The following is a 56,876-nucleotide window of genomic DNA, read 5'->3' as shown; positions in this document are numbered from 1 at the left end:
TTCGCCGTGCACAGAGAGGTCCAGACCATTGGTCTCGGTTTCCGCATCCACGCGCAGCGGGGTGATGGCCTTGACCACAAAGATCAGCACCACGGTTACAACGACTGTAAAGACACCAACAATCGCGAGGGAGCCGAGCTGCGCCGCCCAGGATCCGGCCCCAAAGACCGCGATCATGATGGTGCCAAAGATGCCACCAACACCGTGCACGGCGAATACGTCGAGCGTATCGTCGATCTTGAGCACATTGCGTACCAGGGTCACGGCTTCTTGGCAGAGAACACCCGCGATGGCACCGATGGCCAGGGCTTCGATCGGGCCAACAAAACCAGAGGCCGGGGTGATTGATGCCAGACCTGCAATGGTGCCGGTGACCAAACCAACCAAAGAGGCTTTGCCATATTTGATCTTTTCCCACAGCGCCCAGGTCAGAGAGGCGGTGGCAGCCGAGATATGGGTCACGGTGAGCGCCAGCGCGGCACCACCGTCAGCAGCCAGTTGCGAACCGCCGTTGAAGCCAAACCAGCCGACCCAGAGCATCGCAGCGCCGATCATCACGTAACCGGGATTATGTGGCGGGGTTTTCTGGTTCTTGCGTGGGCCAAGGAAGACAGCAATCAGAAGCGCCGCGATCCCGGCGGTTTCATGCACCACAATGCCACCGGCAAAGTCTTTGACGCCGTTTTCGCCAAAGATGCCGCCATCGGCCAACATGCCGCCGCCCCAGATCCAATGCACGACAGGTGCGTAGCAGAGCAGCATCCAGAGTGCGGAAAACAGCAGGACAAAACCAAAGCCAACTCGCTCCACATAGGCCCCGACGATCAGGGCCGGGGTGATGATGGCAAAGGTCATCTGAAAGGCAAAGAACAGGATCTCGGGTAGGGTGCCAGAGAGGCTGTCAACCGTGACACCGTTCAAAAAGGCCTTGTCCAGCCCGCCCCAATATCCGGTCTCGCCGCCACCAAAGGCAATGGAATAGCCAAAGGCCAGCCACAAAACGCTCATCAAGCAGGCAATGGCGTAGCAATGCATAAAGACGCTGAGTACATTTCGGGCACGTACAAGCCCGCCGTAAAACAGCGCCAGCCCCGGCAATGTCATAAAGAGCACCAGCGCTGTCGCGACGATGATCCAGGCGGTATCCGCTCCGTTCATAGGTTCTTCCTTCCCTTTGTCCCGTTTGGCAGAGGGTCAAAGCGGGATTCGGGTGGGGAAAAAAGCGGCAAGGGCGGTTTTGGCTGGTCAAAAAGCGTGCAATTTGCGAAGTGACTAAAAAATAAGCGGTGATTGCGTGCATGTGCTCAAAAAGAGGCAAAATGAAATTTTGCCTGCGCGTGCCGCGGGCGGGGCCAGGGGCGCTGCCCCTCTGCGCCAAAGGCGCATTCACCCCGGAATATTTGGGCCAAGAAGAAACGCTAAGTCTAATATAGGTCTTATAGGGCGCTGAGGATGAGAGAGAGGGCGTGGTCTTTGGCTTTGTTGCGCACCTGAGCGCGGCCAAGGGCACCGAATTCGATTGTCTCAGTATGGGTGCCTTGAGCGGTTGCCAGAGCAAAACACACGCGCCCCTCTGGTTTGTGTTCGGACCCGCCTGGGCCTGCGATGCCGCTGATGGCCACGGCGATATCCGACTTTGCAGCTTGTCGCGCGCCATTGGCCATTTCGCGGGCCACCTCTTCGCTGACCGCGCCAAAAGTCTGAAGCGTGTCGGGCAGGACGCCCAGCATGTCTTGTTTGGCGGTGTTGGAATAGGTGACAAATCCACGTTCGAAAATGGCCGAGCTGCCGGCAATATCTGTGAGGGCCGCCGCAACCATGCCGCCGGTGCAGCTTTCGGCGCAGGTTACGGTTTTGCCTTGGGCTTTGGCGCGTTCCAGAATGCGGGGGGCGAGCAGGGCGGTCATGTCAGATCACCTCGTGATAGAGATAGGCAAGTCCCAAAACGCCACCCGCAGCATAGATACCAGCGACCACATCATCCAGCATCACACCCAGAGGCGTACCGAGTTCGTCCATGGCACCGACCCAATGGGGTTTGACGATGTCGAACAGTCGGAACAGGAGAAAGGCGGTGATCCAGCCGGGCCAAAAGGTAAAGATCTCCATATCCAGATGTTCCGCCGCCAGGCTGACCGGAAAAAGGGCGATCCATTGCCCGACCAGCTCATCGATCACCACCCAGCTTGGGTCGTGATCTTTGGAGCCGCGTGCGCCTGAAGTGATGATTTTGGTTGCCCACCAGCCGATCACAAAGGCCACGACCGTCAGGGCGGCGAGCAGGTAAAAGCCGCCATAATAATGCACCAGCGCCGCAAGGGGCAGGGCAGCGGCAGAGCCCCAGGTGCCGGGGGCCGGTTTCAGAAAGCCGACATAGCCAAGGGAGCCGATGGCGCGCGCAAGGGCTCTCATGGTTTCACCAGAGTGGCTGTGGCAATGGCGGCGATGCCTTCTTCGCGGCCGGTAAAGCCGAGCTGTTCCGAGGTGGTGGCCTTGATGGAAACGCGGTCAGGGGACAGCCCCATGATCCGCCCCATCTCATCCATCATTGCCGCGGCGTGCGGGCCGACCTTGGGGCGTTCGCAGATCAGGGTGCAATCCACGTTGGACATCTCAAAGCCCCGTTCTCGCGCCAGATCCACCGCATGTTTGAGGAAAATCTCGCTTGCTGCGCCTTTCCATTGCGGGTCAGAGGGCGGGAAGTGGCGGCCAATATCGCCTTCGGCCAGCGCGCCATAGATCGCGTCGGTCACCGCATGCATGCCCACATCAGCATCGCTATGACCCTTGAGCGCCTTGTTATGTGGGATCTTGACACCGCACAAAATGACATGGTCGCCCTCTTCAAACGCATGCACGTCAAACCCATTGCCCAACCGAATATCCACTGTGCTGCGCTCCTGCTTGGCCAAGATCTCTGCCGCCCGGTCGAAATCGCCGGGATTGGTGATTTTGAGGTTTTGCGCGCTGCCTTGCACAATGGCAACCTGCAATCCAGCTCCGCGCGCCACTTCGACATCATCGGCGGCACTGCTTTTATGGGCGCGATGGGCGTTCAGAATGTCGACGAAGCGAAACCCTTGCGGCGTTTGTGCGCGATAGATGCCCGTCCGGTCCTGAGTGCCGGTGACTTGGCCATCGGCTCCGGTCCACAGCGCGTCGGTGACCGCAAGGGCCGGGGCCGCGCCGGGATGTGTTTCCAGCGCTGTCAAAACCGACTCCGCTACGGACCAGGGCAGGCAAGGGCGGGCGACATCGTGGATCAGCACGGTATCAGGGGATGCATCGGCCAAGGCCTCAAGCCCGTTGCGCACGGAACCGGCGCGTTCCGAGGCTCCATGCACCAAAGTGACATCCAAACCTGAGGCCACCTCGCGCGCGATCTCTTCATCATCGGGATGAATGACCATGACCAGCCTGTCGAGATCGGAAAACGCCTCCAGCGTCCAGCGCGCCACGGGTTTTCCGGCGATGGTCTGCCATTGTTTGGGGGCCGGACCGCCCGCGCGCCGCCCCCGGCCCGCGGCAACGATGATAGCTGCTGTTTTCATGCGCACTCCTGATTGCAGGTTAGGTTTAGGCTGGCCCGCCTGCGACTGCAATCGGCCAAGATGTGCGATTAAAAATTAGGCAAATGGCGCGAAATGCTGCGCTGCAATAGGTAAAAACGGCTTGAAATATTGTAGTGTACCGTCACAAGGGCTACTCCAGTAGCACTGCACAAGGATTAAGCGTTTGGGCTTTTCTCTCGGAAAACAAGACATTTTGACCCCAGTTATGTTGGCCCCACTGGCGGGAATCACCGACTTGCCGTTTCGCAATCTGGTGTCCCGTTTTGGCGCTGGCCTTGTGGTGTCCGAGATGATCGCCAGTGGCGAATTCCTGACCGCGCGCCCTGGCACGCGGGAAAAGGCCGAGCTTGGCGCGCAGATCGAAAACACGTCCGTCCAAATCGCCGGGCGCGAGGCAGAGGCCATGGGTGAAGCGGCGCGCATGGTCGCCGATATGGGCGCGCGGGTCATCGACATTAATATGGGCTGCCCGGCGAAAAAGGTCACCGGCGGCTGGTCGGGCTCTGCCCTCATGCAGGTGCCGGACCATGCGTTGAAATTGATCGAGGCGGTGGTCGCCGCCGTGGATCTGCCTGTGACATTGAAGACGCGGCTAGGCTGGGATGATGGGTCGATCAACGCGCCCGAATTGGCGGCGCGTGCGGTTGGGGCTGGGGTACAGATGGTGGTGATCCATGGTCGCACCCGCTGTCAGTTTTACAAGGGGCGCGCCAATTGGCAGGCGATCCGGGCTGTGCGCGACGCCATTGATGTGCCGCTGATTGCCAATGGCGATATTGTCGGCGCAGGCGCGGCCAATGCGGCTTTGCGCGCCTCGGGTGCGGATGGCGTCATGGTGGGGCGTGGGGCGCAAGGGGCCCCGTGGAAACTGGCGGAAATTTCCGCCGCACTTTATGGGACGCCAATGCCGAAAATCCCGCAGGGATTTGCTTTTTACGACATGGTATCAGGGCATTACGAAGATATGCTAAGCTTTTACGGCGCGGTATTGGGCAACCGTGTCGCGCGCAAGCATCTGGGCTGGTATATGGACCGCGCCGCAACGCCACGCGCCTTACGCCAGCGGGTATTGACCGAAAAAGACCCCAAGCGCGTCTTGTCATTGTTGCAAGACGCCGTGGCCCCGGAATGGGAGCAGGCGGCATGAGCAACCCAACCGATCCGATTTGGTCCTCGCTGCCGGTTCCGGCTGTTCTGATCGACCCTGATGAAAGGATTGGCGGGGTCAATCCCGCCGCCGAAGGCTTTATGAATTCTTCAGCGAAGTCGCTTTTGGGCCATCCGATCTGGGACCGGATTCATGTGGATGCGCCGCTTGAGGAAAGCTTTGCCCGGGCGCGGGATCATGGCACGGCGCTGTTTGTGAATGACGTTGATGTGGGCACCGGAAACCGCGCGCCTTTGGTTTGCAACCTTCAGATTGCGCCGCTGCAAGGGCAGGAAAACTGGATGATGATGCTGATTTCGCCGCGCGAATTGGCGGGGCGGATGACGCAGAACCATTCGGTGAAATCCGCCGCCAAATCCGCCATTGGCATGGCCGAGATGCTGGCCCATGAGATCAAAAACCCATTGGCAGGGATCACCGGAGCGGCACAGCTTTTGTCGATGAACCTCCCGGCTGAGGATCTCGAATTCACCGATCTCATCGTCGAAGAAACCCGCCGCATCGTCAAATTGCTGGAGCAGGTCGAACAGTTCGGCAACCTCTCGGTGCCCGAACGGCGCGAGGTGAATATTCACGATGTGTTGGACCGTGCGCGCCGTTCGGCCTTGCTGGGCTTTGGCGGTCACATGTCGATCATCGAGGATTACGACCCCTCGTTGCCCATGGCGCTGGGGGACCCGGATCAGCTGCTGCAAGTGGTGCTGAACCTGTTAAAGAACGCCTCAGAAGCAGCTGATTCCAAAGGTGGAACCATTCGGTTGCACACCTATTACGATCACAGTTTCCGCACCCGTCGCCCGGACGGGTCGGCGCAGGTTCTACCGCTTCAGATCGAGGTGATCGATGATGGCAAAGGCCTGCCACCCGAGATTGCTTCGGACATCTTTGACCCGTTTGTCTCGGGTCGGGAAAACGGCACCGGGCTGGGGCTCGCCCTCGTGAGTAAGATTATTTCAGACCATGACGGGTGGATTTCGGTGGATAGCGTCCCCGGCCGCACCGTTTTTCGCATTTCGTTGCCACGCGCAACCGGAACCCCTGCAAAGGGCAAATCTAAGGAGATCAAGTGATGGATGGCACCGTCCTTGTCGCTGATGACGACCGCACTATTCGCACCGTTCTGACCCAGGCGCTGACCCGGGCGGGCTGTAAGGTGCATGCAACTTCAAGCTTGACCACGCTCATGCGCTGGGTGGGCGAGGGCAAGGGCGATGTGGTGATTTCCGATGTCGTCATGCCCGATGGCAACGGGTTGGAGATGCTGCCCAAGATCTCCGAAGATCGCCCCGGCCTGCCGGTGATCGTGATCTCGGCGCAGAACACCATCATGACGGCCATTCAGGCGGCCGAGGCCGAGGCCTATGATTACCTGCCCAAACCGTTTGACCTGCCGGACCTGATGAAGCGCACGGCCAAGGCGCTGGACACCCGCAACCGCGCTCCGCGTCGCGAAGAGCCGGTGGCCCAGGCCGACGCGCCAGAAGAGCTGCCCTTGGTTGGGAAAACCCCGGTCATGCAGGCGCTGTATCGTTTGGTTGCGCGGGTGATGAACACCGATTTGCCGGTTTTGGTGACTGGAGAGAGTGGAACGGGGAAATCCCTGATTGCCAAGGCGTTGCACGATTTTTCGGATCGGCGCAGCTTGCCATTCGTCACGGTCACCGGCGCGGATTTGACCGACCTGGATGGCCCGGCCCGTGTGTTGGCGCGGGTGCGCGGTGGTACGCTCTTGATAGATGAAATCGCCGACATTGATGACGAAGTGCAGGGCCGCATCGTGCGTATGATGGATGTGCCGGGCGATCACGTGCCGCGCTTTATCGCCTCGTCTCAATATGACCCAACCGCCCTGATCGAAGAGGGCAAGGTGCGCAAGGATCTGTTCTATCGCCTTGATGGGGCCGCGATCGAAGTGCCAGGCCTGCGCGAACGGGTCGAGGATATCCCGCTTTTGGTTGACCACTTTCTGGCGCGGGCCGAGCGCGAAGGCGCGCCGCATCGCGTCATGTCCGAAGGGGCGACCGAACTGTTCCGTGTCTATTCCTGGCCGGGCAATGTGCGGCAGTTGGAAAACGCCGTGCGCCGGTTGAGCCTGACCAGCCGCAATGAGGAAATCAGCCGTTCCGAGGTTGAGACCATTCTGGGCAACCAGCCGGAAACCGGCCCGGTTCTGCGTGGCGGCGATGGAGATAAACTGGCCGACAGTGTCGCGCGCCATTTGCGCCGCTATTTCGACCTGCATGGCGCGATGCTGCCGCCTCCGGGCCTTTATGGCCGTATCCTGCGCGAGGTCGAGGCCCCGCTGATTGAGATCGCTTTGGAGGCGACCGGCGGGAATCAAGCGAAATGTGCGGATTTGCTGGGCATCAATCGCAATACGCTGAGAAAGAAAATCACCGAACTCGATATTCACGTGACACGCCGCCGCAAATTGATGTAAAAGGGCCACATAACTGTGGCGCCAATGCTTGGCTGTGTTGGAAAGACCACAAAATATGGCGGTCGCTGGGGGAGGGAACCCAACCTCGGCACATCAGTAAGAGGTTTGGCTGTGGCCACACGGGCACGCTCCTGGAATTGGGCTCGGATTAGTCGTATGCGGCGGTCACGTCGCGCGCAGAACGCTTTGTCGTTGGCGATTGTAACGCTCGGCCCGCTTTTGGCGCTTGTCACCTTTCTGGTGATGGGGCCTTGGGACGCGCGGGCAAACTCGCTTAGCCTGCGCCTGATCATTCTGGCTGACCTTGTCTATGTGATGATCCTTGCCTCGATGGTTTTGGGGCGTGTGGCGCGTATGGTGGCGGCGCGGCGGGCCAAATCGGCGGGATCCCGCCTGCACCTTCGATTGACGGCGGCCTTTGCGCTGATGGCACTGTTGCCGACGGTCACTGTGGCGGTTTTCGCGGTTCTGACCCTCAATATCGGCCTTGAAACCTGGTTCTCCAGCCGGGTGCAAAACGTGGTTGGCGCGTCGCTGGCGGCAGCTAAATCCTATAACGAAGAGCTGCGCAATGGCCTGTCTCAGGACGTCTGGGCGCTGGCAAGCTTTCTGGATGCCAAACAGCGCGGCCGCCCCTTTGCCGATAGCGGTGAGTTGCGCCAGGATCTCAGCCAGGGACAGGGCCAGATCCAGCGCGGTCTGCGCGAGGCCTATGTGATCAACAGCGCCGGTGAGATCCAAGTTCGCGGCGAACGCAGCTACCTTTTTGATTACGAACAACCCCCGCAATCGGCCTTTGATCTTCTGACCGAAGAGCCGGTCAGCTTTGTCCCGGATTGGGAGAACAACGAGATGCGCGCGCTGATCCAGCTGCGCGCCTTTCCGGACAGCTATCTTTATGTCAGCCGCGAAGTTGACGGGGCACTGTTGCGTCTCTTGGATGAAACCCAGGAAACTGCGCGCTTCTATCAGCAACAGGAAACAGAACGCGGGCGGCGCTTGTTTGACTTTGCGCTACTATATCTAGGCTTTGCGGTCTTGCTGATCCTCGCGGCAACCTGGGCGGGGCTATGGTTTGCCGAACGTCTCAGCCGCCCGGTGGGGCGTTTGACCGGGGCGGCGCAACGGGTTGGTACCGGGGATCTGGACGTTCAGGTCATCGAAGAAGAGGGCGATGACGAGATTTCGCAGCTTGGCCGCTATTTCAACCAGATGACCCGCCAGCTTAAGGGCCAGCGCGAGGAATTGCTGGAAAACACGCGCCAGATTGAACGCCGCCAGCGTCTGTTTGACTCTGTCCTGACTTCGGTGACCTCGGGCGTGGTCGGGTTGGATTCTGAGGGCAAGGTGACCTTCGTGAACCGCTCTGCCGAACGGCTGCTCGGGTGGCATGAAAACCACCGCGCTGACCCGATTGCGGTTGCTGTGCCGGAATTTGGCCCGCTCTTTGACCGTTTGCGCAGCGAAGGGCGCGAAATGGCGCAGGAAGAGGTCAAGGTCAGCCGCGAAGGGCGACTTGAGCACTTGCTGGTGCGCCTCTCGCGTCGTCGGCGCAAGGATGGCAGCCTTGAAGGCTATGTGATTGCCTTTGATGACGTGACCAACCTGGTCAGCGCGCAGCGCATGGCGGCTTGGGGCGATGTCGCCCGTCGAATCGCGCATGAGATCAAGAACCCACTGACCCCGATCCAGCTTTCGGCGGAACGCATCCGTCGCAAGTTTGGCCGTAAACTGGACGAAGAGGGGGCGGAACAGCTCGAGGATATGACCGATGTCATCATCCGCCAAACCGGGGATCTGCGCCGCATCGTCGATGAATTCTCGAAATTCGCCCGCATGCCGGAACCTGAGCGCAAGCCCGAAGATATCGGCGACCTGCTGCGCGCGGCCGTGTTGTTGCAAGAGAATGGCCAACCGGATGTGACGTTCAAACGCGACATTGCCCGCGATCCGATGCCGGCTGATTTGGACGCAACAATGATCGGGCAGGCGTTGACCAACCTGATCAAGAATGCCGGCGAAGCGATCGAAAGCCTGCAACGCAATGGCGCACCCGAGGGGCACAGCGCAGAGATCCGCGTTTCGGCCAAATTGACCGAGGATGACCGTGTCGACATCCGCATCATGGATAATGGCATCGGCCTGCCCGAAGACCGGGCGCGGCTGTTCGAACCTTACGTAACCACACGCGACGAAGGCACTGGCCTGGGCCTGCCCATCGTCAAGAAAATTATCGAAGAGCATGGCGGAACGCTGGCTCTGGAAAATGCACCGGAATTTGCGCCTGGTGCCAATATCGGGGCGATGGCCGTGATCCACCTGCCGCTGAACAAGGCAGCCGAGAATGAGGCCCGCACCCGTTTGTTAGAGGGAGTTTGACCATGGGTTTGTTGAGGGACATGACATGAGCGATATTCTGATCGTCGATGACGAACGTGATATTCGGGAGCTGATCGGGGATATCCTCGAGGATGAAGGCTTTACCACGCGATTGGCCGGAAACAGTCAGGAGGCCATGGCGCAGATCTCGGACCAGCCGCCCGCGCTGCTGATCCTCGATATCTGGCTCAAAGACAGCAAGATGGATGGCATCGACATCCTGAAATGCGTCAAACGCGATTATCCCGAAGTGCCGGTGGTGATCATCTCTGGCCATGGCAATATCGAAATCGCAGTGGCGGCGATCAAGCAAGGGGCGTATGACTTTATCGAAAAGCCCTTTAACATCGACCAGTTGCTGGTGGTGATCCGCCGTGCGATGGAGACGTCTTTGTTGCGGCGCGAGAATAGCAAGCTCAAGCAAGGTGACAGCAAACCGGCGGAAATGATCGGCGACAGTGCGTCCTTCCGCGCGCTTGTCAGCCAGCTCGACAAAGTCACCAAATCCAATGGTCGCGTGATGCTGACCGGCCCGGCGGGCAGCGGCAAGGAAGTGGCGGCGCGCTATGTGCATGCCAATTCCAACCGCGCCAATGCCCCCTTTGTCACCGTGAATTGCGCCGGGATGGAACCGGATGTGATGGAGGAGATCCTGTTTGGCCGCGAAGGTGGCCAGCGCGGTGTCGAACAGGGGTTGTTGGAACAAGCCCATGGCGGGGTGATCTATTTTGACGAGGTCGCCGATATGCCACTGGGCACGCAATCCAAGATCCTGCGTGTGCTGGTGGATCAGCAATTCACCCGTGTTGGTGGTTCGGACAAGGTCAAGGTGGATCTGCGGGTGATCAGCTCGACCAACCGTGATCTGCAGACCGAGATTGCGGCGGGAACCTTTCGCGAAGAGCTGTATCACCGTCTGAACGTGGTGCCGATTGCCGTGCCGTCGCTGGCCGAACGCCGCGAAGATATCCCGGTGCTGGCACGCTTCTTTGTGGAACTCTGCAATCAGGCCCAGGGCCTACCTCTGCGCGAGATTTCCCATGATGCCATTGCCTTGATGCAGACCATGACCTGGCCGGGCAATGTGCGCCAGCTCAAGAACCTGATGGAACGGGTGTTGATCCTGGGCGATGGCACCGATCCAATCGAGGCGCGCGAATTGCCGCAAGAGACCGGTCCGGCGGCCTCTGATGATGGGCGCGTGGTGCTGTCCGGCACCTTGGCGACCTTGCCTTTGCGGGAGGCGCGTGAGGCCTTTGAACGCGAATACCTGCTGACCCAGATCAACCGCTTTGGCGGCAATATCTCACGCACGGCGTCTTTTGTTGGCATGGAACGCTCGGCCCTGCATCGCAAGTTGAAATCGCTGGGCGTTGTGACATCGCAAAAATCAGGCGCGCGGGTTGCGCGGCTTGAGGAGGATGTGCAGGAAGCCTCGTAGGGGTTTCTTGCGGTGGAGTGTGTGATGCGTCAATTGTTGTTTAGCGCCTTTGTGGCGCTTGGCTTGGCGGGTTGTGGCGGGGCACCGGTTGAACACACGGTGCCGCAAACCCTGGCCTTTGCACAGGTCGAGGCCGAAGAGACCAAGATCGCTGAGCTGACCGAAATGCTCCTGCGTCTTGGCCCCGGTGTCGACCTGGAAGAGGCGGCGCGCGTGGCGCGGATTGCTGTCGAAGAGCCTCTGGTCTGGGCCAGGCAATGGGGCGTCGTGGACGCGCCGATTATTCACAATATGCAGGTTAATAGCGGACGTAAGCCGCGCGGGCTGTGCAAACACTGGGCCGAAGACCTGCAGCAACGTTTGAAGCGTGAGAACCTGCAGAGCCTGGATTTGCACCGCGCCATTGCCAATTACGACAGCATTCTGATCGAGCATTCGACGTTGATTGTCTCCGCCAAAGGCGCGTCATGGGATCAGGGGATTGTCGTTGATCCCTGGCGTTTGGGGCAGGGTCAGTTGTATTTTACCCAAGTGAAGAAAGACCCGAAATATCGCTGGCTGGAACGATCACAGGTCTTTGCCATCAAACGCGAGCGCAAGGCGAGGAAGGCCGAACGCGAAGCGCGTTCAGGGCAGGGGTGACGCTGTTACATTATGCGCTTCCGCGCGCTTTTTGATGCGAGTGGTGAGGTGATGGTGAAAAGTCAGAATGGTGGGGATGAGAGGTGTTTCAGCTCTTGGTTCACCAAACCGGAAAAACGCTTTCTGGCTCTGATCCATCTGTCACCTGATCCGGCTTTTCAAACCCGATCCCCTTGGATCAAGGAAATTGGACGCATCCCCGCCAAGGCGGGGCCCCTCGCCAAATTTACTTGACCAAGCGGCTCTGGTTTGACGCAGGATCAACAGGCGACAGGTGGCTCCGAACCGGAAAGCGCGAGACGCTCGGGTTGTTGACGAGCGGACAGCGCCATGTCATGCCAAGGGGCCAGGGGCGATCTAAGGGGCCAAGATGAAGGTCATCATATGTGGTGCGGGTCAGGTAGGGTGGCAAATTGCCAAACATCTTTCAGGTGAGCGCAACGATGTGACGGTGGTGGACAGCAATCCGGAACTGGTGCGCCGCGCCACGGATACGCTGGATGTACAGGGGGTCGCGGGTTTCGCCAGCTATCCTGACATTCTCGACAAGGCCGGGGCGCGGGATGCGGATATGGTCATTGCCGCGACCCATTCCGACGAGGTTAATATGGTCACCTGTCAGGTGGCGCATTCCGTATTCGAAGTGCCGCGCAAGATTGCCCGGTTGCGGGCGCAAAGCTATCTGACGGCGATTTATTCCGACCTATATCGCCGCGATCATTTGCCCATTGATGTGGTGATCAGCCCCGAACGCGAGGTGGCGGATGCGGCCTTGCAACGTCTGGCAGCCCCGGCGGCCTTTGACACCGAGACATTCCTGGATGGTGGTGCGCAGTTGTTGGGCTTGAGCCTGGACGAAGATTGCCCGGTGGTGAACACGCCTTTGCGCCAGTTGAGCGATCTGTTTTCCACCCTGCGCGCGGTGGTTGTTGGTGTGCGCCGCGATGGGACCTTGTTTGCGCCCGAGCCACGAGATCAGCTTTTTGTTGGCGATAGTTGCTATGTCATGGTGCATTCCGACGATATCCCGCGCACGCTTGAGATCTTTGGCAAGAGCGCGCGCAAACAGGAACGGGTGGTGATTGTTGGCGGCGGCAATGTCGGCCTGTCGGTGGCGCGTGAGCTGGAGGCGGGTGAACGCCGGGTGCGTGCCAAGATGATCGAGCGCAACCGCAAATGCGCCGAACATGCCGCCGAAGAATTGGAGCGCACCATTGTGTTGCATGGCGACGGGATGGATGCCGCATTGCTGAGCGAGGCCGGGGTCGACCGGGCTGACGCGGCGCTTTGTGTGACGGATGATGACAAGGTCAACATGCTGGCGGCGGTGCGTGCCAAGGCGGCGGGGTGCCCCATGGTCATTGCGCTGATCAATGACCCGACGCTGGCCGCGCTGATGGATCCGCTGGGCATTGATGCTTATATCAACCCGCGCGCCACCACGGTCAGCTCGATCCTGCGCCATATCCGCCATGGTCGTGTGCAGGCGGTCTATTCCATTGGCGATGCCGAGGCTGAGGTGATTGAGGCCGAGGTCATGTCGACCTCGCCCATTGCGGGCAGCAAATTGCGCGACATTGATTTCCCCGAAGGCGTGCTTGTCGGATCATTGCGCAAGGGCGACAAGGTGTTGCGCATCACCGGTGATCTGCAAGTGGACGAAGGCGACCAGATTGTGATCTTTGCACTCAGCAAGGATGTCGCCGAAGTGGAGCGCCTGCTGCAAGTGTCGATCGACTTTTTCTAAGCGAAAGCGCCCCGGGCCATGAACGCGATCAAAAACCTGCCGTTCTTTTTGCTGATGCTTTTGGCGGCGTCTTTGTCGACACTGGTCCCGGCGATCTATGCGCTGTGGATCGAAGAATTCCATGATGCGCGCAGTTTTTTCTATGCCGGTCTGATCGGGGTGATCTTGACCTCTTTTGTGGGGCTGGCCCTGGCCACGCGCCCGCATAATGCCAGCGCCATGAGCCAGTTGGTGGCTTTGCTGGCCGGGTTTGCCCTGTTGCCGGTGATCTTGGCGGTGCCGTTTTACGAGGCGGTGCGCAACACCTCCTTTTCCAGCGCCTATTTCGAGATGGTGTCGGCCCTGACCACAACCGGCGCGACCCTGTTTGAGCCGGATCGCCTGTCAGGCCCGGAACATCTGTGGCGCGCGCAGGTTGGCTGGCTTGGTGGTTTGCTGATGTGGGTGTCGGCCTCTGCCATTCTGGCCCCCTTGGCCCTGGGCGGGTTCGAGGTGACGGCGGCAGGCGCCCCCGGTCAGGCAGTCGCGCAGGGCGCGGCGCGTTCGGGGCGCGGAGATCCGGCGGCGCGCCTTTTGCGCAGCACGCAAGAGCTGTTCCCGGTCTATGCCGGGCTGACGCTGGCTTTGGCGGTTATGTTGCTTGTTTCTGGCGATCCGCCACTGGTTGCGATCTGCCACGCTATGTCGGTGCTCGCGACCTCGGGCATTTCGCCCATTGGGGGGCTGGTGGACAGCCCAAGCGGGCTGCCCGGCGAGATGATCGTGTTTTGCTTTTTGTTCTTTGCCCTGTCGCGCCTGACCTTTTCGACCGATACTGGGCAAAGCACGCGCACGGGCCTGCTTTATGACCCTGAATTTCGCATGGGGCTGGCCATCATCCTGATTGTGCCGCTGACCTTGTTCCTGCGCCATTGGCTGGCGGCCTTTGATGTCGGGGATGAGCGTAATTTTGCGGCGGGGCTGCGCGCACTTTGGGGCGGTTTGTTCACTGGGCTGTCCTTTTTGACCACCACCGGGTTTGTCAGCGATGATTGGGCCTCGGCGCAGGGCTGGTCGGGCCTGTCGACACCGGGCATCATCCTGATGGCATTGGCCATACTGGGGGGCGGCGTGGCGACAACGGCGGGGGGCGTGAAACTGCTACGGGTCTTTGCGCTTTATGTGAATGGCGCGCGCGAGATCGAAAAGCTGATCCATCCCTCATCCATCGGGCGTTCCGGGCCGGTGATGCGGCGCATTCGTCGCGAAGGGGCCTTTATCGCTTGGGTTTTCTTTATGCTTTTTGCCGTGACTCTTGCCGGTTTGACCATGATCCTCGGGCTTTATGGCCTGGATTTTGAGACCTCGGTCACCCTGACCGTGGCAAGCCTGGCCAATACTGGCCCGCTGATTCAGGTCGCACCTGCCGAAACCTTTGACCTTTTGGCGCTGGCCCCCTCGGCCAAGCTTATTCTCTGTGCGGCTATGATCCTGGGACGGCTGGAATTATTGGCAATCATCGTGATGATCAGCCCAGATAGTTGGCGCGGATAGGACACGTTTTCGAAAACATCTATTTTTGCGCTGGAAACTCTGCGTTTCGCAAGACATACTCAGCCCAGAGGGACGGCCCGAAGTCCGGGCAAAAGCAAGAATAAAGGCAATTTCAATGGCTTCGGATAGACAGAACCTGCAGGACGCATTTCTTAACCATGTTCGCAAGACAAAGGTTCCGGTGACGGTGTTCCTGATCAACGGCGTCAAATTGCAGGGCGTAATCACTTGGTTCGACAATTTCTGCGTGCTTTTGCGCCGCGACGGACAGTCGCAGCTGGTCTATAAACACGCGATTTCGACAATCATGCCGAGCCAGCCGATCAACCTCTATGATGGTGAAGACGCCTCTTGAAGGAACATGCACCGCATGTGACCCGCGCCTGGGTCCTGCATCCTGACATTAAAATCGACAGGGATCGCCGCGATGCGGAGATGGCCCTGGCCGAAGCCGTTTCTCTGGCCCGCGCGCTGCCTGAACTTGAGGTCGCGGGGGCCACCGTTGTGCCTTTGTCCAACCCGCAGCCGGGGATGTTGTTTGGTTCCGGCAAGGTCGAAGAGCTTAAAGCCTTGCTCAAAGCCAATGATGTTGAGCTGGTGCTGATCGACGGTCCGGTGACACCCGTGCAGCAGCGCAATCTGGAAAAAGCCTGGAAGGTCAAACTGCTCGACCGCACCGGCTTGATCCTTGAGATTTTCAGCGACCGCGCCGCGACCCGCGAAGGCGTGTTGCAGGTCGAAATGGCCGCCCTAAGCTATCAACGCACCCGTCTGGTGCGCGCCTGGACCCACCTGGAACGTCAGCGGGGTGGTTTGGGCTTTGTCGGTGGTCCCGGTGAAACCCAGATCGAGGCCGACCGCCGTGCCATCGACGAACAATTGGTGCGCCTGCGCCGTCAGCTTGAAAAAGTGGTCAAAACCCGCGAGCTGCATCGCAAGGCCCGCGCCAAGGTGCCGTTTCCGATTGTCGCTTTGGTGGGCTATACCAATGCCGGGAAATCCACGCTTTTCAACCGCTTGACCGGGGCTGAGGTGATGGCCAAGGACATGCTCTTTGCCACGCTGGACCCGACCATGCGCTCGGTCCGTTTGCCCACGGGCGCGGATGTGATCCTGTCCGACACGGTGGGCTTCATTTCCGATCTGCCAACCGAATTGGTCGCGGCCTTTCGCGCGACTTTGGAAGAGGTGCTGGCAGCGGATGTGATCGTGCATGTGCGTGACATTTCCCATCCCGAAACCGTGGAACAGGCGCGCGATGTTGAGGCGATCCTCGATAGTCTTGGCGTGGACGAGCTAACCCCAAAGATCGAGCTGTGGAACAAGATGGATCAGCTTGGCCCAGAAGAGGCTGAGGCGACACGCGCGCGCACCGGGCGCGAGGAGCAGATCTTTGCGGTCTCGGCACTGACGGGCGAGGGGCTGGATGATTTCCTGGCCGAGGTTACGCGGGCCTTGGGCGAAGAAAAGCGCATCGAAACCTTGCATCTGGGCTATGAAAAGGGGCGCGAACGCGCCTGGCTGTTTGAAAAAGGCCTGATCGAAGAGGAGCGGCAGGAAGAGGATGGTTATCACCTGACCCTGCGCTGGTCTGCCAAGGATAAGGCCAGGTTCGAAAGCCTTTAAAGCGCGCTTTGACGGCGCACCCAATGCGCCATGGCCAAACGCTCAGCCTGTCGTTGTGACGGGCGTGCCGGGGTATTGGCCCAGAGGCCAAGGGCAAAGCACTGCGTGAGAAACGCGCTGACCTCGGGGTCGATCTCTGCCGCACCATAGCCCGCCCAAAGCCTGTCATAACAGGCACTGCGCGCGGCATCGTCCGAAGCATAGCGCAGAAGATCGAGCGCGAGAGAAAACAGATCGCGTCCCGGCTCATCCTCTTTGGCATTCTCGAAATCCAACCCCCAAAGGGTGCCGTCATCGCTTAGGATCAGATTGCTGAGAGTGAGATCGCGATGGGTGACGGCGCGTAGGCTCGGGCGTTTGCGCAAGGACATTGCCAGGCTGGTCAGGCGCTCTGCCTCGGTGACGAATGCACCTGCGTCGGGGATTGCACGCTCACCGGAGGTGACCTGCGCCATCAACCGTTCCAGCCAAGCCTTGTGACCAGCGGGGCGAAACCCGGCGGGGCGTAACGTGCTCTGATGATGCGCGCGACACCATTGCCCGGCGCGAAGGGCCAGCTCGTCCAGCCGATCCGGCTGTCCTCGCAACACATCTACGACCGGTTTGCCCTTAGCTTGTGCCATAAGGAGCGCGCAATTCGCAGCGTCAAAGTCCAGCACAGGAACGGCGCGTTGAAGCCCGTCTGACATCGCCTGTGCAACCTCGGCCTGACGTCGTGCCTGCGCCTGCGCCTTATCCGCGTTGCCCGGCCCCCACACCTTGACCACCGCCGGTTCAGACCCGCCATGGACAACAAAGGGCGTTGCGCGCAGCGGTTTCATCAAAGGTTTCAACGGCTCCAAATCACCCTGCCAACCCGGCCAAAACGTCTTTAACGCGGCTTCGGCGCGTTCATGTGCTTCAGCACCGTTTAGGTGTGTGGCCGCTGTCACGGCTTGACCAGCCGTGTGATCCCGACCGAGGCCGCCCGAGCCAAACCCACATCCAGCGACATCGGGATATATTCGCCGCGCCGCCAAAGCTGGCCCAGATCCTCGTAATGGCGCGACAGGAAATGACCCGATTGCCCGGTGGAAATGATAAAGACCGAGCTGTCTGGATCGGCAAAATCATAAACCCCGCGATAGGCCCCACCATGCACATTGGCAAAGGGTTCGGGATCAACACCAGAGGTGCGGCCACGCAGCAAAGTGTGATCGCCGCCCGAGGTCGATTGTTTGATATTCATAAAGAAGTGCAAGAGCGGCACTTCGCCCAGCGTGGCATGGCGATGGGTGGCGGAATGGGCATCCCCCCAGCGCAGGCTTTCCAGCGCTGATCCGTGGTGTTCCTCAATCCAGATCAATGCATCGTCCAGTGCGAGGCGCGAAATGTCCGAACAGCTTTCGACTTTGATCGAGCGGATCACGTCACACCATTTTGCCGCCCCATCGACGTTGCGGAACACCCGTTCGATAAACAAAGGCTCCACATGGCGAAACCGATCCGCCAATTGCCCCAGATCATCGCGGATCAAACGCTCTTGCAGGGCGCGCAGCCAGGCGGCGTAGATCAGCGGCTCGGGCAGGTGCTCATTCATCTCACCGTTCCAATTGGCCAACAGATCAAGCGCGCGTTGGCGTTGCCGTTCCGGCGTGCCTTCGGCAGCGGCCTCGCCGGTGAACCACAGGTCCCGCCCGATCAGCGGCAAAAGCGTGCGGGCGGTGATCGAGACTGTATCAAGCTGAGCCTCGATAAAGCTGTCGCGGGTATGCACCTTGCGCCCCTGCATCAGGCCTTGCCAGCGCTGCACGCGCTGCGTGTCCCCCCAGTCATAGCTGACATGGTTGGGAAAGGGGGCGTCGATGCTTTTGTTATTGGTATTGCCGACAATCCCGCCTTGCGGGGCCAGAAATTCCGGGTTGGAGCTGTAGGGCAGCATGCCTTGCCAGCGATTGGCGGCAATCCAACCGGGGCTGGGCAGGCGACCGCGGCTTTGATGGCCGGGATCGCGGCGCGGCATGGCCCCTACCAGCTTCATCGCCACGCGCTCTTCGTCAATCAGCACCAGGTTTTGCGACGGCGCGATATAGCTGCGCGACACATCCAGCGCGTTTTCGACCGAGGTGGCAGACATCAGCCCAATGGCTCCGCTCATCGAGGTGTCTTTGTCAGACAGGGCGGTCCAGGACAGGCTGGCCACGTGGTTTTGCGGCAGGATCGACTCAATATCAAAGCTGGATCGCGGCAGCACCGGGCCATTATCGGTCCAGCGCAGGGTCAGGGTGACCGGGGCGGCGTCTTTGATATTGATGATGGTCTTGCGGGTGACAAAGGGTTTGAACCCGTCCGGCGTGCGGTATTCCTCGGGATTGTCCGGGTTCAGCTCTTCGATATGCAGGTCCTGATCATCCATATAGGACGAGGTAATGCCCCAGGCGATTTTCTCGGACCGACCCACCAAGATTGCAGGGATGCCGGGAATGGTGCCGCCAATTACACCGCCATCAGCCAATTGCAGCCGCGCCAGATACCAGATTGAGGGCGCGGTGAGTTCGAGATGAGGATCATTGGCCAGCAACGTGCCACGCCCGGCACTGCGCTCGGGGGCGGCGGCCCAGGCGTTGGAGGCCCCGGCCAGCCCGGGCTCTGGAATGGTGCTGAGGAAATCAGGCAGGACCTGATTGGTGGCAAAACGGGGCAGGGCACCGGGCACCAGATCGGCATATTTCGGCAGGGCCGCCACGCCCCGACCAGGGCTATCGGGCAAAATGTCGGACAGGCGCGCCGCGTCATCCAGCAAAAGAGAGGTACGGGCGCGCAGGATCTCTTCGCGCATATGGCCCGAGAGCTGCAGGGCCATCAGCTTGATCATCGCAATGGAATCGGCGGGCTGCCAGGGGGCTATCGGTGCCTCGAACAGAAACAGTTCCGGCGCACCGCGCCCCAGAGAGGAGGAATTGATCTCATTGATCCGGGCATTGACCCCGGCGGAATAGGCCTCAAGCGCGTCCAGCGTTGCCGCGTCCTGATGTTGCAGCGATTGCACCGCCAAAGGGTACAGGTCGAGCCGGCGCAGCATGGTGTCGATTTCGACGGTGCGCGTGCCAAAAATCTCGGACAGGCGACCCTGAACCGTGCGCCGCAAAACCGTCATTTGCCACAGACGATCCTGCGCATGGGCATAACCAAGCCCAAAAAACGCATCGCGGTCAGACAGGGCCATAATATGAGGCACGGCGGCATTGTCGCGCACGATCTCGATATCGGCGGTGATCCCGGAGACGGGCAGGGTCTTGTCATAATCGGGCAGTGATCGAGAGGCGAGGTAATAGGTGATCAGGAGGCCCAGAACCACCAGCGAGACACAGAACACGCTGATCCGGAACAGCCATCGAAACACAAGCACCATTTTCCTTGTCCTCGCCTTGAGATAGTCGATACATCAGTTGAAGATGAGAATGGACCTATCCCTTGTCTTGCGGCTTGCCAAGTGGCTAGCCCATGGCGGGGCCGGGCAAAGGGAGTGAAGATATGGCGAAACTGGCGTTTTTGGGCCTGGGTGTGATGGGTTATCCGATGGCGGGGCATCTGGCCAAGGCCGGGCATGAGGTCTGTGTCTATAACCGCACCACCGCCAAGGCCAAGGCCTGGGCGGCAGAATTTGGCGGAGGTTTTGCGCCGACACCGCGTGAGGCGGCTGAGGGTGCGGACTTGGTCATGGCCTGTGTGGGCAATGATGACGACCTGCGCGGCGTTTGCCTTGGCGCGGATGGGGCCTTTGCCGGTATGGGTGAGGGGGCGATCTTTGTTGATCACACCACGGTGTCGGCCAAAGTCACCCGCGAGCTGCATGGCACCGGCGCAGAGGCCGGAATCGCCTTTGTCGACGCGCCGGTTTCGGGCGGGCAGGCAGGGGCCGAGAACGGTCAACTTGTGATCATGTGTGGCGGTGAGGCCGACGTCTATGCGCGAGCTGAGCCGGTGATGAACGCCTATGCCAAGCTTTGTAAACGTTTGGGCGAAAGCGGTGCGGGGCAGCTCTGCAAAATGGTCAACCAGATTTGTATCGCGGGCCTGGTGCAGGGCCTGTCCGAAGGGCTTCATTTTGCTGAGAAGGCAGGGTTGGACGGGCGCGAAGTTGTCGAAGTCATCGGCGGTGGTGCTGCAGGCAGCTGGCAGATGGTCAACCGTTTTGAGACCATGATTGATGATGAGTTTGAGCATGGTTTTGCGGTGGATTGGATGCGCAAGGATCTTGGCATCTGTCTGGATACTGCGGATGAGACCGGGGCGTCGCTGCCGGTGACGGCACTGGTCGATCAGTTTTACAAAGATGTGCAAAAGATGGGCGGCGGACGTTGGGACACGTCGAGCCTGTTCAAGCGTTTGCGCAAGATGGGCTAACCCTCGGACGCACATCTCAAAGGGACGCTTCCTCATGGTCTCGCGCTTACGCGCGAGCCAACCCGATTGGCCCCCAACCTGTCCTTCCCCGATGGGGAAGGAATCAAGTCGATCCCGACCCCGAAATTTGACCGCGATGCGCCCCGCAGGCGCGACCAAATTCCATCCATGGAATTTGCAAATCTTTTTCAAAAGGTTTGATGCATCCAGCCCGGATGTTTCACCTGAAATCACTGCTTCATTCCGCTTGGCGTGATTTTGCCCATTGTCTTTTCCACAGCCCTGCCTTTATGTTGACCCTTGAGGTCGTGCCTTTTGCATTGACCCAGAGAGTTTCGCTGTTTGGGGTGTGATCAGCCAAGAGCTGCCCCCAAGCCAGCCGATTAGGCCGCAAGGCCAAAGACCTGTGCCCAGACCGCCACGGCATATGCCATGGGCGATGGGCCTCGAATGGGCGCAACCTGAATGAGCCGCAGACCGGACACCCGGCGAGCCGCCCAACAGGAAAGCGTCGGAGAAGAAACGCGATGAAGCGCGCGACAGATATGAGGCATCGGGCCGGGGCACATATGTCCCGCCATGCCCGCGCGCAGGCTATCGCCCTGACAAGACACGCATATCGAACCTCTGCTCCGCCCGGGATTCCCCCTGCGGGGCCTTCCTGTTTGGGCAGGGGGGGCAATGCGCGCATACGGATAACATGGCAAAGAAAATGCTCATTGATGCCACCCATGCCGAGGAAACTCGGGTTGTGGTGGTCGATGGAAACAAGGTCGAGGAATTCGACTTTGAATCGGAGAACAAGCGTCAGCTAGCAGGAAATATTTATCTGGCAAAAGTCACCCGTGTGGAGCCATCGCTCCAGGCGGCCTTTGTCGATTATGGCGGGAATCGCCACGGCTTTCTGGCCTTTTCCGAGATCCACCCGGATTACTATCAGATCCCGGTCGCAGACCGTCAGGCCCTGATGGAAGAAGAGGCCGCTCTGGCGGCTGCTGCTGCCGAGGAAGACGAAGAGCGCGAAAAGCCCAAGCGCTCGCGCTCGCGGTCCCGCCGCAAGCCCAAGACTGAGGCTAAAGAGACCAAGGTCGCTGACGCTCCGGCAGAGGTTGCGCCCGTCGAAGAGGCTCCCAAACCCGCAGACGCGCCACGCGAGATCAGCGGGATGGAGACCATCGACCTTGATGAGGGGGACGACACCGAAGCAGGCGAGCCTGGCGAAGGTCTGTCGCCGATGGAGACCGTTGCCGAAGCGCCGGTCGCTGAGCCCATCGATTCGGTCGAGGATGTTCAGCCTGAAGCTGAGGAAGCTGCCGAGGCAGAGGATCCTATCGTGGATGAGAGCGTCGCTGAGCCTTCTGTGGATGTCGCAGAGGCCGAGGTAGACGCGCCCGAAGCTGCCGAAGCGGAAGAAGCCCCCGTTGAGGCCGCGCCAGAGGTGGAAACTGCCGAAGCTGAAGCGGTTGACGCCCCGGAAGAGGTGAGCGAAGAGGCTGCTGGCGAGGAAGACGCCTCTCCCAAACGTCCTATCGCTGCGGATTCCGAGGATAAGCCGGTTGTCGTCAGCGCCGATCCAGAAGACCTGCCCGCAGGTGACGAGGCAGAGGCAAAGGCAGATGAGGGTGAGGCAACTGCTACAGAAGATGCTGCTGAACAGGAAGCTGTTGAAGCTGGCGGTGAAGAAGTGTCGCCTGAATCTGACGCTGCTGAACCAGCCGCAGAGACCGAAGAAGCCGCCGAGCCGGTCGAGGCCGAAGCTCCTGTCGCTGAGGAGGCACCCGAGGTAGAAGCCGTTGCCGTAGAAGCCCCTGCCGAAGAAGACGCGCAGGCGGAGGCTCCGGAAGCTGAGACCTCAGGAGACGCCCCAAAAGCGGCTGAAACTGCCGACAAGGCGGACACTGCTGAGGCCGACGCTCAGGCTCAGGATGCGGATAAAGCCGAGACAGCAGAGGCTGAGGTCAAGGCCGACGCCTCTGAGGACGATAGCGACGAAGAAGACCAGCCCAAGGCCAAAGCCAAGGCCTCGGAGCGCGATTCCTCCATCGAATCCGTTGCGGATGACGATACCGAAGAGGAAATTCGCCCGCGCCGCAAACCGCGCCCGCGTCGCTACAAGATCCAAGAGGTCATTAAGGTCCGCCAGATCATGCTGGTGCAGGTGGTCAAAGAGGAACGCGGCAATAAAGGCGCGGCTCTGACCACATATCTGTCACTGGCCGGTCGCTACTGTGTCTTGATGCCCAACACCGCCCGGGGCGGCGGCATCAGCCGCAAGATCACCAATGCTTCGGACCGCTCCAAGCTGAAATCCATCGCCAATGAGATCGACGTGCCCAAGGGGGCAGGCCTGATCATCCGCACAGCGGGGGCCAAGCGCACCAAGACCGAGATCAAGCGCGATTATGAATATCTGCAGCGCCTCTGGGAACAGATCCGCGAGCTGACGCTGAAATCCATCGCGCCGGCCAAGATCTATGAAGAGGGCGACCTGATCAAACGCTCGATCCGCGATCTCTATAATCGCGAGATTGACGAGGTCATGGTCGAGGGCGAACGCGGTTACCGCATCGCCAAGGACTTCATGAAGATGATCATGCCGTCCCATGCCAAGAACGTGAAGCATTACACTGAATCCATGCCGCTCTTCGCGCGCTATCAGGTGGAAAGCTATCTTGGCGGCATGTTCAACCCGACCGTGCAGCTGAAATCCGGCGGTTACATTGTGATCGGCGTGACCGAAGCACTGGTGGCCATTGATGTGAATTCGGGTCGGGCGACCAAAGAGGGCAGCATCGAGGAAACCGCGCTCAAGACCAACCTGGAGGCTGCCGAAGAGGTGGCGCGCCAGCTGCGTCTGCGCGACCTTGCTGGTCTCATCGTCATCGACTTTATCGATATGGACGAGCGTAAGAACAACGCCGCCGTCGAAAAGCGCATCAAAGAAAAGCTCAAGACCGACCGTGCCCGCATTCAGGTGGGCCGCATCTCGGGCTTTGGCCTGATGGAAATGTCGCGGCAACGTCTGCGCCCCGGCATGATCGAGGCGACCACCCAGCCTTGTCCGCATTGCCACGGCACCGGTCTGATCCGTTCCGATGACAGCATGGCACTGCAGGTGCTGCGCCAGATCGAAGAGGAAGGCACGCGTCGCCGCTCGCGTGAGGTGCTGGTGAAATGCCCTGTGGCCATCGCCAACTATCTGATGAACCAAAAGCGCGAACATATCGCCCAGATCGAGGCGCGCTATGGCATGTCGGTCCGGGTTGAGGGGGATCCGCATCTGGTTGCACCTGATTTCTCGATCGAGAAGTTCAAGACCGCGACCCGCGTCGTGCCTGATGCCTCGGCTCCGGTTGTGTCGGTTGATACTTCGCTGATGGATCTGATCGACGAAGAGGCCGAGGCCGAAGAGGCAGAAAAGCCCGAAGTCGAAGAGGCTTCGGAGGATGATAAGCCCAAGAAGCGTCGCCGTCGTCGTCGTCGCCGTGGTGGCAAATCCCGCGAGGATGGGGCCGAGAACGGGGCAGACGATAAGGCCGACGACGCTGGTGAGGCGGAGGCCAAACCCGAAGCTGAGGAAGCCGACGCGTCAGAGGCCGCGGAGGACAAACCTGTTGAGGCCGCAGAGGGTGAAGAAAAGCCCAAGAAGCGCCGCTCACGCCGCTCGCGCTCGCGCAAGAAGTCGGATGAGGGGGCAGAGGCCACCGAAACGGCAGAGCCCAAAGAGGGTGAGGCGCAGGCTGAAGCTGCTCCTGCAGAGGGTGCCGAGGCAGAACCTGCAGCCGAGGCAGTTGCCGATGCAGAGCCAGCCGTTGAGGCCGAAGCCGCCGAAGCACAAGACGCTCCTGCCCAAGAGCCTGCCTCGGAAGAGGTTGCCGAAGCGGCAGAATCGGTCGAACCTGCCCCGGTTGAAGAGCCAAAAGCCGAAGAAGCCCCGGCTGAGGATACAACTGCCGAGGAGGCCAAAGCCAAACCACGCCGCACACGCCGCAAAGCCGCGGATGTGATCGCAGAAGTGGTCGGCACGCCAGCCCCCGAAGCAGCGGCTGATGTGGCGGAGGCCGAACCTGTGTCTGCCGAACCGGAACCGGTTGCCGCCGAGGCAAGCGAACCGGTCGCGGAACCCGCCGAGGCCACCACCGAGGACGCCAAGCCCAAACGGCGCGGCTGGTGGTCCCTAGGACGCTGATCAAACAAGAAAACCCCCGGTCTTCGCGCCGGGGGTTTTTGTATATGGAGGGACCATGAGTCAGATCATCTTTCTTCACGGCGCCTCTAGCAGCGGCAAATCCACCCTCGCGCGGGCCTTGCAAGCGCATCTGCCAGAACCCTATTGGCATCTGTCCATTGATCATTTGCGCGATGGCGGCACGCTGCCCGTGGCGCGTTTTCACAGCCAAGACCTGGATTGGAAAACTCATCGCGCCAAGGTCTTTGACGGGTTCCATCGCTCAATTGCGGCGGTGGCCAGTGCTGGGAACAATGTGATCCTGGAACATATCCTCGACACGCCCGGATGGCTGGAGCATTTGCGCGATTTGCTCGCCGGGCAAAAGGTTTTGTTTGTTGGCGTCCATTGTCAGTTGGAGGCGCTGAAAAGGCGGGAAAAGGTGCGGGGTGACCGTAAGGTTGGCAGTGCAGAGCAGGACTTTCACAACACACATAAGGGGTTGCGCTATGATCTTGAGGTCGATGGGGACGCTGATGTCAGTGTCAACTGCCAGGTCATCACCGAGGCGCTGAACGCCCCGACCCAGCAAAGCCGCCTGTTCAAACCTTCCTGAGAACCCAGATCATCACCGCGCCGTCTTCGCGGCTTTCGACCAGCTCATGACCGCTTTCATTGCAATAATGCGGCATGTCGATCACCGCGGCCGGGTCGTCGGTTTTTACAAGCAGCAAATCACCCGCCTCAAGGCTCTGCAACCGCTTGCGGGTTTTCAGAACGGGCAGGGGGCAGAGCAGCCCGAGACAGTCTAGTTCAATGATGTTTTCCGTCGTCATGACCCTCAGATAGCGCGGGTGTTACAAAAGGTCCACGCGGATGTGACCGCCTGTGCCAGTGACGCCCGCGCGCGGATGGCCTATGTCGGAAATATGTTTGGAATCGAAATCATCGACGCATCCCTGCTGCCCGCCATGTTTGTGGCGCTGCTGGCCGGTCTCTTGTCCTTTCTCAGCCCCTGCGTGCTGCCGGTTGTGCCGCCTTACCTTGCCTATATGAGCGGTGTATCCATGGGTGATCTGGGGCAAAACAGCCGCCGCGCTATTGTGCCAGCCGTGTTTTTTGTGCTGGGGCTGTCGACTGTGTTTTTGATCCTGGGCATGGCGGCCTCGGCGGCGGGCATGGCCTTGTTGCAGTATCAAAGCTGGCTGAACACCGGGGCCGGGATCATCGTGATGATCTTTGGCGCGCATTTTGTCGGTATCTACCGGATCGGTTTCCTGGATCGCGAGGCGCGTCTGGATGCGGGTGATCGCGGAGGCAGTGCCTTTGGTGCCTATCTGCTGGGCTTGGCCTTTGCCTTTGGCTGGACGCCCTGCATTGGCCCGCAGTTGGGGTCGATCCTGACCTTGGCCGCCTCGGAGGGCTCCATCCTGCGCGGCACCTCGCTGTTGGCGGTCTATGCTGTGGGATTGTCGGTACCATTCCTGCTGGTCGCGGCCTTTCTGCACCGCCTGACCGGGGCGCTGAACTGGATGAAGCGCCATATGGAACAGATTGAGCGCGCCATGGGCCTTCTGCTTTGGACGATTGGTTTGCTGATGCTGACCGGCGGTTTTTCGGCCATGTCCTTCTGGCTGCTCGATACCTTCCCGTTTTTGGCGGCTCTGGGGTAAATCCAAACACCCAAGATTAACCAAAACCACGCTAAGCCGGGTCAATCAGATCCGGCTTTCCTCATTCATGTCTTACTCTTGCCGGAAAGGCGCGTTAACCTTAACGCCGGAACAAGGTACACGTGTATGGGCCCGCAGCAGAACTCAGATGATCACAGCGTGCGCGAGCGCCGGGTTTTCTACATCCCGGGCTATGACCCCATTCATCCACGCCGCTACCGCGAGCTCTATCGAAAAGAGGGCGCAGCGCAGGCGCAGATTTCCGGCTATGAGATCGCGTTAAAGCCCAAATCCGGCGGGGCGGCCTATGGCTGGCATGTGGGTGGGGAGATTGATGGCGCGCAGGTCGCGGCCGAGTTTGACGTGCTGGTCTGGTCGGACATTGTGCGCGACAGCATGTCCAACACCATTGCGGCGACCTATGGCCAGATGCTGCGCACGGCTTGGGAATATATCGCCACCGGCGCGCTTTGGCGCTTGATGCGGCTGCGCAAGGGGCCGGTGATTGCCGCGCTTTACCCGGTTGGGGCGCTGATCCTGCAGGCCTTGCTGGCGCTGCTTGTGGCATGGCTTGTGGTTGGGCTTGTCAGCTTGACCACGCCTTGGCTGGGGGCGCTTGCGACCCTGCTGGGCTGGGCCTTGGGCATTGGCGCGGGCTATGCGCTGTTGCGCTGGTTCAAGGCCAAGGATGGCAAGACATTCGTTTACTATCTGATGCATGACTATGCCTATTCGGCGCGCTTTCGTGGGGCCAATCCTCCGGAGCTTGAGGGGCGGTTGACCGAGTTCGGCGAGGCAATTGCCGCAGCCCTGCAAAGCGACGTTGATGAGGTTCTTGTTGTCGGGCACAGCTCGGGCGCGCATCTGGCGGTCTCGGTTCTGGCCGACCTGATCCGGGCCGGGCGCGTGCCCGCCGAGGGGCCGAAACTGGCGTTTCTCAGCCTGGGGCAGGTGGTGCCGATGGTGTCTTTCCTGCGCGATGCCAAACGTTTGCGCGCCGATTTGCATTATCTCAGCGCGCGGGATGAACTCGCCTGGGTCGATGTCACTGCACCTGGTGACGGCTGCGCCTTTGCGCTGTGTGATCCGGTCTCGGTCTCTGGCGTTGCTCCAGAGGATAAGAAATGGCCGCTGGTGTTCTCAGCCCAGTTCACCAAATCGCTCAGCCCCGCGCGCTGGAAGGAACTGCGTTGGCGCTTTTTCAGGCTGCATTTCCAATATCTCTGCGCCTTTGATAACCCGCTGGATTACGACTATTTCCAGATCACCGCCGGGCCGGTTCTGCTGTGCGATCGCTATGCTGACAGGCCGCCCTCGGCGAGCCGCATCGACCATGCGGTGTCGAAATTCACGGATATGGCGGAATGACCGAATTGCCACCAAAACCCAAGGCGCGCGAGGGGCGGGTGAGCTTGCGCCAATATGCCAAGCTGTTTCGTCAGGATATCCTCAGCGCGCAACCGGCCAAGCTTTATCATGCGTGGATGGCCGAGTTTCGCACCCCATTTTTCCGCTCTTTCCTGATAAACCAACCCGAACTGCTCAAAACCGTGCTCAAAGAGCGCCCGATGGATTTCCCCAAATCCGGGCGGATTTCCGAAGGTCTGCGGCCCTTGCTGGGGGAGTCGGTGTTCCTGACCAATGGCGAAACCTGGCTGCGCCAGCGTCGCATCATCGATCCGGCTTTTGAGGGCGGGCGGCTGCGCGACACCTATCCGGCCATGTGGCAGGCTAGCCTTGCGGCGCAAAAACGTCTGGCCGCGCAGGTCGGGCAAGAGGTCGAGATCGAAGAAATCGCCAGTCATGCGGCGGCGGATGTGATCTTTCGCACGCTGTTTTCCATTCCGATCGAGGATGAGATTGCCAGCGAAGTCTTTCGCGAATTTCGCGCCTATCAGCGCAGCCAGCCAATCCTGAATGTCGCGGCCTTTCTGCCCCTGCCGCGCTGGATGCCGCGGTTTTTCCGCCGCGATACCAAGGCCGCCGCCAAGCGTATTCGCGGGCTGATCAGGCAGTTGACCGACAAGCGTATGGGCGAGATCCAGGCAGGTACCTCACCGGATGATCTGGCCACCAAGATCATGACCACCAAGGACCCGGAAACGGGCGAGACCTTTACCTCTGAGGAGATGGTCGATCAGGTGGCGATCTTTTTCCTGGCCGGCCACGAAACCAGCGCCAGCGCGCTGGCTTGGGCGCTTTACCTGATGGCGCTTTATCCCGATTGGCAGGATAGGTTGGCGGATGAGGCGCAATCACTCGGTTTGACCGGCGCGTTTTCCGAGGTTTCCAAACTGCGCCTGACCCGCGATATCTTTCGCGAAACCCTGCGCCTTTACCCGCCGGTCCCGATGATGGTGCGCGAGGCGACTTGTCCGGAACAGTTTCGCGACCGCAAGGTCCCTGTTGGCGCGCAAATCGTGCTGAGCCCCTGGCATTTGCACCGCCATGATCGCATCTGGTCGGACCCGGACGCGTTCAAACCCGAACGCTGGCAGGGCGAAGAGGCCAAGACCTGCGGGCGCGACGCCTATCTGCCATTCTCTGCCGGGCCGCGTGTTTGCACCGGTGCGGGATTTGCCATGGTCGAAGGTGTGCTGCTGTTGGCGGTGCTGTTGCGCGACCTCAGGGTTGAACGCGTTCCGGGCAAAGATCCGATCCCTGAGGCCCATCTGACCGTGCGCGCGCGGGATGGGATATGGCTAAGAGTGAGTTGGCGCTAGTACAAAACTAAAATTGAGCAACTATTGCGCAACGGTAGGTTCGCGCCCGTCCCGAGGGCGGTTATCCGGCTAGCGGTTCCTTTGCTTCGAATACAAGTTTTTAAAGGAACTGCGCCAGTCAAATTTCGCACCCGCCCTTGGGGCGGGTCGGGTGCGAACCGGATTGCAAGCAATCCGGGGTCAATTTCATCAAAGCCCGAGTGTATAAATTTCGACCCAAATTAATTTCCTCACCAAATAAATCCTAACAGCGCGCGTTAGCGCTAAACCCCTGATCTCGCACTACCATATGGCGCAAGCCTCGGGTAAAGGAGGGCGCAAAGACGTTTTCCAGCGAGGACCAAACATGGCATTTGAGAAGCAATCGGAACAGATGGCCTCGGGCAAGGGCTTTATCGCCGCGCTTGACCAGTCGGGTGGTTCCACCCCCAAGGCCTTGGGCCTTTATGGTGTGACGGCCGACATGTATGATGGCGAAGAGGCCATGTTTGACGAGATCCACGCCATGCGCGCCCGTATCATTCTGGCACCGGATTTCACCAATGAAAAAGTCATCGGCGCGATCCTGTTCGAACGCACCATGCGGGGCGAGATCAACGGCAAGCCAACGGCACAATTGCTGTGGGAAGATCGCGGCATCGTGCCTTTCCTCAAGATCGACAAAGGCCTTGAGGATCAGGCCAATGGCGTGCAGCTGATGAAGCCGATCCCGGGCCTGTCCGAAACTCTGGCCGACGCCAAGGGCTTTGGCATTTTTGGCACCAAAGAGCGTTCGGTCATCCACGAAGCCAATGCTGAGGGCATCAAGGCGGTTGTCGCGCAGCAGTTTGAGCTGGGCAAAGAGGTGGTCGCCGCCGGTCTCGTTCCGATCATCGAACCCGAGGTCAATATCAGCTCGCCGACCAAGGCCGAAGCCGAAGACATCCTGAAATCCGAAATCCTGGCGCAGCTGGATGCGTTGGAGGACGGGCAGGATGTGATGCTGAAACTGACCATCCCGACGCAGGACGGTCTGTATGACAAGCTGGCCGATCACCCCCGCGTTATGCGCGTTGTCGCCCTGTCAGGCGGTTATTCCACCGAGGAAGCCTGTGATCGTCTGTCGCGCCAGCCCAAGATGATCGCCTCTTTCAGCCGCGCGCTGACCGAAGGCCTGTCCAAACAGCAAAGCGAAGGTGACTTCAACGCCGCGCTGGGGGGCAACATCACCAAGATCTTTAACGCCTCCTGATCGGCGTTACCTTTATGGCATCAAAGCCCCGGCCATTGGTCGGGGCTTTTGCTTTTCTGAAGGTTCGATTCTGCCTGTCGCTAAGGGTAAGGTTCTCCGGACCGGGGTGAGGAATACCTCTATAGGAAGGGGGCAGGTTTCGACTGTCGATGCTCCAAATTACCACAGCGGGATAAGAAATATCATCTTAAAGTCAGTGCCTTAAAAGAAAGTGCCGCATAAAGTCATGTTTTCCACCAAGGAAAACCTAAGCCAAAGCGTCTTATGTTTCGAAGCACGAACACGGTGCCAGACCAAGGTTGCCGTCAGCTTTCCCAACCGGGTGCAGCGCCCGCATTTTGAACCGACTTTGACCAAGGACAATACCATGACCAATTTTGCAAAAACCGCCCTGACCGCATTGGCTCTGATCGCAGGTGGCACCGCTGCCCTCGCGACCCAAGGGGACAAGATCACCGCCATGGGCTACGGCCAGACCATCCATCACGCCAAGATGGTGACCATTCAGGTCTGGCAGCAGGCCGCGCATCAGTCTTATGGCTATGCCGATTGGAACACCGCCTATGTGAACGCGGTTGAGTGCTACCAGAACAACTATGCCCCGACGACGCAGAAATTCACCACGCTGCAGCGCGAAGTGATCAAGACCGGTGGTGACATCAACGCGCCGTATTCCTGTATCGTGTCGGGCTACCAAGAGGTAAAGCCCTATGGCGGGATCACCTCTTACAAGTACTAAGCCTCTGGAAAGGCCGGGCTTCGACCCGGTCTTTTACTCACGTTTCTCGGCGGGCAACCCTTGTTGGGCCCGCCAATCTGCCAGGCCTTTGCCCGGTTCATCAACAAACAGCCCCGGCAGAATGATCAGTTGATCAATGCGATCAATTCTTAAGGACAGGAATTCTTCGGTGCTTTCACACCAGGAAATGCAGGTCCAGACCCGCCCCCAATATTCCAGATGCAAAGGCCGCAGGATGTAGTCGCCCTGCGCGCCGACAATCTTGATCTTTTGCTTGGCGCGAATGGCGGCGCGGATGGCCGGCATATGGGTAAAGCCGCGCGCGGTCTCGGCAAAGCTGTCGGTGGCAAAGCCAAACGGGGCCGGGGCGGGGCCGGATTCTTCGGGCAGCACCGCGTCAATCTTGCCGGACAGGCTGCGCGCAGCATCGCTGATCTCATCCAGCTCGGATGCGCCCAGAGTCGCTAGCGCAAGGTGCAAGGCCTCCAGCTCTTGTTCGGTCAGGTTCAATGGGGGCAGGGTGATCGCGGCCCGCACCGTATAGCCGTAACCACGCGTGCCTTCGACAGGCACCCCAGATTCGGCCAGGGTCTCCATATCGCGGTAAATCGTGCGTACCGAGACCTCGAGATCCTGCGCCATTGCCTCAGCCGTGTGCAATTGCCCGTCTCGCAAGCGCTGCATCAGCGCATAAAGCCGGTCCGATCGCTTCATTGTTTCATCCGCTCCTGACAAAAACCTGACAACTGACAGTCTCATGACAAAACTCGTTTGGCAACGCGTCGCTTTGGCGCTTTTCCAGACGTTCTTGACGCATTAGATACGTCTTGTGGAATTTATCCGGGGCGCGTTTGCCCTGAGGCATTGCAAGATGCCGGACAAAAAAGGAGTAGCCCTATGGGTATTGGAAACATCGGCCTTCCCGGCCTTCTGCTGATCGCCGTCGTGGTTCTGGTTCTGTTTGGCCGCGGCAAAATCTCTTCGCTGATGGGCGAAGTGGGCAAGGGTATCACCGCCTTTAAAAAGGGTGTGGACGAGGGCAAGCAAGAGCTGGAAGACCAGGCCGCTGCTGATGCCAAAGACGTGACCCCAGAGGCAGAAACTGTCGAAGACAAAGACAAAGCCTAAGCCAGCGGGGCACAGCGCATGTTTGATATCGGGTTCCCCGAATTGCTGGTTATTGGGATCGTGGCGCTGATCGTCGTCGGCCCCAAAGACCTGCCGGTCTTGTTCAAGAAAGCCGGTCAATTCGTTGGCAAGGCACGCGGCATGGCGCGCGAATTCAGCCGTGCCATGAATGACGCGGCTGATCAGGCGGGCGTGAAAGAGGCGCAGCAAGCCTTTAAAACCGCGACCAACCCGGTTGGCACGGCGATGGACGGGGTCAAGGACGCGGCCAAATCGATGACCAACCCCTTGTCGTCAATCGATCCCGACAGCGAAACCGGCAAGCTGTCCGCAGAACGCGAAGAAGCCCGCAAAAAGATCGAGGCCAATGCCGCCCGCGCCTCAGCGGATCGTTTGGCCCGCGAGGCCGAAGCCGCCTCCAAACGGGCCAAAGAGCTTGAAGCCTCAATGAAACGCGATACCGGCGACGCGCCGGATGCTGACGGAGGGGACGCATGAGCGCCTCGGACGACGACATCGAAGACAGCGCAGCCCCGCTGATCGAACACCTCGCAGAATTGCGCACGCGACTCATCCGGTCCGTGATCGCTTTCATTGTGGCAATGTGCGTGTTTTTCATCCCAGTTCAGGGCGATTTCATCGCAGAACATGTCCTCAAATTCTTATTTGTCCCGATCGAGCAAACAATGCGGGCGATGGGCAATCCTACACCGACTTTCCAGTTCACTGCTGGTCAAGAATTGTTGTTCGCGCAGTTCCGGGTTTCAATGGTGTTCGGGCTTGGCCTGTCCTTTCCTTTCATTGGGTTTCAACTTTGGCGCTTCGTGGCTCCGGGGCTTTACAAGAATGAAAAGAATGCCTTTTTACCGTTCTTGATCGCATCACCATTGATGTTCATTCTTGGTGCGTCCTTTGCGCATTTCGTTGTCACGCCCTTGGCGGTTGCCTTCCTGATTGGATTTGCGGATGCAAGTTCCCTGTTTGATGCGGTCACGGCTGACGGCGGGGAAGCGGTCAAAGAGGGATTGCAATTCGCTTTCCAGCCTAAAGTTGACGAAAACTTGCGCCTGGTTTTGGTGTTCATCTTGGCCTTTGGACTTTGTTTTCAGTTGCCGGTTTTGTTGACACTAATGGGAAAGGCTGGGCTGGTTTCTGCCGAGGGGTTGGCTGCAGTTCGAAAATTTGCGGCAGTCGGAATTTTGGTTTTGGCTGCTGTGGTCACGCCTCCTGATGTCATCACCCAGTTGATACTCTTTACCGTTGTCTTTGGTCTCTACGAACTCTCGATCTTCCTGGTGCGCATGGTTGAAAAGCGCCGCGAGGCGGATCTGCGCGCTCAAGGTCTGTGGTTCGAGGATGACGACGAAGAGGAAGAAGATCCTCTGATGGCCGAATTCGACAAGGATGAGGACGCCAAATAATGGATCCCCTCACGGACCCGATGGAACGTATTGCCGCGGCGTTGGAGCGTATGTCTCCAGCGCCGCTGGCCGCTCCGGACTTTGGCGCTGAGGCCTTTGTCTGGCACACGGACCCCGAACGGCTCGAGCCGGTCGCCAAAGTCTCACGCGTGGATATCTCCCTGCTGGTTGGGGTGAACCGCTCTCGTGACACGCTCCTGACAAACACCTTGCAATTCGCCAAGGGCCTACCGGCGAACAATGCCCTGCTATGGGGCGCGCGTGGCATGGGGAAATCCAGCCTTGTCAAAGCGGTACATGCCAAGGTTCGCGCAGAAGGGCATGACCTGAAACTGGTCGAATTGCAGCGCGAAGACCTGCCTACCGTGGCGCGCCTGATGGATATCCTGCGCGATGCTCCGCATCAGTTCATTCTGTTCTGCGACGACCTCAGCTTTAGCCACGACGACCAGCATTACAAAAGCCTTAAGGCGGTGCTGGATGGTGGTGTGGCCGGTCGACCAGATAATGTGGTGCTTTATGCGACCTCCAATCGCCGCCATCTGATGCCGCGCGACATGATCGAGAATGAACGCTCCAGCGCGATCAACCCATCCGAAGCTGTTGAGGAAAAAGTCTCCCTCTCTGACCGGTTTGGGTTGTGGCTTGGCTTCCATCCTTGCAGCCAGGACGAATACCTGGACATGATCCGCGGCTATTGCGCGGCCTATGATCTCAGCGTATCCGAAGAAGAGTTGCAGGCCGAGGCGATTGAATGGCAGGCAACGCGCGGTTCGCGCTCTGGCCGTGTCGCGTGGCAATTTTTCACCGACCTTGCAGGTCGCAAGGGGATTTCTTTGGGCTGATCGTTTTTGATCGGGATTTCAGGCTTAGGGCCATATTTTGGACTATGATGTTTTGATTGTTGGTGGCGGGCCTGCGGGCCTGTCTTGCGCGGCGCAACTGCCCGTTGGAATGCGCTGCCTGATCGTGCATCAAGACAAGGAAATCGGTCGCCCCGTGCGTACCTCGGGTGGGTCCTGGGTCTGCGATCTGCAAAACATAGGCGTGCCGCCTGAGTTCTACCAAACCATCAACGAGATCGAGATTCGCTCGGACAACCAGCGCAGCCTGCATCATATGCGCAATCACAAGATGGCGGTGCTGGACATCACCGGTCTGTACCAATGGCTGGCCGGTCATGCCCGCCGCGCCGGGGCCGAAATCTGGACAGGTGCCAAATTTTTGACCACATTGCAGGGGGCTGACGGTTTTTTTACTTCTGAAATTCGCCTGTCGGGGAATGAGAGCCGCAGCGTTCGGTCGAAATATATCGTGGACGCGTCGGGCACGCCGCGCGCGGTCATGCAATCGCTGGGATTGGGCGCGCGGGCGCAGCGGGTCGGCGTCGGGATCGAATATGAATACGAGATTGAAGAGGCGCAAAAGGACCGCGCCAGCCTCTTTGTCGGCGCGCCGGTTTTGCAGGGCTATGGCTGGATTTTTCCCGCGCCCAAAAACCATATTCGGATCGGCGTTGGGGTGATCCAGCCAGACACCGATGTCTCGCCGCGTGACATTATTGATCCGCTTTTGACGCCGGAATTTTTGCAAAGCTATGGGCTGAAGCTGGGGGACCGCATTCAGGTCAATGCGGGGATCATCCCATCGGAACCCTTTGAAAAGAAAGTCGTTTTCGGGCGGGCCATCCGTGTCGGCGATAGTGCCAATGTGGCAACCCCCACGGTGGGTGAAGGCATTCGTCTCGCCATCGAGCTGGGCGGTCATCTGGGGCAATGCCTGAAAGACTGTCATCTGATCGGCGCGGATTTTCCGCTCAAAGCTTATGAACGCCAGGCCACCCGCCGCTTCCAGTGGCAGTACAAATTCGGTTTCTGGGCCAATCAGAAAATCGCCGCCTATGGCCCCGAGGATTGGGACAAATCCATCGCTCGCGTCGCCCGTCTGGACGAAGCACAACTGGCCGCTTTGATCCGATGTGAGCTGACGCCAAGCCGCATGATCAACGCTGCCTTTAACCAGTTGAAGTCCAAGCTTCAGCGCGCATAGGCGGGAAAGTGACATGGGGGCTGTGCGTCAGCGCACCTTTCACCCCCTGTGCAAACGCTTCGCTAACGGGCATTGTGTTACACAAGCGTGAGAACCACTTAGGGAGCCATCCATGTCCCGACCCATCGTCGGCATTATCAGCAATTCCTATTTGCTGAACGACCAGTACCCGGCCCATGCGGGCGGCACCATGAATTCCGAAGCGATTGCAACCGTGTCAGGCTGTATGCCGATGCTGATCCCGGCGGATCCGCGCTTTGTTTCGGTGGAGGAGTTGCTGGCGACATGCGATGGTTTTTTGCTGACCGGTGGGCGCCCCAATGTGCATCCCGAAGAATATGGTGAATCCTATACCGAGGCGCATGGGGCCATGGACAGGGCGCGTGACGCCATCACCTTGCCGCTGGTGCGTGCCTGCGTGGATCGGGGGCAGCCCTTCATGGGGATTTGCCGCGGCTTTCAAGAGGTCAATGTCGCCATGGGTGGCTCGCTCTATCCTGAAATCCGCGACCTGCCGGGGCGCGACAATCACCGCATGCCCCCCGATGGCACCTTGGAAGAGAAATTCGCCCTGCGCCATATCGTGAGCCTGCAAGAGGGCGGGCGGTTTCATGACCTTTTTGGCTCTACCGAGGTGCTGACCAACACCCTGCATGGCCAGGGCATCAAGACCCCCGGTGCCCGTGTGGTGATCGAAGGACATGCGCCCGACGGCACGCCCGAGGCGATCTATGTCAAAGATGCGCCGGGCTTTACCATGTCCGTACAATGGCACCCGGAATGGGATGCGGCCAATGACCCGGTCTCGCGCCCGCTCTTCACGGCCTTTGGTCAGGCAGTGCAGGATTTCTCGGCCCACCGGGCCAAACCCTTGCGCCGCTCAGCGTGACACGGCCCTAATGGACATCGTCAGGGCGGCATCCAAAAAAATGAGTATTTAGACCAAGAAGAAGCGCAAACGGTTTGTGCTTCTTCTTGGCTAAAATACTCAATTCTACCTTCGCATCACGCGGCCAGCGCAAGGTCCTGCACGGCCACGGATCTGATCCAGGCCTGCGCCTCGTGCTTTTTCAGGCAGGTGCGGGCTGTTGGGCCAAAACTGGCTGGGTCATCACGCAGATGCGGGAAGTTGGCGAACAGGTCTTCGCGCGCCTCGGGGTGCAGCGCTTTGACTGCCTCTTGCCCAACAAAGAAGCTCTCGGTCGCCATGCCCTCGGCATAGATGACCTCGTGCTGATCCAGCATCAGGTGGATATAGGTCACCAGCTTGCCCTCAACCCGGGCCACCTCGGCCCCGTTTTCCAGATGGCGCGCGGCGGCAAAGACTTCGTCCGTGCCAAACATCAACTCAACCTGATACCCTTCCAGCAGCATCCGGTGTTGCGGCGAGACAAAGAGCGGGCGATCCCCGCCAAAGAGCGACGGGTCAATGCGCACTGGCGCGGTCTTGCCCCGTGCCAAAACAGTGCGTGACCCGGTCCAGCGCAAGGGCTGCAAGCCGTTGTCGCGGGTGACGATCATATCGCCCAGCTTCAGGGTCTCCACGGCGCGATAGCCTTTTGAGGTCAGGATGCGCGTGCCGGGCGTAAAGCAGATGATGTCATCAATATTGGAGAAGTTGACGATGGTGCCGTCATACATCTCGACCGTGCCGGACATCTCGCCGCCAACATTCGAGGTGATGTTGAGCGTGCCGCGATCCGCAAGCCCGGCCAGATCGAGAACGTCGCCACCGGTCTCGCCCGTGGTCAGACCGTCGATGAAGATATCGTCGGAGCCGTCCTCGGCCAGATCGACCAGGGTAAAGAGATCATCGCCGTCGCCACCGCTCAGCGTGTCGCCCTGCGAGGCATAAAGCGTGTCATTGCCCGCGCCACCCAGAAGGCTGTCGGTACCAATGCCGCCGTCGAGCACATCATTATCGGCCCCGCCATCCAGCGTATCATTGCCCGCTTCGCCATAGATGGTGTCGTCACCTGTGCCGCCGAGTAGCGAGTCGTCGCCAGTCGCGACTTGCACTGCCTCAAAGTTCAGGTCGGTCAGCCAGATCGCCTGCGTGCCATTATCGCCATTACCATAGATGATTTCGATTTCAGCAACCGGACCAGCGATCTCAACCAGGACCGAGCCGTTGGCGTCATTGGGGTTGTCCAGCGACGTCCCTGCGGTGATGGTGTTGCCGGTGATTGTCTCATCGCCCGCCGCGGTCAGAGTGACGGTGACAGGATTGCCGTCTGCATCAAAAGCGTTGATCGTGATGACATCGCTGTGATTGCCTGCAAAGGCGTCGATATCGTTGATACGGAAGGAAACATTCTCGACTTCATCCGCGACCGAGGCCCCGGCACTTGCGCCAAAGCTGATCGTGGTGGTCGAGGTCGCGCCATCGCCATTGCCAAACAGATACAGAGAAGACCGACCGGTAAACCCGCCCGCCGCATATTGCAGGTCATCTGTATCAACCTGGAAAAGGGGATTGTTGTCACCATCATTGGTGAAGGCCAAGGTGACGTCGATTTCACCAGTGTCCTGAGTAAACCCGCCAGACAAATCTGTGCCATTGCCACCTTGCGAGGTCCAGTTCAGCGTCTGGGCGATATTGGCCGGGTCATAGGTGCCATAGTCACCATAGATCAGATCATCGCCAGCATCACCGCTGATGGTATCGTCGCCGGTGCCGCCAATGGCAGTATCGTTGCCGTCACCTGCGCGTATGTCATCACTGCCATCGCCGCTATCGTCGGGGCTTTCGGAATGCACATCGCTGAAATCCGGGTCAATAAGATCATCGCCCGAGGTCCCGGAAACAATCCCGTCGGGGGGCGAAGAGATAACAGTCGACGAGGTTAATGTGTCCACCGGCCCATAAGCCGGGACAAAATAGGTGTTGCCGTCCGTGCCAAGAAAGAAAGTGCCGGGCTCGACTTCGTTGGTAAATGTGGTGCCGGACCAGGTGCCAGACCATTCCCATTGGCCCGATCCCAGCTCGGTATCTGTGGTAAAGGTGATAAGCCCCCCACTGATTGCATCCCCATTGTCGAGGATACCGTCACCCAATGTTACCAAATACCCGTTTGGCATCGCACTGCTCCTGCTCGCGCCTGTCCTGGTGGCCCGGTTTTCGGGTCCGTTTCCAAGATGGATACAGTCCAGCCGTGGCGGGGATGTGGGGCAATTGAGGCGAAACAGGGGAAAGTTTGAGAGGGATTAGACACAAATGCCAAAGGAAAGCCTGAGCCAATCGGCCCGGGCTTTTCCAAAACTTCCGTTGAAAATCAGATATAAAAGTCGATCTCCTTATTCAGCGGCAATTGCCTGATCCGCTGACCGGTCAGATCAAATATGGCATTGGCAAGGGCAGGGGGCGCGGGTGGTGTACCCGGTTCACCAATGCCGCTGATATGTTCCTGGGTTTCCAGAATACGGACAGTGACCTTGGGCATTTGCGGCATGCGCAAGGGTTCGTAATCGGGAAAGTTCTGTTGTTCGACCGCGCCATCGGCAAAGGTGATCTCTTCGCCCATTGCCGAAGAAAGCCCATAGACCATGCCACCAAAAAGCTGCGCCTCGATAATGCTCGGGTCCAGCGCCACGCCGGGATCGGCGGCGATCCAGGCCTCGTTCAGGCGCACGGATCCGTCGACGTCCTGTACCTCGATCACCATAGCGACCGGTGTCCCGAAACTATAGACCATGGCCACGCCACGGCCTATGCCCTCGGGTGTTGTGCCGGTCCAGCCCGACATGTCTTTGACGGCTTGCAAGACATTATAGGCCGGTTCCCATTCCGCGCTTGTCAGGGTCAGGCGGAAATCCAGCGGGTCCTGACCGGCCGCGTGGGCCATTTCATCGACAAAGCCTTCGATAAAGAACCCGTTGAAACTGGCCCCGACAGACCGCCAGGCCCCAAGTGGCGGTTTGGTGTCGGCCTTGTAGCCGCGCGCGCGGTAATTGGGAAAGCCATAGGGTTGGTTATAGGCCGTGTCGATGATGGTGCGATCCGCGCCACCGCCATCACGCCCCATCCAGCGTTTCATGATCTGGTCTGACAGGCTGGGGGCCGAGACCTGAACATCCAGCGCCACCGGCTGACCCTCATGAAGCCCGCCGCGCAACCGTGCGATGGCAGCAGGGCGGTAGAAGTCGTGGGTCATGTCCTCTTCGCGCGACCAGGTGACCTGAACCGGCGTGCCGGGCACGGCCTTGGCGACGCGGGTGGCCAGGATGGCATAGTCAAACTCGCCCCGTCGGCCAAAGGCCCCGCCCATCAACGTGGTTTCCACAACAACATCCTGCGCGGAAATCCCGGCCTCGTCGGCGCAGGCGCTTTGGACAAAGCTGGGCGATTGCGTGCCGGTCCAGATGCGCAGCTTGCTGCCATCAATCCAGGCCGTGGCGTTCAAGGGTTCCATGCTGGCATGGGAGAGGAAGGGCACTCGGTACTCCGCCGACAGGGTTTCGCTGCCCGCTGGCAATTGATCAACATCGCCATCGTCACGAAAGGCTGAGTTGGGCTCCTGTTCAAAGGCGCTTTCGATCTTGGCGAAAATCTCATCGGAGCTGGCCTCGAAATCGGCGGGCTCCCAGACAAATTCGATCGCGTCCAAGGCTTGCATCGCCAGCCAGGTGTTGCTGGCAATCACCGCAACCCCATCGCCCATATCGACGATTTTCTCGACACCGGGCATGGATTTGGCAGCGCTGGCGTCAAAGCTTTTCATACCGGCGCGTTTGGGGCTCATGCGCAATGAGGCGAATTTCATGCCGGGCAGGCGGGTATCGATGCCAAATTGCGCCGTGCCGGTGGATTTGCCCAGCATATCAATGCGAGGTTGCGACTTGCCGAGGATTTTCCATTCGGAACGAGGTCTGAGAGTGACCTTTGGCGGATCGATCTTGGCCGCCTCCTTGGCCAGTTCGCGGTAGGGCAGGGTGATGCCGCCCGGCGCGAGCACCTGACCGTTTTCCGTCTGGAGTTGTTTGACATCGACGCCCAGCCGTTCTGCCGCCGCGGCCTTGAGCATCTCGCGCGCCGTCGCGCCCGAGACCCGCATCCGCTCGTAACCATCACGCATCGAGGTCGACCCCCCAGTGACCTGAAAGTTCAGAACTTTGCCAATCCGCCCCATGGCCTGCGCCATAAGGTGTTGAAAGGCGCTGTCATCATAGCCCTTGGTGTTCAGGCTTTCGCCCAGCATGGCGGTATTGAAATAGGCATGGGCCGGTTCGCCATGCAAGACGGTGACCTGATCCAGGGTGACATCCAGCTCTTCAGCCAAAAGCGCGGCCCAGGTGGTTTGCACCCCTTGCCCCATCTCCGCACGCGGCGCGATCAAAGTGACCCCATCCTGATTGATCAGAACAAAGGCGTTCAGCGCGGCCTCATCCGGTCCGGGTTTCAACGGGTTCGGCGCGGGTTTGGCCACATACCAGGTGCCAAGCGCGACCCCGCCAGCAATGGCGAGCGACCCGAAAAGAAAACTGCGGCGGGCGATTTTTGCGATATTGGCCATGGGTCAGCCCTCCAGCCCGGCGGCGTCTTTGATGGCGGCGCGGATGCGCGGGTAGGTGCCACACCGGCAGAGATTGCCTGCCATAGCCTCGTCAAAATCGGCATCGCTTGGGTTGGGCGTGGTGTCCAGCAAGGCGGCGGCCTGCATGATCTGCCCGGATTGACAATAGCCGCATTGCGCCACCTGATGATCAACCCAAGCCTGTTGCAGGCGATGCATCATCTCGGGCGTGCCCAATCCTTCGATCGTGGTGACAGCCCCCTCCACATCCTCAAGCGCGACCTGACAGGAACGCACGGCCTCGCCGTCAATGTGAACGGTGCAGGCCCCGCAGGCCGCAACCCCGCAGCCAAATTTGGTACCGGTCATATTCAGCTGGTCGCGCAAAACCCAAAGCAAAGGCACCTCTCCGGGGAGGTCTATGTGATGCTCTGCGCCGTTGACGGTGATGGTTTTGGACATGGAACACTCCGTAATCTGACTTTCTGACATAAATGCTGAAAAATGTCAGTTTGTCAAACCCTATTTACAAACCGGGGTAAAATTGTCAGACCGTCAGGATGGCAGAGATTTCGACCTTGGACAAAGAGCAGCAAAAGCAAGCCGCAATCCTGGATGCGGCCATGGGTGTTTTTGCGCAATATGGCTATCGCAAAACATCGATGGAAGATCTTGCCAAGGCGGCAGGCATGTCGCGACCAGCGCTGTATCAGTATTTTCGCAACAAAGAAGACATTGCCTGCAGCCTGACCAAACTGTTCTACGACCGCTCGGCAGTGGCGATGCGGGCGGCGTTGGCGGTAGAGGGGCCTTTGGTTGAGGTTCTTGAACGGAGTTTTCGCGTCAAGCTGGCCGGCGTTGAGGTGATTGCCAATTCGCCGCACGGCGATGAGTTGATGGAGCTGGGGAAATCCGTCTCGGCCGAGCAAATCAAAACCGGGGCCGCGCAGTTGGAGAGGATCTTTGCCGACTGGCTGGATCAGAAAGCCGGGCAGGGCGCATTGGCCCTTGAGGGCACGGCACAGGACACGGCGCGCGTGATCTTTTCCGCGTTGGAAGGGTTAAAGAAACCTCCCTTTGACCGGTTGGAAAAGGACATCCCGGCAACCGCCCGGCTGTTCGCCCGCGCTTTGCAGGTTTAGCGCTGGTATCAAAAGGTATGGCCCCGATGGGGCCATGCTTGATTTTGGCACCCGGACGCGCGCGGGGGCTGAAACGGGATGTCAGACCTCGCCGCCCGCGATGCGGATGTCCTGGCCATTGACACTGTCGGAATTTGGCCCGCAGAGCCAAAGCGCCGCTTCGGCGACTTCTTCAGTGGTGATCAACCGGCCATGCGGGTTCAGATCAACCATGAGCGCGCGGGCTTTGTCAGCATCCAACCCGGTGCGCTGCATGATTGAGGTGACATTGCGGGTTATGATGTCGGTTTCCACATAGGCGGGGCAGATTGCGTTGAATGTATAGGGCTTGGCGGCGAAATCCGCCGCCAGCGACCGGATCAGGCCAATCACCCCGTGTTTGGAGGCGCTATAGCAGGGCGCGCCCTTGAGACCGCGCACCCCGGCGATGGAACTGATGGCAATCACGCGGCCCCAATCGGTCTGTGACATGGAGGTCAGGCTTTCGCGGATTGTCAGGAAGACGCCGTCAAGATTGGTGGCCATCATATTGCGCCAGGTGGCGAGATCGGTTTTCAGGATCGATTTGCCCTCGGCAATCCCAGCATTGGGGACACATATCTGGAAAGGACCCCGGGCGGTCACCGCCTCTGCGATGCCATTAATGATCGACGTTTCATTGGTGACGTCCATCACCAAGGGGTAGATCCTGTCTGTGGCGGCCTGTTCCAGAACCTCGGCGCGTCGCCCGGTAATCGTGACCTCGGCCCCTTGGGCGGCCAGAGCCTGGGCAATTGCCAGACCGATGCCTGTGCCGCCGCCGGTGACGATGGCGTGTTTGTTGTTGAGCATGATGTCCTCCCTCACGTTCAAACTATCGGCAGGGGTGAGAGAGGCAAGGGGACGCAGCTTTGGTGACGCAACGGATCTTGGCATTGTCATTCACACATGCGAATGTGTTTAAAATTCTGGGAGGATGATTGATGACCCGCACCTGTCTTGCTGCGACACTATATAGGTCGACATTGGCGCTGATGCTGTCGGCCGGTACCGCTTGGGCCAGCGAAGATATTGCTGACAAATACCCGCAATCCGAGCTTTATGACAAACCGGTGCAGGTGTTGCCGGGGGTCTATTCTGCAATCGGGGCGACCGCGCCGCCGACCTATGAGAATTCCGGCCACAATAACAATCTGTCCTTTGTGGTAACCGGCGATGGGGTTGTGGTGATCAATGGCGGGGCCTCGGTGCGTTTGGCGGCGGCCCTGCATGACGAGATCAAGGCGGTGACCGATCAGCCGGTCAAGCTGGTGATCAATGAGAACGGGCAGGGGCATGCCATGCTGGGCAATGCCTATTGGGCAGATCTGGGGGTGGATATTCTGGCCCATGTGGATGCGATCCATGAGGTGGAAGAGAATGGTGATTTCATCCTGCAAGGGATGGAACGCTATAATCGCGACAAGGCAGAGGGCACACGGGTTGTGACCGCCAATCTCAGCTTTGAGGACAAGCATGTGGTTGAGATGGGCGATATGGTCCTGGAGGTGCTGCATCTGGGCCCCGCCCACGGGCCCGGCGACACGCAGGTCTGGATCCCGGCGCTGTCTCTGGTCATTGCGGGCGATATTGCCTTTCACGAACGCATGCCGCCGATCTTTGCCGATACCTGCACCAGCTGTTGGATCGAGACCTTTGACGGGCCATTTATGGAGCTGGGCGCAACCTATGTGATTCCCGGTCATGGGCATCCCACCAATATGGATCTGGTTGTGGCGGGAACCTCGGACTATCTGCGTGATCTGCGCGACAAGATTGCTGCGCATATCGACGCAGGCGGGGATTTGGCCGGGGCCTACTATGTCGATCAGACCCGTTGGCGCCATATGGATACATTCGAGGAATTGGCGACCAAAAATGCCGGTCGTGTCTTTGAAGAGATGGAGTGGGAATAGGGGCGCTGCCCCGTCCCGAGCAGGCTCGGGACTCCCCGGGATATTTTTAGCCGAAAGAAACCATGGGGGATCAATGTTGAAATGGGTGGATGTGCCGCCGGTCTGGTTGGCGGCGGGGCTGATTGCGGCCTGGATGCAGAAAACCCATGCCGGTTTCGGCTTGGGTTTTGGGCCTGTTTGGGCTGACTTACTGGGCGGATTGCTGGTTGGCGGTGGGGTGATCCTGATTGCGTTGGCGCTTTATGAGATGCGCCGCCACCGCACGACCTTTATGCCCCATGAGATGCCGGACCGGTTGGTCACCAGCGGGATTTTCAAACGCTCGCGCAATCCGATCTACCTTGGCGATGTCATGATCCTGACAGGCTTTATCCTCTATTGGGATGCTGTATTGGGGCTGCCCTTGATTCCGATCCTTGTCTGGATTCTGGAGCGGCGCTTTGTCGTGCCTGAGGAACAAAAACTACGACGAAAGTTTGTTGCCGATTTTTTACGCTATGCGCAACAAACGCGCCGATGGGTTTAATTTTTCCTTTGGGTATGCTTTACAGCGCCCACTGCCTGTCGCTGCAGAGCGGCATTATTGCCGGTGAAATGCGAATTAACGCCTCTCCAGGGGCGTAGGAGTACCTGAGAACAAAGGGGAATATCGTGAAGATAGGGACGCCGTTAGAGGTCGAAGCTGGTGAAAATCGCGTTGCGATGACACCGGATTCGGCGCGTCAATTACAGAAACTGGGATACGACTGTGTGATCCAATCCGGGGCCGGCGCGAAAGCCGGGTTTTCGGATGCGGATTATGCGGCGGCCGATGTTGAGGTTGTGGAAGGCGCAGAGGCGCTGTGGTCCACCGCCGATATCATCGCCAAGGTGCGTATCCCACAAGAAGAAGAGCTGGATCGGCTGACGTCTGACAAGACGCTGATCACCTTCTTTAATCCGGGCGGCAATGAGGCCGGTCTGGAAAAGGCCAAGGCCTCGGGCGCGAATGTGATCGCCATGGAAATGGTGCCACGTATCAGCCGGGCTCAGAAGATGGACGCGCTGAGCTCCATGGCCAATATCGCCGGTTACCGTGCGGTGATCGAGGCGGGCAACAACTTTGGTCGTTTCTTCACCGGTCAGGTGACAGCGGCGGGCAAGGTTCCCCCGGCCAAGGTTCTGGTTGTTGGGGCCGGTGTGGCTGGTCTGGCCGCCATTGGCACCTCCACATCCTTGGGTGCGATCACCTATGCGTTTGACGTGCGCCCCGAAGTGGCCGAGCAAGTCGAATCCATGGGCGCGGAATTTGTCTATCTCGACTTTGAGGAAGAGCAGCAGGATGGCGCGGCCACCGGCGGCTATGCCTCGGTCCAGTCCGAAGAGTTCCGCAATGCCCAGCTGGCCAAGTTCCGCGAACTGGCCCCTGAGGTTGACATCGTCATCACCACCGCTCTGATCCCCAACCGTCCAGCGCCCAAGCTCTGGACCGAGGATATGATCGCGGCGATGAAGCCGGGTTCGGTCATTGTTGACCTTGCGGCGGAACGTGGCGGCAATGCCGAAGGCACCGTGGCGGATGAGAAAGTCGTGACCGAAAATGGCGTGACCATCATTGGTTACACCGATTTCCCATCGCGCATGGCGACCCAGTCTTCGACACTCTATGCGACGAATATTCGTCACATGATGGCTGACCTGACCCCTGAGAAAGACGGTCAGATCAATCACAACATGGAAGATGACGTGATCCGCGGCGCGACCGTGACCCATCAGGGTGAGATCACCTTCCCACCGCCACCGCCAAAAGTCGCGGCGATTGCGGCCAAGCCAAAGGTGGTTGAGCCTGAACTGACACCGGAAGAAAAGCGCGCCGCAGAAGTGGCGGCGTTCAAAGCACAAACCAAGCAGCAGGTGACCCTGTTGGTGGTCGGTGCTGCGCTGATCCTGGGTGTGGGTCTGGTGGCCCCGGCCTCGTTCATGCAGCACTTTATCGTGTTTGTGTTGTCGGTCTTTGTCGGCTTCCAGGTGATCTGGAACGTATCGCATTCGCTTCACACGCCGCTAATGGCGGTGACCAACGCGATTTCCTCGATCATTATCTTGGGTGCCTTGCTGCAGATCGGTTCTGGCGGGGGCTTCCTCGTGGTGCTGCTGGCGGCGATTTCGGTGTTCTTTGCCGGGATCAACATCTTTGGCGGCTTCCTCGTGACACGGCGCATGCTCGCCATGTTCCAGAAATCCTAAGGAGTAGCGGATCATGGAATACGGTTTTACAACAGCGGCTTACGTGGTCGCAGCCGTTCTTTTCATCCTGTCGCTCGGCGGGTTGTCTGGACAAGAAAGCGCCAAGCGCGCGGTGTGGTATGGCATTTTCGGCATGGGGCTAGCGGTTCTTGCGACCTTGATTGGCCCCGGTGCCGGTCTGTGGTGGCTGTCGGTTATCCTGATCGCAGGCGGCGGTGTCATTGGCTATATGCTGGCGAAAAAGGTCGAAATGACCCAGATGCCAGAGCTGGTGGCCGGGATGCACGCGCTGGTGGGTCTGGCTGCGGTGTTCGTCGGCTATAATGCCGAACTGGTGATGAACAATGTTGCCGGTCTCGATCAGGCGGGCATTGACGCGCTCAAAGGCTTCTCGGCCAAAGTGGCGGCGAAATCCTCGGTCGAAATCGCCATTCTGCAGGTCGAGGTCTTCCTTGGCGTGTTCATAGGCGCGATCACCTTTACCGGGTCGGTTGTGGCCTATGGCAAATTGTCGGGCAAGCTGACCTCGGCGGCGACCAAACTGCCTGGCGGGCATTTCCTGAATGCCGGTGCCGGTCTGGCCTCCTTGCTGCTGCTGTTCATCTATATGGGCTCTGACGGCGGTTGGACCTTGCTGGTGATGTCACTCTTGGCCTTTTTCATCGGCTACCACCTGATCATGGGTATTGGCGGCGCAGATATGCCTGTCGTTGTTTCCATGCTGAACAGCTATTCCGGCTGGGCAGCGGCGGCGATTGGCTTCTCGCTTGGCAATGACCTGTTGATCGTTGTGGGTGCTCTGGTGGGTTCCTCCGGTGCGATCCTGTCTTACATCATGTGTAAGGCGATGAACCGGTCGTTCATCAGCGTTATCCTCGGTGGTTTTGGTGGCGCGGCTGGTCCGGCCATGGAAGTCGAGGGTGAGCAGGTTGCCATCGACGCGGATGGGGTTTCCCAAGCGCTCGAAGACGCCGATAGCATCGTGATCATCCCAGGCTACGGTATGGCGGTGGCCCAGGCGCAGCAGAATGTGGCGGAACTGACCCGTCGTCTGCGTGCCAAAGGTAAAGAGGTGCGTTTCGCGATCCACCCGGTTGCGGGCCGTCTGCCGGGGCATATGAACGTGCTCTTGGCCGAAGCCAAAGTGCCTTATGACATCGTGCTGGAAATGGACGAGATCAATGATGACTTCCCGGATACGGATGTTGCCATCGTGATCGGCTCCAATGACATCGTGAACCCCGCCGCCCAGGAAGATCCGAACAGCCCAATCGCGGGCATGCCGGTTCTGGAATGCTGGAAGGCCAAGCAGGTGTTTGTATCCAAGCGTGGTCAGGGCACCGGGTATTCCGGTATCGAAAACCCGCTGTTCTACAAGGAAAACACCCGCATGTATTACGGCGATGCCAAAGCGTCCCTGGATGAGCTGCTCAAGCGCATCGACTAAGGTCGCTCCAAAGGAAACAAGAAACGCCCCGGTTCGTCCGGGGCGTTTTTCTTTGTCATACTGTTGGACCTGTCAGGCCAGTGGGACGAGGTCGTAACCAGGAATTTCCTCAAAACCTGCCTCAGGCCGGCCCAGAAACTCAAGGGCCTCTGACTGGGTCTGAAACGCAGCCGCCCGCGCATTGCCCGGCTCAAGTTCTGACAAAGTGGAAAACATCCGTGCCATGCCAAACAGCGCCGGGTCGGGCGCAAAAACGGCGATTTTTTTGATACGACCGCTTTCCTTGCCTTCGGTATTCGCTGCGATCGCCAAAAGGCGCATCTTATCGAAATTCAGGTTATGCCCGGTAATTCCGGACAGGTCGGCAAGCTCTGGCATGCCAACCTCATATTCCGGCAAACTGCGCATCCGCTGCAGCTCTGACACAGCGGCTTCGGCCGTCTGTCGGCCGGTAAAGCGCAGGAACACCAGTTCCCCATTTGCGATGATGCGTGCTCGAACTTGAATAGGGTTTCCTCCCCGCTTGGTTTTTCTAAAACACGGCCAGCTTTGTCTAAACAAGTGGTTAACAAGACCGGCACACCAGCAGGCTGTTCCCGATTGTTGCATCAAAGCCGTCTTGCATCAACAGACTTGAACAACCATCACATATACCTTATAAAAACAGTAAGAAATGAGTCAGGAGCAGCCTATGGTGTCCCGTCACGCCGCCCATGCCTATTGGTCCCGCCTTTGGGTGCAGCATATGGATGTCAGTTATGACCCGCTGCTCGAGACCTTGCGCATCGTCGCCGCCCATCAGGCCGAGCACAAGATCACCGCCAGCGAAGAGCCGGTGGTCAGGCTGTTGATTGACCTGCCGCGACTTTTGGCGCGCGCAACAGAATTCAACCCACCCGGGCAAGCCGAGCGCAGTTTTGACGAAACCTGGCTGCTCGCCCTGTCCAGCGCCTTGCGCATGGCTGATGCGGATAATTACCGGTTCTTGCTGCTGTCCCGGATGACGGCGCAAAACGCGTCCGAGTTTCACTTTCTCTTTCGCCAAGCGCTGACCTTGCTGGACGAGGCGGGTTAGGGCAAAGGTTACCCTTCGCCCATATCCTTTAGCATCTCAGGGCACAGCGCCAGCTCGGTCTCGATCTGCGCGCCTTTTTCAAGCGTGCGATGCACCGGGCATTTATCGGCGATCTCCAACAGGCGCGTGATCTGATCCTGGGTTAGATTTCCCTCAAAGCAAATCCGCCGTTTGAACCGGTCCACGCGGGTGTCCTTGGCCGTCTCGGCATCTTGTGCATGCACCTTGTCATGGGTCACATCCACCGCGATCCCCTCCAAAGGCCAGCCCTTGCGCCGCGCATACATGCGGATCGTCATCGAGGTACAGGCCCCAAGACCCGAGGCGACAAAACCATAAGGCGACATGCCGCGATTTGTCCCGCCATAGGCCAGCGGCTCATCCGCGACCGCATGGTGATAGGGTCCGTTCTGGATATCCTGCAGGAACCCGTTTGGGTCAGCCTCCTTGACGCGCACCACACCCTCGGGGGCACCAATAGGCGGGGCAGGCGGGGTCAGCTTCAGATAACGCCCAGCCCAGGCGGTGATCACCTCGGCGGCATATTCCGCATCCGATGGATCGGTGACCAGATGATCGGCGTCATCCAGAGTGACAAAGCTTTTGGGGTGCTTGGCTGCGGTAAAGATCTGCGTTGCGTTCGAGATATCGACAATCTCGTCCCGCGGGGCATGTAGTACCAGCAGGGCGCGTTTCATATTGGCGATGATCGGCCCCAAGGTCTCGGCCCGCACATCCTCGACAAATTCCTGACCCAGCGTGATCGGCCGACCGCCCAGCAGAACCTCGGCCTTGCCCTTGGCGGCGATCTCATCCAGCGCCTCGCCAAAGTTGTGGGTGACATGACCGGGATCAAAGGGCGCACCGATGGTGACTACCGCCTTGGCCGAGGCGATCTCGGGCGCGGCGCGCAGCACGGCGGCACCGCCCAAGGAATGGCCGATCAACAGGCTCGGGGCCATGCCGCGGCTCTCAAGAAAGGCGCTGGCCGCCTTTAGATCCGCCACGTTCGAGGTAAAGGTGGTATTGGCAAACTCCCCCTCGCTATGACCGAGGCCGGTAAAGTCAAAGCGTAGGACAGCGATGCCCATAGCCGCCAGGCGCGCCGCGATCCGACGCGCGGCGGGTATATCCTTGCCACAGGTGAAACAATGGGCAAACAGCGCCGTGGCCAGATGAGGACCCTCGGGCAGGTCAAGCCGCGCCGCCAATGTGTCGCCGCCATGGCCCTGAAATGTGATGCGTTCGGTTGGCATGTCGTTTCCTTGGCGAAGCTCGCAAGCCGCGCTTTTGTTGATTGCGTCTGTGTTGTGTTGCCCTAAAACTGCGCGTCAAAGCGCGATGACACAAGGTCTGTGACACTCCAATGACAGGAAGGTGAGCGGTTTGACGGTTTTGGTGAAGGCTGTTGCAATCCTGATTGGCGGGGGCCTGTTGGCAGGGTATCTGGGCTTTCTCCACCCGGCAGGCGACAGTTTTGCGGTGTTTCGGCTTGAATTGGCGCTGCTTTTTGCGCTTGCCGTGATTTGGACGGCTTGGCCGCGCCTTTTGCGTTGGCCGCTTGCCAGCCTCGCGATGGGGATCGTTCTGTTTCATGTCGTGAAAGGCGCAGGCCCGGATGTGGCCAGCGATTATGACGTGACGCTGTATCAACAAAACATGCTGTTCAACCGTGCCGATGGCGGCGCGGGGCTGCTGGACAACATCGCCCGCGTGCAACCGGATATCATCACCTTGCAAGAAGTCTCGCAAAGGAACCGTGCGGTGTTGGATGAATTGCGCGCGGATTACCCGTTTCAGCATCTATGCCCGGTTGGTCCGTTGTTGGGCGAGGCGGTCTTGTCCCGTTTTCCGGTTGTTGCGGGGACGGAGTTTTGTTCTCTGCGCGACGGTTTGGCTGGTTTTCAAGTCACCTCGCCGCGAGGTCCCTTTTGGGTGGTTTCGGTACATCTCAACTGGCCCTGGCCCAAGGGGCAGGCGCAGCAGGTCGATGCCTTGCTGCCGGACTTGCAGCGCCTTGACGGGGCCGCCATCCTTGCCGGGGATTTCAATGCCGTTGCTTGGTCCCATACCTTGGCGCGCATGTCGCAAGCCAGTGGGGCCAAACGCGTCGGCCCGTGGTTCAAGAGCTTTGATTTGCCGCTTGGCCTGCCCATTGGAATTGACCATGTTCTCAGCACGGCCCCCAATGCGCAGCACGCCTTCACCATCGAGAAAAACGGGTCCGACCATCACGGCGTCGTCGCGCGCCTTTCGATTGCAGCAGGGGGGTAATATGTACGATTTCGGAGAGGTTTTGTACCAATTGCCTCGAGACGCGGCAGAACTGGCGCGGGTGGAGGCGCTGATCGCGACCCATGGCAAAGCCGCGTTTTCCCGTGATCCATTCATCGGCGGTCATATCACTGGATCGGCCTTTGTCCTGTCTCCTGACAGGCGCGCGGTGCTGATGACCCACCATGCCAAACTGGATCGCTGGCTGCAATTGGGCGGGCATTGCGACGGGATCTGTGATCCACGCTTTGTGGCGCTTAAAGAGGCCTATGAAGAGTCGGGATTGTCGCGTATAGATTTGATATTACAGGATATTCTTGATATCGATATTCACGCCATCCCAGCGCGGAAAGCTGAGCCCGAACATCTGCATTATGATCTGCGTTACCTCATGCAAGCCTCTGATTTCGATGTGAAAATTTCACATGAGTCAAAGGAGTTACAATGGGTGTCTCTAAACGAGTTAGAGCGCTTGACCTCCTCGCAATCAGTGCTGAGAATGCGGGATAAGGTGTTGAGATTTATAGGTTAAGCCCGTGTCTTTGATATTCCAAACATCAACGCCCTTTGACGTCTCCAATCCCAAACCGCTGCCGGGTATCGCGCCCCTTGCCGAAGAGGATTGGCTGCATGTTGATGAAAGCTTTGCAGAGCAGGTGGCGCTGAGGTCGAAGTTAATTCATGAGGAAGGTCAGAGGGTTATTGCGCGAACCTCAGGTTCTGAAGGTGCCTGTCAGGAGCTTTGTCAGTATGTCGAAACCAACCTGAAAGCCAAAGGCGGTCTCGCCTGGGAGCGGTTTCAGGATGTCAGGTTAACTGACAGTTGTGACCCATTGGAATTAATGAGTAAATCCGTTCAAGAGGATATGTGCATCCTGCAAAAAAAAACGGATAATCCTGAGGGAGAGCATGTTATGACCGCCGCCATCCTGTGCTTTCCGGCGAGTTGGTTGCTTTCTGAGAAAATCAACCGCCCGCTGACCCATATCCACGGCGCGGTCGACGACTATGACCCCAACATCGCCCGTCGGGTGCAGCGCTTGTTTGACGGGATACAGGTCGGGCGTCCGCTATGGCGGTGGAATGCGCTTTGGAATGACACGGCTGACCTGTTTCAGCCGCGCTCCGTCAACGATCCGCGCCCGCCCGCTGACCCGGCAACCGCGCCATATCTGCGATGCGAACGGCAATGTCTGTTGCGCTTGCCTGAAACCGGGGCAGTGGTGTTTTCCATCCACACCTACATGTTGCAGCGGCCGGATGCGCTGCGTCAGTGGAGGAGCTGACGCATCACCAGGTTCAGGCGGTCTGTGTTGTAAAGAACGGTGAACAGCACCGTCACGGCCAACACCTGTGACACCAGGCGGAATTCCATGCCGCGATAGATGCCGATTATGAACATGGCCACGCCAACGGGCAGGGAGACGATGGCGACCATGGCCGCCATGAGCCAGCTCGCCGCGCTGAGGCGGGATTTCTCTGCCTCGGTCGCAACCTCATCAGCCTCTGCATAAACAGGGGCCTCAACGGACTCTTCTGCCACGTCCTCTTGGTCATAGTGGTAAAGCGAATTCAGCACGTCCCGTTCCATAACGGGATCGCCCAGAACCAGGGTTTCACTTTCATGCTGGGGCAAGGGGGCGGGCTCGGGCAGCGGCGTAACCTCTTGAACCACTTGCGCCACCGGCTGAATTGGGGCGCGTTTGGGCGAGACATAGCTGCGCAAGCGGACAAAATCCTCGGCGTCCAAAAGCACGTCAGGCGAGTACCATTCGATAATATCGGCGGGCGAGGCCTTGAGCGCTTGCAAAACCGTGTCTGACAGGATCTGCGCGGCGGCTTCGTCTTCGGTTGGCTGGCCTTGGCTGGTGACCACCTCGATCACCATGCGGGGGCCGTAATCGCTGTCTTCCTGAGGGTCGATGCGCATGCCAAAGACATTGCCATGTACCATGTTCTCTGTCGGGTCCAGACGTGTGCCGCCAGTGGGGTGAGGGTCCAGCCGCGCCAGCACGCGGCGGGCCGCGTTCAAATAAGGGCGTGGATCAAGATCCGATGCATCAGGCAAAATCAACCCGGCATATGGATATTCGGTGGCGTACATACTGTCCTCAAAGATCAATAGATTTATCTTGAGGACCGTTTATTCCACCCGACTTTGGTCATAATCGGGCGGAATAAAGATTTTAAGAGACTTTTAACGGATCGCTTGTGCCCATTTGGTTAACGCAGGGTAAACGCGCCCGTCAGATCGGCTTAGCGGTCGATGCGAATGGCCGAGGCTGCGATGGCTTTTTGATAGACCGTCGCAGCGTTCCATTCATTCAGCACGCGAAAGTTTGGCTCGCCTTCCTGATAGCCTTTGCCCGGTTTCCAGCCTTTCTGGCGCAGGAAATTCGCGGTCGAGGCCAGCGCATCTGCTTCGTTATAGAAATCGACGCGGCCATCGCCATTGCCGTCCACACCGTAACGCATGGCATTGCCCGGCAGGAATTGGGTATGGCCCAACTCGCCGTGATACGCGCCTTTCTGGTTCGGGCTCAGCATGCCGCGATCCACCATTTTGAGGGCGGCGAGGGCGTGCGGGGTAAAGAAATCAGAGCGACGGCAGTCATAGGCCACGGTCAGGATCGACGACACGACGGTTGGTGCCTTTTTCGGCCACATGAATTTGCCATAGGCGGTTTCCATGCCATGAATGGCGATCACCACACCGGCGGGCACGCCATAGCGTTTTTCCAGACCGGCATAGAATCCGGCATTGCGGGCCTTGCGTTTGCGCGCGCCCGAGGCAAAGCCATCAAGCGAGCCGAGGCGGATTTTTACAAACTTATCAAAGGAGTATTTCACACCCTTTTGGCTGCGATCCGCCTTGATCGTGCCGTGGGAATAGCTGGCCCCCATCAGCGCATCGATGCCGCGCTGTTTCACGCCTGCGGCCTGGGCTTCGCGGGCGAATTCTTTTTTCCAGGCGTTAAAGCCCGATCCGTCATTGCCGCAGCTCGCGGCCATGGCAGGGCCAGCGCCCAACCCGGCGGTCAAAAGTGAAAGACAAAGGGCGGAAACGAAACGGCGCATCAGGCTCTCCGAAAATTGGAATAACTTCGTGGCGACGATAACCGGTTTCAAAGCGTTGGGCCAAGGGGGAATTCCTGACCCCATGCGGCGAAAACGCCCCTATCCCGGGCCGGTTCCCTCGGCTTTGATGTCCGTGAAGGGAAATTTGGGGGTGGCGATGAAATTGGGCTTTGGCAGGGGCCGGGTTGCGAAACTGGCCCAAACCCTATGCGCGCTGGCCATGCTGTCCAGTTGCACAAATTACCCGGTCATGACTGCCGGGCCAGAGACGGATGTGGCTTCGGTGGCCAAGACCTGCTGTATCGGCGTGGATCGCTATCCTGATCCGATCATTGCGATGATTGAGCCCAAGGCGGATCGCGCCTCGATCGTCAATGACGCCCATCACCTGCGCCAGCCTTATCTGAAGGATAAGCCGGAGGCCTGGGAATTTGTCCAGCGCCACCTGCGCCCCATGGATATCCTGCTGACCAATGATCGCAGCCAGATCAACGGCTATTTCATTCCCGGCTATTTCAAACACTCGCTGGTCTATCTTGGCACTGAAAAGCAGTTGCGCGCACATGGGTTGTGGCAGCTATCAGCGTTGGACCCGCATCGCGACAAGATCCGCAATGGGCAGGTGTTTTATGAATCCACGCCGCCACGGGTGATGTTTTCTCCGGTTGAGAACATCTTGGATGTAGACGGGGTTGGAGTGTTTCGCCCAAACCTGACCCAGGCCGAAAAACGTCACGCCTTGCAGGTGCTTATGGCGCAATGGGACAAGCCTTTTGACATGCATATGGATCTGCAAACGCAGGAGTGTCTGTTTTGCGCCGAACTGGTGAACCTTGCCATGCCGGGGCTGAAATTGCCGCAACAACAGGCCTATGGGCGGAGCTTGATTGTGCCTGACGCCATCGCGGCGCATGGGCTTGTTGACCCATCGTTGACGTTTATCGGTTTTGTCGCGGCGGGGCCAAATTGGGCGCGTAGCCTGACAAGGCAGGATCTGGCCGAGACGATCAAAAAGCACTGGCCGCGGCCAGAAATGCATTAAGTTTAATGCAGCGAGGATAATACCGGGCGGGCCGCTTGGGAGAGGCGGTCAAACACCGAGCGGGGCGTTTTGACATGCTCTGGCTTGCTGCGCGGATTGGCTTGCAGTGAATGGGACGCCTGTCGGATCATGTCGCGCAGGTCTTCTTCATCTGGAAGTTCGTCGGATGCGACAGGTTGAGGTTTTGGCTCTGGTTTGTGCTGTTTGAAACTATCCGCAAGCCCATCGACAAAGCGTTGACGCGGAATGTGCACATCGCTGAGCGGCCAGGTCAGATAGGTGGCAGGCAGGTTCAGGCACAGCGGAAACAGCAAAAAGGCCAGATGCGCCAGCTTGGTTTCACGGCTGGTTTCCGCATCTTTTGGCTTGTCCAGCACGCACACCGTCAGCTGCGTATGCTTTTCGCCATAGATCACATCCAGAACGGTGCAATAGCGGTCACAGGTGATGATCAGCTTGTTTTGCTCGGTTTCAACGGCGGCAACCACCTCTTTGACGCGCAACAGTGCTGTTGTCAGGATCTCCGACAATTTGGACAGGGAGACAAAGCGATCCTCGGTGAAGGTCAGGGTCGCCGTGGTGGCCATGTTGCGTTCCATGTCAGCGCTCTCTCAGGTTCAGGTGGTTGCCTGATTGACAGCTTGCGCGTCGAGATGGGCGGGTGTGAGGCGTGTTTGCAGCGACTAAGGCGGGGACAAGGCAAGCTTGCCTTCTGCCGGTCACAATTGCGCTGAATTTTGTTCAAAGCGTCGCAATCGGGGCCAAATGCCACATAAAAGCCAGGGATTGGCGGAGAGTTTCGTAAAATTGTTGGCAATAATGTGGCCGAAAACAAGGCGGCTGCCACAGGGATCAAGAAGGCGTAAAAGAAAAGGCACCCCAAAGGGTGCCTTTCCGTAAGGTTTTGGAAACCGCAGCTTAGCAGCTGTAGTACATGCCGAATTCAACAGGGTGCGGCGTGTGCTCGTAGGTTTCGATCTCTTCCATTTTGAGGGCGATATAGCCGTCGATCTGGTCTTTGGTGAACACGTCACCGGCCAGAAGGAAGTCATGATCCGCTTCCAGGCATTCCATGGCTT

General features: G+C 59.0%; 52 protein-coding genes (2 of these 52 only partly in view). 34 read left to right on the top strand and 18 right to left on the bottom strand.

The window, feature by feature from the left end; genetic code table 11:
* From CLV87_RS13995 to CLV87_RS13980, 4 genes are all read right to left on the bottom strand, one after another.
* A protein-coding gene (locus tag CLV87_RS13995; RefSeq protein ID WP_099246295.1) for an ammonium transporter crosses the window boundary here: on the bottom strand, window positions 1-1,158 show its 5' portion. The gene continues 24 nt to the left of window position 1, outside the view; 1,158 of the gene's 1,182 nt are visible here — the first part of the coding sequence; the start codon lies at window positions 1,156-1,158; the stop codon falls past the left edge of the window.
* A 278-nt stretch (window positions 1,159-1,436) separates the two neighbouring features.
* Complete coding sequence (locus CLV87_RS13990; protein ID WP_099246293.1) at window positions 1,437-1,907, bottom strand: CinA family protein; 471 nt, start codon at window positions 1,905-1,907, stop codon at window positions 1,437-1,439.
* A gap of 1 nt (window position 1,908) precedes the next feature.
* Complete coding sequence (locus CLV87_RS13985) at window positions 1,909-2,412, bottom strand: phosphatidylglycerophosphatase A family protein (protein WP_099246291.1); 504 nt, start codon at window positions 2,410-2,412, stop codon at window positions 1,909-1,911.
* The gene (locus tag CLV87_RS13980) at window positions 2,409-3,551 is read right to left on the bottom strand and encodes a bifunctional 2-C-methyl-D-erythritol 4-phosphate cytidylyltransferase/2-C-methyl-D-erythritol 2,4-cyclodiphosphate synthase (RefSeq protein ID WP_099246289.1); all 1,143 of its coding nucleotides are present in this window, start codon (window positions 3,549-3,551) and stop codon (window positions 2,409-2,411) included. The genes CLV87_RS13985 and CLV87_RS13980 overlap by 4 nt, the downstream gene beginning before the upstream one ends.
* A 226-nt stretch (window positions 3,552-3,777) precedes the next feature.
* On the opposite strand from CLV87_RS13980, the gene dusB reads away from it, so the two are divergent.
* The 10 genes from dusB (at window position 3,778) to hflX (ending at window position 16,548) form a co-directional block, all read left to right on the top strand.
* Window positions 3,778-4,719 carry a tRNA dihydrouridine synthase DusB gene (gene dusB / locus CLV87_RS13975; protein ID WP_099246287.1) on the top strand — a complete coding sequence of 314 codons (942 nt, stop codon included), beginning with the start codon at window positions 3,778-3,780 and terminating at the stop codon, window positions 4,717-4,719.
* Window positions 4,716-5,810 carry a two-component system sensor histidine kinase NtrB gene (locus CLV87_RS13970; protein WP_099247775.1) on the top strand — a complete coding sequence of 365 codons (1,095 nt, stop codon included), beginning with the start codon at window positions 4,716-4,718 and terminating at the stop codon, window positions 5,808-5,810. Before dusB ends, CLV87_RS13970 begins: the two co-directional genes overlap by 4 nt.
* Window positions 5,810-7,180: a response regulator gene (locus CLV87_RS13965; protein WP_099246285.1), complete on the top strand. Its 1,371-nt coding sequence runs from the start codon at window positions 5,810-5,812 to the stop codon at window positions 7,178-7,180. Before CLV87_RS13970 ends, CLV87_RS13965 begins: the two co-directional genes overlap by 1 nt.
* Window positions 7,181-7,336: 156 nt before the next feature.
* Window positions 7,337-9,559, top strand: a complete 2,223-nt coding sequence (locus tag CLV87_RS13960; protein ID WP_099246283.1) for a sensor histidine kinase NtrY-like — start codon at window positions 7,337-7,339, stop codon at window positions 9,557-9,559.
* 25 nt (window positions 9,560-9,584) lie between these two features.
* Complete coding sequence (ntrX, locus tag CLV87_RS13955) at window positions 9,585-11,000, top strand: nitrogen assimilation response regulator NtrX (protein ID WP_099246281.1); 1,416 nt, start codon at window positions 9,585-9,587, stop codon at window positions 10,998-11,000.
* A 24-nt stretch (window positions 11,001-11,024) separates the two neighbouring features.
* Window positions 11,025-11,642 (top strand): hypothetical protein, encoded by a 618-nt coding sequence (locus tag CLV87_RS13950; protein WP_099246279.1) that lies wholly within the window; start codon window positions 11,025-11,027, stop codon window positions 11,640-11,642.
* Between the two features lie 370 nt (window positions 11,643-12,012).
* On the top strand, window positions 12,013-13,389 hold the full coding sequence (gene trkA, locus CLV87_RS13945) for a Trk system potassium transporter TrkA (RefSeq protein WP_099246275.1): 1,377 nt from the start codon (window positions 12,013-12,015) through the stop codon (window positions 13,387-13,389).
* Window positions 13,390-13,407: 18 nt separating this feature from the next.
* The gene (locus CLV87_RS13940) at window positions 13,408-14,922 is read left to right on the top strand and encodes a TrkH family potassium uptake protein (protein WP_099246273.1); all 1,515 of its coding nucleotides are present in this window, start codon (window positions 13,408-13,410) and stop codon (window positions 14,920-14,922) included.
* A gap of 115 nt (window positions 14,923-15,037) precedes the next feature.
* Window positions 15,038-15,277: an RNA chaperone Hfq gene (hfq, locus tag CLV87_RS13935; RefSeq protein ID WP_097802888.1), complete on the top strand. Its 240-nt coding sequence runs from the start codon at window positions 15,038-15,040 to the stop codon at window positions 15,275-15,277.
* Window positions 15,274-16,548, top strand: coding sequence for a GTPase HflX (gene hflX, locus CLV87_RS13930; protein WP_456238443.1), 1,275 nt, complete (start codon window positions 15,274-15,276; stop codon window positions 16,546-16,548). The genes hfq and hflX overlap by 4 nt, the downstream gene beginning before the upstream one ends.
* Here the strand turns inward: hflX and CLV87_RS13925 are convergent.
* Window positions 16,545-17,480 carry a phosphotransferase gene (locus tag CLV87_RS13925; RefSeq protein ID WP_133840791.1) on the bottom strand — a complete coding sequence of 312 codons (936 nt, stop codon included), beginning with the start codon at window positions 17,478-17,480 and terminating at the stop codon, window positions 16,545-16,547. The genes hflX and CLV87_RS13925 overlap by 4 nt on opposite strands.
* The gene (locus tag CLV87_RS13920; RefSeq protein ID WP_099246269.1) at window positions 17,477-19,939 is read right to left on the bottom strand and encodes a penicillin acylase family protein; all 2,463 of its coding nucleotides are present in this window, start codon (window positions 19,937-19,939) and stop codon (window positions 17,477-17,479) included. The genes CLV87_RS13925 and CLV87_RS13920 overlap by 4 nt, the downstream gene beginning before the upstream one ends.
* Before the next feature lie 122 nt (window positions 19,940-20,061).
* Between CLV87_RS13920 and CLV87_RS13915 the strand changes: the two genes are divergently transcribed.
* From CLV87_RS13915 to CLV87_RS13905, 3 genes are all read left to right on the top strand, one after another.
* Window positions 20,062-20,934, top strand: a complete 873-nt coding sequence (locus CLV87_RS13915; protein ID WP_099247773.1) for an NAD(P)-dependent oxidoreductase — start codon at window positions 20,062-20,064, stop codon at window positions 20,932-20,934.
* A 700-nt stretch (window positions 20,935-21,634) separates the two neighbouring features.
* A complete protein-coding gene (locus CLV87_RS13910) occupies window positions 21,635-25,123 on the top strand; it encodes an Rne/Rng family ribonuclease (protein ID WP_133840790.1) in 3,489 nt (1,162 codons plus the stop codon).
* A gap of 55 nt (window positions 25,124-25,178) precedes the next feature.
* A complete protein-coding gene (locus CLV87_RS13905) occupies window positions 25,179-25,718 on the top strand; it encodes a chloramphenicol phosphotransferase CPT family protein (protein ID WP_099246267.1) in 540 nt (179 codons plus the stop codon).
* On the opposite strand, the gene CLV87_RS13900 is transcribed toward CLV87_RS13905, so the two are convergent.
* Window positions 25,705-25,938, bottom strand: coding sequence for a sulfurtransferase TusA family protein (locus CLV87_RS13900; protein WP_099246265.1), 234 nt, complete (start codon window positions 25,936-25,938; stop codon window positions 25,705-25,707). The two genes, CLV87_RS13905 and CLV87_RS13900, sit on opposite strands and share 14 nt — an antisense overlap.
* 93 nt (window positions 25,939-26,031) lie before the next feature.
* Here CLV87_RS13900 and CLV87_RS13895 point away from each other — a divergent pair, with 93 nt between their 5' ends.
* The 5 genes from CLV87_RS13895 (at window position 26,032) to CLV87_RS13875 (ending at window position 31,468) form a co-directional block, all read left to right on the top strand.
* Complete coding sequence (locus CLV87_RS13895; RefSeq protein WP_099247771.1) at window positions 26,032-26,775, top strand: cytochrome c biogenesis CcdA family protein; 744 nt, start codon at window positions 26,032-26,034, stop codon at window positions 26,773-26,775.
* 126 nt (window positions 26,776-26,901) lie between these two features.
* Window positions 26,902-28,143 carry a hypothetical protein gene (locus CLV87_RS13890; protein ID WP_099246263.1) on the top strand — a complete coding sequence of 414 codons (1,242 nt, stop codon included), beginning with the start codon at window positions 26,902-26,904 and terminating at the stop codon, window positions 28,141-28,143.
* On the top strand, window positions 28,140-29,498 hold the full coding sequence (locus tag CLV87_RS13885; RefSeq protein WP_099246261.1) for a cytochrome P450: 1,359 nt from the start codon (window positions 28,140-28,142) through the stop codon (window positions 29,496-29,498). Before CLV87_RS13890 ends, CLV87_RS13885 begins: the two co-directional genes overlap by 4 nt.
* Before the next feature lie 346 nt (window positions 29,499-29,844).
* A complete protein-coding gene (locus CLV87_RS13880) occupies window positions 29,845-30,729 on the top strand; it encodes a fructose bisphosphate aldolase (RefSeq protein ID WP_099246259.1) in 885 nt (294 codons plus the stop codon).
* 367 nt (window positions 30,730-31,096) lie between these two features.
* Window positions 31,097-31,468: a hypothetical protein gene (locus tag CLV87_RS13875; protein WP_133840789.1), complete on the top strand. Its 372-nt coding sequence runs from the start codon at window positions 31,097-31,099 to the stop codon at window positions 31,466-31,468.
* 33 nt (window positions 31,469-31,501) lie between these two features.
* On the opposite strand, the gene CLV87_RS13870 is transcribed toward CLV87_RS13875, so the two are convergent.
* Window positions 31,502-32,182: a helix-turn-helix transcriptional regulator gene (locus tag CLV87_RS13870; protein WP_099246255.1), complete on the bottom strand. Its 681-nt coding sequence runs from the start codon at window positions 32,180-32,182 to the stop codon at window positions 31,502-31,504.
* 183 nt (window positions 32,183-32,365) lie between these two features.
* Between CLV87_RS13870 and CLV87_RS13865 the strand changes: the two genes are divergently transcribed.
* From CLV87_RS13865 to CLV87_RS13840, 6 genes are all read left to right on the top strand, one after another.
* Complete coding sequence (locus CLV87_RS13865; RefSeq protein WP_099246253.1) at window positions 32,366-32,596, top strand: twin-arginine translocase TatA/TatE family subunit; 231 nt, start codon at window positions 32,366-32,368, stop codon at window positions 32,594-32,596.
* An 18-nt stretch (window positions 32,597-32,614) separates the two neighbouring features.
* Complete coding sequence (gene tatB / locus CLV87_RS13860; protein ID WP_099246251.1) at window positions 32,615-33,094, top strand: Sec-independent protein translocase protein TatB; 480 nt, start codon at window positions 32,615-32,617, stop codon at window positions 33,092-33,094.
* The gene (tatC, locus tag CLV87_RS13855) at window positions 33,091-34,017 is read left to right on the top strand and encodes a twin-arginine translocase subunit TatC (RefSeq protein WP_099246249.1); all 927 of its coding nucleotides are present in this window, start codon (window positions 33,091-33,093) and stop codon (window positions 34,015-34,017) included. Before tatB ends, tatC begins: the two co-directional genes overlap by 4 nt.
* Window positions 34,017-34,862 carry an ATP-binding protein gene (locus tag CLV87_RS13850; protein WP_099246247.1) on the top strand — a complete coding sequence of 282 codons (846 nt, stop codon included), beginning with the start codon at window positions 34,017-34,019 and terminating at the stop codon, window positions 34,860-34,862. The genes tatC and CLV87_RS13850 overlap by 1 nt, the downstream gene beginning before the upstream one ends.
* 37 nt (window positions 34,863-34,899) lie before the next feature.
* Window positions 34,900-36,066 carry an NAD(P)/FAD-dependent oxidoreductase gene (locus CLV87_RS13845; protein WP_166652757.1) on the top strand — a complete coding sequence of 389 codons (1,167 nt, stop codon included), beginning with the start codon at window positions 34,900-34,902 and terminating at the stop codon, window positions 36,064-36,066.
* A gap of 112 nt (window positions 36,067-36,178) precedes the next feature.
* Complete coding sequence (locus tag CLV87_RS13840) at window positions 36,179-36,955, top strand: gamma-glutamyl-gamma-aminobutyrate hydrolase family protein (RefSeq protein WP_099246242.1); 777 nt, start codon at window positions 36,179-36,181, stop codon at window positions 36,953-36,955.
* A 116-nt stretch (window positions 36,956-37,071) separates the two neighbouring features.
* Here the strand turns inward: CLV87_RS13840 and CLV87_RS13835 are convergent, their stop codons facing one another.
* The 3 genes from CLV87_RS13835 to CLV87_RS13825 form a co-directional block, all read right to left on the bottom strand.
* Window positions 37,072-39,147 carry a Hint domain-containing protein gene (locus CLV87_RS13835; protein ID WP_099246240.1) on the bottom strand — a complete coding sequence of 692 codons (2,076 nt, stop codon included), beginning with the start codon at window positions 39,145-39,147 and terminating at the stop codon, window positions 37,072-37,074.
* A 194-nt stretch (window positions 39,148-39,341) separates the two neighbouring features.
* Window positions 39,342-41,579, bottom strand: a complete 2,238-nt coding sequence (locus CLV87_RS13830; RefSeq protein ID WP_099246238.1) for a xanthine dehydrogenase family protein molybdopterin-binding subunit — start codon at window positions 41,577-41,579, stop codon at window positions 39,342-39,344.
* Window positions 41,580-41,582: 3 nt separating this feature from the next.
* A complete protein-coding gene (locus tag CLV87_RS13825) occupies window positions 41,583-42,041 on the bottom strand; it encodes a (2Fe-2S)-binding protein (protein WP_099246236.1) in 459 nt (152 codons plus the stop codon).
* Window positions 42,042-42,139: 98 nt separating this feature from the next.
* Between CLV87_RS13825 and CLV87_RS13820 the strand changes: the two genes are divergently transcribed.
* Window positions 42,140-42,721, top strand: coding sequence for a TetR/AcrR family transcriptional regulator (locus tag CLV87_RS13820; protein ID WP_099246234.1), 582 nt, complete (start codon window positions 42,140-42,142; stop codon window positions 42,719-42,721).
* Between the two features lie 81 nt (window positions 42,722-42,802).
* Here CLV87_RS13820 and CLV87_RS13815 read toward each other — a convergent pair whose 3' ends face one another.
* Window positions 42,803-43,555, bottom strand: a complete 753-nt coding sequence (locus CLV87_RS13815) for an SDR family NAD(P)-dependent oxidoreductase (protein WP_099247770.1) — start codon at window positions 43,553-43,555, stop codon at window positions 42,803-42,805.
* 179 nt (window positions 43,556-43,734) lie between these two features.
* On the opposite strand from CLV87_RS13815, the gene CLV87_RS13810 reads away from it, so the two are divergent.
* The 4 genes from CLV87_RS13810 (at window position 43,735) to CLV87_RS13795 (ending at window position 48,328) form a co-directional block, all read left to right on the top strand.
* The gene (locus tag CLV87_RS13810) at window positions 43,735-44,655 is read left to right on the top strand and encodes an MBL fold metallo-hydrolase (protein ID WP_099246232.1); all 921 of its coding nucleotides are present in this window, start codon (window positions 43,735-43,737) and stop codon (window positions 44,653-44,655) included.
* Window positions 44,656-44,728: 73 nt separating this feature from the next.
* Window positions 44,729-45,181: a methyltransferase family protein gene (locus tag CLV87_RS13805; protein ID WP_099246230.1), complete on the top strand. Its 453-nt coding sequence runs from the start codon at window positions 44,729-44,731 to the stop codon at window positions 45,179-45,181.
* Window positions 45,182-45,306: 125 nt separating this feature from the next.
* Window positions 45,307-46,881: a Re/Si-specific NAD(P)(+) transhydrogenase subunit alpha gene (locus CLV87_RS13800; RefSeq protein WP_099246228.1), complete on the top strand. Its 1,575-nt coding sequence runs from the start codon at window positions 45,307-45,309 to the stop codon at window positions 46,879-46,881.
* Window positions 46,882-46,894: 13 nt separating this feature from the next.
* A complete protein-coding gene (locus CLV87_RS13795) occupies window positions 46,895-48,328 on the top strand; it encodes an NAD(P)(+) transhydrogenase (Re/Si-specific) subunit beta (RefSeq protein WP_099246226.1) in 1,434 nt (477 codons plus the stop codon).
* A 72-nt stretch (window positions 48,329-48,400) separates the two neighbouring features.
* On the opposite strand, the gene CLV87_RS13790 is transcribed toward CLV87_RS13795, so the two are convergent.
* Window positions 48,401-48,937, bottom strand: a complete 537-nt coding sequence (locus tag CLV87_RS13790) for a hypothetical protein (protein WP_133840788.1) — start codon at window positions 48,935-48,937, stop codon at window positions 48,401-48,403.
* Between the two features lie 82 nt (window positions 48,938-49,019).
* Here CLV87_RS13790 and CLV87_RS13785 point away from each other — a divergent pair, with 82 nt between their 5' ends.
* The gene (locus tag CLV87_RS13785; protein WP_099246222.1) at window positions 49,020-49,403 is read left to right on the top strand and encodes a hypothetical protein; all 384 of its coding nucleotides are present in this window, start codon (window positions 49,020-49,022) and stop codon (window positions 49,401-49,403) included.
* An 8-nt stretch (window positions 49,404-49,411) separates the two neighbouring features.
* On the opposite strand, the gene CLV87_RS13780 is transcribed toward CLV87_RS13785, so the two are convergent.
* The gene (locus CLV87_RS13780) at window positions 49,412-50,659 is read right to left on the bottom strand and encodes a bifunctional alpha/beta hydrolase/OsmC family protein (RefSeq protein ID WP_099246220.1); all 1,248 of its coding nucleotides are present in this window, start codon (window positions 50,657-50,659) and stop codon (window positions 49,412-49,414) included.
* 121 nt (window positions 50,660-50,780) lie between these two features.
* Between CLV87_RS13780 and CLV87_RS13775 the strand changes: the two genes are divergently transcribed.
* Genes CLV87_RS13775 through CLV87_RS13765 form a run of 3 tightly spaced genes read left to right on the top strand, consistent with a single transcriptional unit; the run spans window position 50,781 to window position 52,963 of the window.
* Window positions 50,781-51,677 carry an endonuclease/exonuclease/phosphatase family protein gene (locus CLV87_RS13775; protein ID WP_099246218.1) on the top strand — a complete coding sequence of 299 codons (897 nt, stop codon included), beginning with the start codon at window positions 50,781-50,783 and terminating at the stop codon, window positions 51,675-51,677.
* A 1-nt stretch (window position 51,678) separates the two neighbouring features.
* Window positions 51,679-52,209, top strand: a complete 531-nt coding sequence (locus tag CLV87_RS13770; RefSeq protein WP_166652755.1) for an NUDIX hydrolase — start codon at window positions 51,679-51,681, stop codon at window positions 52,207-52,209.
* 4 nt (window positions 52,210-52,213) lie between these two features.
* On the top strand, window positions 52,214-52,963 hold the full coding sequence (locus CLV87_RS13765) for a heme-dependent oxidative N-demethylase family protein (RefSeq protein ID WP_099246216.1): 750 nt from the start codon (window positions 52,214-52,216) through the stop codon (window positions 52,961-52,963).
* On the opposite strand, the gene CLV87_RS13760 is transcribed toward CLV87_RS13765, so the two are convergent.
* Together CLV87_RS13760 and CLV87_RS13755 are read right to left on the bottom strand one after the other, a co-directional pair.
* The gene (locus tag CLV87_RS13760) at window positions 52,948-53,781 is read right to left on the bottom strand and encodes a hypothetical protein (RefSeq protein ID WP_099246214.1); all 834 of its coding nucleotides are present in this window, start codon (window positions 53,779-53,781) and stop codon (window positions 52,948-52,950) included. The two genes, CLV87_RS13765 and CLV87_RS13760, sit on opposite strands and share 16 nt — an antisense overlap.
* Before the next feature lie 152 nt (window positions 53,782-53,933).
* On the bottom strand, window positions 53,934-54,755 hold the full coding sequence (locus tag CLV87_RS13755) for a lytic murein transglycosylase (RefSeq protein ID WP_099246212.1): 822 nt from the start codon (window positions 54,753-54,755) through the stop codon (window positions 53,934-53,936).
* Between the two features lie 157 nt (window positions 54,756-54,912).
* Here CLV87_RS13755 and CLV87_RS13750 point away from each other — a divergent pair, with 157 nt between their 5' ends.
* Window positions 54,913-55,797, top strand: a complete 885-nt coding sequence (locus tag CLV87_RS13750; protein ID WP_133840787.1) for a YiiX/YebB-like N1pC/P60 family cysteine hydrolase — start codon at window positions 54,913-54,915, stop codon at window positions 55,795-55,797.
* 2 nt (window positions 55,798-55,799) lie between these two features.
* Here CLV87_RS13750 and CLV87_RS13745 read toward each other — a convergent pair whose 3' ends face one another.
* Window positions 55,800-56,396, bottom strand: coding sequence for a hypothetical protein (locus CLV87_RS13745; protein ID WP_099246208.1), 597 nt, complete (start codon window positions 56,394-56,396; stop codon window positions 55,800-55,802).
* Between the two features lie 319 nt (window positions 56,397-56,715).
* Window positions 56,716-56,876 carry the end of a type I glutamate--ammonia ligase gene (gene glnA / locus CLV87_RS13740; RefSeq protein ID WP_099246206.1) on the bottom strand. The gene runs 1,246 nt beyond the window's last position, so 161 of the gene's 1,407 nt are visible here — the last part of the coding sequence; its start codon lies off the right edge, out of view; its stop codon occupies window positions 56,716-56,718.

Source organism: Pelagimonas phthalicica, from assembly GCF_004364805.1.
Taxonomy (GTDB): domain Bacteria; phylum Pseudomonadota; class Alphaproteobacteria; order Rhodobacterales; family Rhodobacteraceae; genus Pelagimonas; species Pelagimonas phthalicica.
This window is presented reverse-complemented; position numbering and strand designations above follow the sequence as displayed.

Bases quoted from the DNA above. Each gene is read 5' to 3' on its own strand.
- CLV87_RS13990 (WP_099246293.1), bottom strand. From the start codon at position 1,907: ATGACCGCCCTGCTCGCCCCCCGCATTCTGGAACGCGCCAAAGCCCAA.
- CLV87_RS13985 (WP_099246291.1), bottom strand. From the start codon at position 2,412: ATGAGAGCCCTTGCGCGCGCCATCGGCTCCCTTGGCTATGTCGGCTTT.
- CLV87_RS13980 (WP_099246289.1), bottom strand. From the start codon at position 3,551: ATGAAAACAGCAGCTATCATCGTTGCCGCGGGCCGGGGGCGGCGCGCG.
- dusB (WP_099246287.1), top strand. From the start codon at position 3,778: ATGTTGGCCCCACTGGCGGGAATCACCGACTTGCCGTTTCGCAATCTG.
- CLV87_RS13970 (WP_099247775.1), top strand. From the start codon at position 4,716: ATGAGCAACCCAACCGATCCGATTTGGTCCTCGCTGCCGGTTCCGGCT.
- CLV87_RS13965 (WP_099246285.1), top strand. From the start codon at position 5,810: ATGGATGGCACCGTCCTTGTCGCTGATGACGACCGCACTATTCGCACC.
- CLV87_RS13960 (WP_099246283.1), top strand. From the start codon at position 7,337: ATGCGGCGGTCACGTCGCGCGCAGAACGCTTTGTCGTTGGCGATTGTA.
- ntrX (WP_099246281.1), top strand. From the start codon at position 9,585: ATGAGCGATATTCTGATCGTCGATGACGAACGTGATATTCGGGAGCTG.
- CLV87_RS13950 (WP_099246279.1), top strand. From the start codon at position 11,025: ATGCGTCAATTGTTGTTTAGCGCCTTTGTGGCGCTTGGCTTGGCGGGT.
- trkA (WP_099246275.1), top strand. From the start codon at position 12,013: ATGAAGGTCATCATATGTGGTGCGGGTCAGGTAGGGTGGCAAATTGCC.
- CLV87_RS13940 (WP_099246273.1), top strand. From the start codon at position 13,408: ATGAACGCGATCAAAAACCTGCCGTTCTTTTTGCTGATGCTTTTGGCG.
- hfq (WP_097802888.1), top strand. From the start codon at position 15,038: ATGGCTTCGGATAGACAGAACCTGCAGGACGCATTTCTTAACCATGTT.
- CLV87_RS13920 (WP_099246269.1), bottom strand. From the start codon at position 19,939: ATGGTGCTTGTGTTTCGATGGCTGTTCCGGATCAGCGTGTTCTGTGTC.
- CLV87_RS13915 (WP_099247773.1), top strand. From the start codon at position 20,062: ATGGCGAAACTGGCGTTTTTGGGCCTGGGTGTGATGGGTTATCCGATG.
- CLV87_RS13910 (WP_133840790.1), top strand. From the start codon at position 21,635: ATGGCAAAGAAAATGCTCATTGATGCCACCCATGCCGAGGAAACTCGG.
- CLV87_RS13905 (WP_099246267.1), top strand. From the start codon at position 25,179: ATGAGTCAGATCATCTTTCTTCACGGCGCCTCTAGCAGCGGCAAATCC.
- CLV87_RS13900 (WP_099246265.1), bottom strand. From the start codon at position 25,938: ATGACGACGGAAAACATCATTGAACTAGACTGTCTCGGGCTGCTCTGC.
- CLV87_RS13895 (WP_099247771.1), top strand. From the start codon at position 26,032: ATGTTTGGAATCGAAATCATCGACGCATCCCTGCTGCCCGCCATGTTT.
- CLV87_RS13890 (WP_099246263.1), top strand. From the start codon at position 26,902: ATGGGCCCGCAGCAGAACTCAGATGATCACAGCGTGCGCGAGCGCCGG.
- CLV87_RS13885 (WP_099246261.1), top strand. From the start codon at position 28,140: ATGACCGAATTGCCACCAAAACCCAAGGCGCGCGAGGGGCGGGTGAGC.
- CLV87_RS13880 (WP_099246259.1), top strand. From the start codon at position 29,845: ATGGCATTTGAGAAGCAATCGGAACAGATGGCCTCGGGCAAGGGCTTT.
- CLV87_RS13875 (WP_133840789.1), top strand. From the start codon at position 31,097: ATGACCAATTTTGCAAAAACCGCCCTGACCGCATTGGCTCTGATCGCA.
- CLV87_RS13870 (WP_099246255.1), bottom strand. From the start codon at position 32,182: ATGAAGCGATCGGACCGGCTTTATGCGCTGATGCAGCGCTTGCGAGAC.
- CLV87_RS13865 (WP_099246253.1), top strand. From the start codon at position 32,366: ATGGGTATTGGAAACATCGGCCTTCCCGGCCTTCTGCTGATCGCCGTC.
- tatB (WP_099246251.1), top strand. From the start codon at position 32,615: ATGTTTGATATCGGGTTCCCCGAATTGCTGGTTATTGGGATCGTGGCG.
- tatC (WP_099246249.1), top strand. From the start codon at position 33,091: ATGAGCGCCTCGGACGACGACATCGAAGACAGCGCAGCCCCGCTGATC.
- CLV87_RS13850 (WP_099246247.1), top strand. From the start codon at position 34,017: ATGGATCCCCTCACGGACCCGATGGAACGTATTGCCGCGGCGTTGGAG.
- CLV87_RS13840 (WP_099246242.1), top strand. From the start codon at position 36,179: ATGTCCCGACCCATCGTCGGCATTATCAGCAATTCCTATTTGCTGAAC.
- CLV87_RS13835 (WP_099246240.1), bottom strand. From the start codon at position 39,147: ATGCCAAACGGGTATTTGGTAACATTGGGTGACGGTATCCTCGACAAT.
- CLV87_RS13830 (WP_099246238.1), bottom strand. From the start codon at position 41,579: ATGGCCAATATCGCAAAAATCGCCCGCCGCAGTTTTCTTTTCGGGTCG.
- CLV87_RS13825 (WP_099246236.1), bottom strand. From the start codon at position 42,041: ATGTCCAAAACCATCACCGTCAACGGCGCAGAGCATCACATAGACCTC.
- CLV87_RS13820 (WP_099246234.1), top strand. From the start codon at position 42,140: ATGGCAGAGATTTCGACCTTGGACAAAGAGCAGCAAAAGCAAGCCGCA.
- CLV87_RS13810 (WP_099246232.1), top strand. From the start codon at position 43,735: ATGCTGTCGGCCGGTACCGCTTGGGCCAGCGAAGATATTGCTGACAAA.
- CLV87_RS13805 (WP_099246230.1), top strand. From the start codon at position 44,729: ATGTTGAAATGGGTGGATGTGCCGCCGGTCTGGTTGGCGGCGGGGCTG.
- CLV87_RS13795 (WP_099246226.1), top strand. From the start codon at position 46,895: ATGGAATACGGTTTTACAACAGCGGCTTACGTGGTCGCAGCCGTTCTT.
- CLV87_RS13790 (WP_133840788.1), bottom strand. From the start codon at position 48,937: ATGCAACAATCGGGAACAGCCTGCTGGTGTGCCGGTCTTGTTAACCAC.
- CLV87_RS13785 (WP_099246222.1), top strand. From the start codon at position 49,020: ATGGTGTCCCGTCACGCCGCCCATGCCTATTGGTCCCGCCTTTGGGTG.
- CLV87_RS13780 (WP_099246220.1), bottom strand. From the start codon at position 50,659: ATGCCAACCGAACGCATCACATTTCAGGGCCATGGCGGCGACACATTG.
- CLV87_RS13770 (WP_166652755.1), top strand. From the start codon at position 51,679: ATGTACGATTTCGGAGAGGTTTTGTACCAATTGCCTCGAGACGCGGCA.
- CLV87_RS13760 (WP_099246214.1), bottom strand. From the start codon at position 53,781: ATGTACGCCACCGAATATCCATATGCCGGGTTGATTTTGCCTGATGCA.
- CLV87_RS13755 (WP_099246212.1), bottom strand. From the start codon at position 54,755: ATGCGCCGTTTCGTTTCCGCCCTTTGTCTTTCACTTTTGACCGCCGGG.
- CLV87_RS13750 (WP_133840787.1), top strand. From the start codon at position 54,913: ATGAAATTGGGCTTTGGCAGGGGCCGGGTTGCGAAACTGGCCCAAACC.
- CLV87_RS13745 (WP_099246208.1), bottom strand. From the start codon at position 56,396: ATGGAACGCAACATGGCCACCACGGCGACCCTGACCTTCACCGAGGAT.